This window comes from Leptospira sarikeiensis, assembly GCF_004769615.1.
Lineage (GTDB): Bacteria > Spirochaetota > Leptospiria > Leptospirales > Leptospiraceae > Leptospira_B > Leptospira_B sarikeiensis.
In genome coordinates this window covers 1-57,671 of the sequence record NZ_RQGF01000007.1, presented here as the reverse complement: position 1 = coordinate 57,671, position 57,671 = coordinate 1, and the positions used below count along the sequence as shown (strand labels likewise).

At 40.6% G+C, this 57,671-nt stretch carries 39 protein-coding genes (1 of these 39 running past the window's edge); 30 read left to right on the top strand and 9 right to left on the bottom strand.

The window, feature by feature from the left end; genetic code table 11:
* A protein-coding gene (gene greA, locus EHQ64_RS01390) for a transcription elongation factor GreA (RefSeq protein WP_135647725.1) crosses the window boundary here: on the top strand, positions 1–1,820 show its 3' portion. The gene continues 958 nt to the left of window position 1, outside the view; 1,820 of the gene's 2,778 nt are visible here — the last part of the coding sequence; the start codon falls outside the window, past its left edge; the stop codon is at positions 1,818–1,820.
* A 209-nt stretch (positions 1,821–2,029) separates the two neighbouring features.
* On the opposite strand, the gene EHQ64_RS01385 is transcribed toward greA, so the two are convergent.
* Positions 2,030–3,838, bottom strand: coding sequence for a M23 family metallopeptidase (locus EHQ64_RS01385; RefSeq protein ID WP_135647724.1), 1,809 nt, complete (start codon positions 3,836–3,838; stop codon positions 2,030–2,032).
* A 92-nt stretch (positions 3,839–3,930) separates the two neighbouring features.
* Between EHQ64_RS01385 and lptE the strand changes: the two genes are divergently transcribed.
* The 9 genes from lptE (at position 3,931) to EHQ64_RS01340 (ending at position 14,354) form a co-directional block, all read left to right on the top strand.
* On the top strand, positions 3,931–4,488 hold the full coding sequence (gene lptE / locus EHQ64_RS01380; protein WP_135647723.1) for an LPS assembly lipoprotein LptE: 558 nt from the start codon (positions 3,931–3,933) through the stop codon (positions 4,486–4,488).
* Positions 4,489–4,625: 137 nt separating this feature from the next.
* On the top strand, positions 4,626–5,114 hold the full coding sequence (locus EHQ64_RS01375) for a Fur family transcriptional regulator (RefSeq protein WP_135647722.1): 489 nt from the start codon (positions 4,626–4,628) through the stop codon (positions 5,112–5,114).
* Positions 5,111–6,235 carry a tRNA guanosine(34) transglycosylase Tgt gene (gene tgt / locus EHQ64_RS01370; RefSeq protein WP_167882332.1) on the top strand — a complete coding sequence of 375 codons (1,125 nt, stop codon included), beginning with the start codon at positions 5,111–5,113 and terminating at the stop codon, positions 6,233–6,235. Before EHQ64_RS01375 ends, tgt begins: the two co-directional genes overlap by 4 nt.
* Positions 6,236–6,304: 69 nt before the next feature.
* Positions 6,305–6,640 (top strand): STAS domain-containing protein, encoded by a 336-nt coding sequence (locus EHQ64_RS01365; protein ID WP_135647720.1) that lies wholly within the window; start codon positions 6,305–6,307, stop codon positions 6,638–6,640.
* Positions 6,641–6,681: 41 nt separating this feature from the next.
* On the top strand, positions 6,682–8,268 hold the full coding sequence (locus EHQ64_RS01360) for a lipoprotein LipL71 (RefSeq protein WP_135647719.1): 1,587 nt from the start codon (positions 6,682–6,684) through the stop codon (positions 8,266–8,268).
* A 133-nt stretch (positions 8,269–8,401) separates the two neighbouring features.
* On the top strand, positions 8,402–9,280 hold the full coding sequence (gene nadC, locus EHQ64_RS01355; protein ID WP_135647905.1) for a carboxylating nicotinate-nucleotide diphosphorylase: 879 nt from the start codon (positions 8,402–8,404) through the stop codon (positions 9,278–9,280).
* Positions 9,280–11,316 (top strand): RelA/SpoT family protein, encoded by a 2,037-nt coding sequence (locus EHQ64_RS01350; protein WP_135647718.1) that lies wholly within the window; start codon positions 9,280–9,282, stop codon positions 11,314–11,316. The genes nadC and EHQ64_RS01350 overlap by 1 nt, the downstream gene beginning before the upstream one ends.
* A 105-nt stretch (positions 11,317–11,421) precedes the next feature.
* Complete coding sequence (locus tag EHQ64_RS01345; RefSeq protein ID WP_167882331.1) at positions 11,422–13,272, top strand: extracellular solute-binding protein; 1,851 nt, start codon at positions 11,422–11,424, stop codon at positions 13,270–13,272.
* Between the two features lie 14 nt (positions 13,273–13,286).
* A complete protein-coding gene (locus tag EHQ64_RS01340) occupies positions 13,287–14,354 on the top strand; it encodes a hypothetical protein (RefSeq protein WP_135647717.1) in 1,068 nt (355 codons plus the stop codon).
* A gap of 155 nt (positions 14,355–14,509) precedes the next feature.
* On the opposite strand, the gene EHQ64_RS01335 is transcribed toward EHQ64_RS01340, so the two are convergent.
* The gene (locus EHQ64_RS01335; RefSeq protein ID WP_135647716.1) at positions 14,510–15,148 is read right to left on the bottom strand and encodes a TetR/AcrR family transcriptional regulator; all 639 of its coding nucleotides are present in this window, start codon (positions 15,146–15,148) and stop codon (positions 14,510–14,512) included.
* Between the two features lie 138 nt (positions 15,149–15,286).
* Between EHQ64_RS01335 and EHQ64_RS01330 the strand changes: the two genes are divergently transcribed.
* The 5 genes from EHQ64_RS01330 (at position 15,287) to EHQ64_RS01310 (ending at position 21,050) form a co-directional block, all read left to right on the top strand.
* On the top strand, positions 15,287–16,708 hold the full coding sequence (locus tag EHQ64_RS01330; RefSeq protein ID WP_135647715.1) for a flavin-containing monooxygenase: 1,422 nt from the start codon (positions 15,287–15,289) through the stop codon (positions 16,706–16,708).
* Between the two features lie 274 nt (positions 16,709–16,982).
* Complete coding sequence (gene purB, locus EHQ64_RS01325) at positions 16,983–18,284, top strand: adenylosuccinate lyase (protein WP_135647714.1); 1,302 nt, start codon at positions 16,983–16,985, stop codon at positions 18,282–18,284.
* Positions 18,284–19,048, top strand: coding sequence for a Rossmann-fold NAD(P)-binding domain-containing protein (locus EHQ64_RS01320; protein ID WP_135647713.1), 765 nt, complete (start codon positions 18,284–18,286; stop codon positions 19,046–19,048). The genes purB and EHQ64_RS01320 overlap by 1 nt, the downstream gene beginning before the upstream one ends.
* Entirely contained in the window at positions 19,045–20,148 is a 1,104-nt protein-coding gene (locus EHQ64_RS01315) for a helix-turn-helix domain-containing protein (RefSeq protein ID WP_135647712.1), read from the top strand. Before EHQ64_RS01320 ends, EHQ64_RS01315 begins: the two co-directional genes overlap by 4 nt.
* Positions 20,149–20,222: 74 nt before the next feature.
* Positions 20,223–21,050 (top strand): sterol desaturase family protein, encoded by an 828-nt coding sequence (locus EHQ64_RS01310; RefSeq protein WP_135647711.1) that lies wholly within the window; start codon positions 20,223–20,225, stop codon positions 21,048–21,050.
* On the opposite strand, the gene EHQ64_RS01305 is transcribed toward EHQ64_RS01310, so the two are convergent.
* The 3 genes from EHQ64_RS01305 to EHQ64_RS01295 are packed head-to-tail and all read right to left on the bottom strand — an operon-like array spanning position 21,051 to position 26,023.
* Positions 21,051–23,066, bottom strand: coding sequence for a PAS domain S-box protein (locus tag EHQ64_RS01305; protein ID WP_135647710.1), 2,016 nt, complete (start codon positions 23,064–23,066; stop codon positions 21,051–21,053).
* A 48-nt stretch (positions 23,067–23,114) separates the two neighbouring features.
* Positions 23,115–25,049 carry a hypothetical protein gene (locus tag EHQ64_RS01300; protein WP_135647709.1) on the bottom strand — a complete coding sequence of 645 codons (1,935 nt, stop codon included), beginning with the start codon at positions 25,047–25,049 and terminating at the stop codon, positions 23,115–23,117.
* Positions 25,046–26,023, bottom strand: a complete 978-nt coding sequence (locus EHQ64_RS01295) for a glycosyltransferase family 2 protein (protein ID WP_135647708.1) — start codon at positions 26,021–26,023, stop codon at positions 25,046–25,048. The genes EHQ64_RS01300 and EHQ64_RS01295 overlap by 4 nt, the downstream gene beginning before the upstream one ends.
* 198 nt (positions 26,024–26,221) lie before the next feature.
* Here EHQ64_RS01295 and EHQ64_RS01290 point away from each other — a divergent pair, with 198 nt between their 5' ends.
* Genes EHQ64_RS01290 through EHQ64_RS01275 form a run of 4 tightly spaced genes read left to right on the top strand, consistent with a single transcriptional unit; the run spans position 26,222 to position 37,824 of the window.
* Positions 26,222–26,563, top strand: a complete 342-nt coding sequence (locus tag EHQ64_RS01290; protein ID WP_008594836.1) for an STAS domain-containing protein — start codon at positions 26,222–26,224, stop codon at positions 26,561–26,563.
* Positions 26,564–26,577: 14 nt separating this feature from the next.
* Positions 26,578–29,601 (top strand): LIC_11026 family protein, encoded by a 3,024-nt coding sequence (locus EHQ64_RS01285; RefSeq protein WP_135647707.1) that lies wholly within the window; start codon positions 26,578–26,580, stop codon positions 29,599–29,601.
* Between the two features lie 5 nt (positions 29,602–29,606).
* Positions 29,607–30,230: a DUF1318 domain-containing protein gene (locus tag EHQ64_RS01280; RefSeq protein WP_135647706.1), complete on the top strand. Its 624-nt coding sequence runs from the start codon at positions 29,607–29,609 to the stop codon at positions 30,228–30,230.
* Between the two features lie 4 nt (positions 30,231–30,234).
* Entirely contained in the window at positions 30,235–37,824 is a 7,590-nt protein-coding gene (locus EHQ64_RS01275) for a PD40 domain-containing protein (RefSeq protein ID WP_135647705.1), read from the top strand.
* A 9-nt stretch (positions 37,825–37,833) separates the two neighbouring features.
* Here the strand turns inward: EHQ64_RS01275 and EHQ64_RS01270 are convergent, their stop codons facing one another.
* The 4 genes from EHQ64_RS01270 to EHQ64_RS01250 all read right to left on the bottom strand — a co-directional run bounded on the left by EHQ64_RS01270 (position 37,834) and on the right by EHQ64_RS01250 (position 44,990).
* Positions 37,834–40,995: an efflux RND transporter permease subunit gene (locus tag EHQ64_RS01270; RefSeq protein WP_135647704.1), complete on the bottom strand. Its 3,162-nt coding sequence runs from the start codon at positions 40,993–40,995 to the stop codon at positions 37,834–37,836.
* Position 40,996: 1 nt separating this feature from the next.
* A complete protein-coding gene (locus EHQ64_RS01265) occupies positions 40,997–42,016 on the bottom strand; it encodes an efflux RND transporter periplasmic adaptor subunit (RefSeq protein ID WP_135647703.1) in 1,020 nt (339 codons plus the stop codon).
* Positions 42,017–43,240 (bottom strand): TolC family protein, encoded by a 1,224-nt coding sequence (locus tag EHQ64_RS01260; protein WP_246048501.1) that lies wholly within the window; start codon positions 43,238–43,240, stop codon positions 42,017–42,019. It lies immediately after the preceding gene.
* A 670-nt stretch (positions 43,241–43,910) separates the two neighbouring features.
* Positions 43,911–44,990 carry an aminopeptidase gene (locus EHQ64_RS01250; RefSeq protein ID WP_135647700.1) on the bottom strand — a complete coding sequence of 360 codons (1,080 nt, stop codon included), beginning with the start codon at positions 44,988–44,990 and terminating at the stop codon, positions 43,911–43,913.
* Between EHQ64_RS01250 and EHQ64_RS01245 the strand changes: the two genes are divergently transcribed.
* From EHQ64_RS01245 to EHQ64_RS01195, 11 genes are all read left to right on the top strand, one after another.
* Positions 44,989–46,089 carry a S1C family serine protease gene (locus EHQ64_RS01245; protein ID WP_135647699.1) on the top strand — a complete coding sequence of 367 codons (1,101 nt, stop codon included), beginning with the start codon at positions 44,989–44,991 and terminating at the stop codon, positions 46,087–46,089. The genes EHQ64_RS01250 and EHQ64_RS01245 overlap by 2 nt on opposite strands.
* Before the next feature lie 25 nt (positions 46,090–46,114).
* Entirely contained in the window at positions 46,115–47,419 is a 1,305-nt protein-coding gene (locus tag EHQ64_RS01240; protein ID WP_135647698.1) for a pyridoxal phosphate-dependent aminotransferase, read from the top strand.
* 42 nt (positions 47,420–47,461) lie between these two features.
* Entirely contained in the window at positions 47,462–48,205 is a 744-nt protein-coding gene (gene murI / locus EHQ64_RS01235) for a glutamate racemase (protein ID WP_210410799.1), read from the top strand.
* A gap of 78 nt (positions 48,206–48,283) precedes the next feature.
* A complete protein-coding gene (lsa19, locus tag EHQ64_RS01230) occupies positions 48,284–48,895 on the top strand; it encodes an adhesin Lsa19 (protein ID WP_135647696.1) in 612 nt (203 codons plus the stop codon).
* Between the two features lie 54 nt (positions 48,896–48,949).
* Positions 48,950–49,987, top strand: coding sequence for a phosphoribosylformylglycinamidine cyclo-ligase (gene purM / locus EHQ64_RS01225; RefSeq protein WP_135647695.1), 1,038 nt, complete (start codon positions 48,950–48,952; stop codon positions 49,985–49,987).
* 21 nt (positions 49,988–50,008) lie between these two features.
* Positions 50,009–51,265, top strand: coding sequence for a chloride channel protein (locus tag EHQ64_RS01220; RefSeq protein ID WP_135647694.1), 1,257 nt, complete (start codon positions 50,009–50,011; stop codon positions 51,263–51,265).
* Between the two features lie 71 nt (positions 51,266–51,336).
* A complete protein-coding gene (locus EHQ64_RS01215) occupies positions 51,337–53,373 on the top strand; it encodes a sensor histidine kinase (protein ID WP_135647693.1) in 2,037 nt (678 codons plus the stop codon).
* Positions 53,374–53,410: 37 nt separating this feature from the next.
* On the top strand, positions 53,411–55,195 hold the full coding sequence (gene mutL / locus EHQ64_RS01210; protein WP_135647692.1) for a DNA mismatch repair endonuclease MutL: 1,785 nt from the start codon (positions 53,411–53,413) through the stop codon (positions 55,193–55,195).
* Positions 55,196–55,197: 2 nt separating this feature from the next.
* Positions 55,198–55,794: a YqaA family protein gene (locus tag EHQ64_RS01205; protein WP_135647691.1), complete on the top strand. Its 597-nt coding sequence runs from the start codon at positions 55,198–55,200 to the stop codon at positions 55,792–55,794.
* A 45-nt stretch (positions 55,795–55,839) separates the two neighbouring features.
* Positions 55,840–56,082 carry a hypothetical protein gene (locus EHQ64_RS01200; protein WP_135647690.1) on the top strand — a complete coding sequence of 81 codons (243 nt, stop codon included), beginning with the start codon at positions 55,840–55,842 and terminating at the stop codon, positions 56,080–56,082.
* Positions 56,066–57,328, top strand: a complete 1,263-nt coding sequence (locus EHQ64_RS01195) for a replication-associated recombination protein A (RefSeq protein WP_135647689.1) — start codon at positions 56,066–56,068, stop codon at positions 57,326–57,328. Before EHQ64_RS01200 ends, EHQ64_RS01195 begins: the two co-directional genes overlap by 17 nt.
* The last annotated feature ends 343 nt before the right edge of the window (positions 57,329–57,671 follow it).

The window sequence follows — 57,671 nt, the reverse complement described above, 5'->3', positions numbered from 1 at the left end:
CCGGCAACTACGTTCTACATAGAAACTGGGGAGTGGGTAAGATCGTTTCTATTTCTCCTAACGGGGATTCTATCTTTGTGGACTTCAAAGATAAGAAGAACCATAAACTTTCCATCCAAATGGCAATCACCAGCTTAAAACCTCTGAAAGGGGATCATATCTGGGTAAGATTCTATGAGGATAGGGCATCCGTAGTTTCTCTATTCGAGAGCGATGTTCCAGGGTTCTTTAAGGAATTATTAACTTCTTTCGAAAGCCATATGTTGGTTGCTGAAATGAAGGCAGAGATCGCGGGAAAATTTATTCCTGCTGCTGATTGGTCCAAATGGTGGAACAAAGCTAAGAATATTATCAAAAAAGAAGATAATCTTGGATTTAATCCTAAGAAAAAAGACGAGCTTTGGTACAGAGAGAAGCCGATCACTTACGCGGAAGAATTGACCGAAAAATTCAATGCGAACGCGGATCCTGCAAAACGTTTGGACATCGCGATCGAAGCTCTTCGCAACAAAGAAGAAGCTGAATCTGCGATCGATACTTTTGCTCATCATTATTTCGAAGAAGAGCAAACTCACGACGCATTCCGTAAGATCGTTGCATATTTATATTTGGACGAAGTCGCTTCCACTATGGAAGGTGAAGACGGATCTCCTTACGATTTCCAAAGAACCCAAAAATTAGATGATGTTTCCAAGATCGTTAAATCCCTCAAAAGAGAAGAGGTGTTGGAATATTCTTCTAAGATCAGTAACTTAGATATCAAAAAATCTTTCGTGGACTTGGTCAAAAAGTCCCATTCGGATTGGGTGAATATTCTTGTAGGATTACTTTTCGAAGTTCCTGTGAAGAACAACAAATACGTTGTTTCTGTTCTGGAAGGGGACGGCAAAACTGCAGAACTGAATCTATTCATCGAAACTGCATCCAGCCGTGCGAAAGAAAATCCTGAAGTATTCCTCTGGGTGGCAAAATCTATCCTTCTCAAAACTTGGGAAGAAGAATGGATGAACGTTTCCAGACAAGATCTTATCCTAAGAGTTCTTCGTTTATTAAAACCTCTGAACAAGATCGAGGAAAAAGGAACGAAGCTTAAAAATACCTGCCAAGAGATCCTTTTTGGAAATGACGCGGCGGTAATTAGCGAAGCGATCCAAAACGGAGACGCAGAATATATCCGCAAGGTATACGCTCTTTACAGAGAAGTTCCTTATATCGAAGAGACTGAAAAAGACAAACTTCTTGCATTGATCCAAGGCCTTAGACCGGATCTGATCTGGGAAGAAGAGGATGATGACGATGAGGAAGAAGACGTTCTCGCAAGAATTCCTGAGAACGCAGTTCTTGTAACTCGTCGTGCGTTGAATGCTAAGAAAGCTGAATTCGATCATTTAGTGAACGTAGAAATGCCTGAAAACTCCAGAGATATCGGGGAAGCCCAAGAAAGAGGGGACTTACGAGAAAACGCGGAATACAAGGCTGCTATGGAAAAGCAGGTCCAACTTCAGGCTCAAATCAAAAAACTGGAAGCAGAGTTGAAAGCTGCGATCGTATTAGATCTTTCCAACGTAAAAACGGACAGGATCAATATCGGAACCACAGTAAAACTGAAGAACGAATCCAGTGGAGAAGACCAAACTTATTCCATCTTGGGTGCCTGGGATGCTGATACGGAAAGAAATATTATTTCTTACCAGTCTCCTTTGGCGAAATCCTTACTTGGTAAAAAAGTTGGGGATAATGCTTCTCTTAACTTAGGTGGAGCTGAGACTAAATTTAAAGTTCTGCAAATCAGCAGATACTCACTCCAAAACCAAGACTAAGAAACAGGAAACAATTCGGTTTTCTAAAGATCCCTGCGGTGGAAACATCGTGGGGATTTTTTTTGGGTTTCGCACAGAGTTCACTGAGAACACAGAGCTTAGTTCAGTAAAGTCTTGGTTGGCCCCTCGATACACGCTTCGCGTACTCGGGAACCAACAAACTCTCTGTGAACTCCGTGGTCTCCGTGTGAAATTCTAATTCGAGTAATTTAAAATCTCACTAAATCAGTAAACCAATCGGAAGAATTTCCTGCGCGATCCTTGATCCTGATCTGGAGTAACATATGTTTTTTCCAAGCGGAGAATGTTTTAGGGAACTTTACGATCAGCATTTTTCTGTCCGCATCGAATTCGCTCGGATATATTTCTCCTTCCAGTAAAACTTCTGCTCCTCCTGCATAACCGGAGCCTACATCGGAAAGTGAATAAAGCCTTTCTTCGATCCCTTCTTCTTCCGAACCTTTTACTCTTCTGTGTCTTGTGATCAAGTAAGGAAAATTCACGGAAGGTTTTGCATCATCCGTTAATACTGCTAAGGCTCCCAGTTTAGTAAGCATTGCAGATTGGCCTTTTTGTTTTAAGGCGGACCATTTTTTGGAAGCCTTGTCGAAAATATAGAAACCTTCTTTTCTGCCTAAGCCGATCCCTCTCCAATTAAGTTCCGCTTCTCCTACCCAGGAAAGATCCGTGGACTCTAATTCGTAGACTGATCCTCTGGAAATTAATCCTTCCGGAAGTTTCATTTCTTCTTCTAATTTTTCCAATTTCTTAAATACTAAAGCGCCTTGTCCGTAAGTGGTTTTAGGAGGAGTTTTGATCTTTAAGATACCGTCAGCGGAAGTGAATTCGGTTTTTGTAATAGATGATTTTTTAGCATTAGAAGCCCCGACTTCTATTTCCAAAGGAATGATGGATGAATTTCCCGCGTGGTCGGAAGCTTTTACAGTTAGATGTATTGAACTTCCTACAGGATAATTTCTTAGGTCGATACTCGGTCCCTTGGGAGGGTATAAATTATAAACATAAACAGGAGGATTTAAAGAAGAACGATTTGAATCGAAAATGTCCTGATGAACTCTTGCTTCTTCGTAACTCATTCCCCTAAAGGATCTTTCGTAGAGAGGAGTTTCTTCCTTATATAGACCCGCAAAGAATAGATTGTTTTTGTTTCGAGAGGTCATTAGATCGTAAGCCCCTAAACGAAAACGGATCCCTCCCGCTAAATTTAATTTTTGGTTCCCGGGCAGAGCAAAAAAACCTTCTCCTTTTTTCTCCAAAGGAACTCTTACTTGAGTTCCATCTTCTGCATCTATATATAGTAGTAAAAGTTCCGGAGAATTTCGATCCTTCCCTCTAAGTGGCAAATAGGGGAGAGGATTTAAGGTTCCGTTCGGTAAATGTAATTCGAAATGAAGATGACTGACCCCGGTTCCGGATTCGCCTAATCTCGCTAAATTTTCTCCCTTCGGATAAGAGTAAGAGCCGACAGGAAGTTTGACTTGGAATTCTCCTCCGCTTAGTAGCGCTAAGGCTTCTCTTAATAGCTCCAGATCTTTTCTGAATCCTTTGAAATCCAGTAAATGTGCGAACTTTGCCTTTAGATTCGAACCGGAAGATTTTATAATGATATTGGAGCCGTATCCTTTCGTAGATTGGCCTATCGATTCTATGTAACCTTCAAAAGGAGAAATTGCAGAGATCCCATTCGCATGAAATGTCTTAAAATCGCAACCCATATGAAGATGATGCACTCTATATTCTGCATAAGATCCGGAGATGGGAGTCTCCAATTCCATTGGAAAACTTAAAGTCCCCAAATCGGCCAAAACTTCCGGAGTCAATTCTTCCCAAATATTTTTAGGAGGTACAGGATTCGTTTTTAAATTGGGAGAAATTGCGGAGACCTTAGTGCCTACTTCCCCTGCTTTTTGATCTTTCCCAGGGAAGAAGATCAAGGCGGAAATGAGTCCGAGCCTGCCAAAAATGTTCCGAAAGTTTTTTAGGAAATATTTTCCCATTTGCGAATTCAGCTTCGATTCCTCTAAATTGTAAAGCCTGAAAATCGGAGAAATTTTCTTGCCGCCTCGTATTTGGAAGAAAGCGTGATGTTATGAGGTTTCTTCTCCCGATCTTTTTTGTATTTTCCCTTGGTTGCAGTTATCTGACCAGAGAACCCGGAAACCCGCCGAAAATCGATGGGATCCCGATCCCGGATTCTAAACGAACCGTTTATGTGCAGAATTTTCGGAATAATTCCTATGGGATCGCGATGCATACAACTCTATCCGATCTTGTTAAACAAGAGATCAATTATAGAGGAAGGTTTATCCAAACCAGGGAAAAATCCCAGGCTGCGTATCGTATTTACGGAGAGATCAGTCATTACCAACAGGTAGGAGCTCTTTTGGACCAAGGTGGTCAACAGTTGAGTAAGGAAATGTTCGTTGTCTGTAAGGTGGAATTACAGAAGGCGGGGGGAGAAAAAATTCCTTTGGAAAGGACTGAGATCCCTGCAAGGATCATATACTCCGACCAAGTAGGTTTTATCGAAACAGAAGGCCAGGCCCAAGCAAGGCTTTTGAAAATACTCGCGGTCCGAATTGCTGAGGAAATGGAAAGAGCCTGGTATTATTCTATAGCGGGCAAGATAGAAGGAGAAGAGGATTAGGATTTCATTCCATAAAAATGAAATTCCACTTGATAATTCTCAGTACTGGATCTTAAATTGTGGAAAAGAAACGAAGGCTTCGAAAGGTTTGATCTCTTTTCGAAAGGCCATGTAAACAAGATCTTATATCCTGAAAAATGAACAAAGACAGAGAAGCAGAAATCCTAAAGACCGTAGACGATTCCATTCGAATGGAAATGAAAACCTTTTCAGACTACTTACAGAAAAAGGGTCTGAAGATCACCAGCCAGCGGATGTTAGTTGCAGAGCGCATTTTTTCACTTCATAATCACTTCACTGCGGAAAGTCTTTTAGAGGAATTCAAGGACCAAAGGGATAAAATTTCCAAGGCAACGATTTACAGAATTCTTTCCATCATGGTTGAAGCGAAATTACTCCAAGAGCATAATTTCGGCCAAGATTATAAATACTACGAACATATCATAGGCCATACTCACCATGATCATATCATCTGCATAGATTGCGGAAGGATCGTAGAGTTCGTAGATGAAAGGATCGAACAATTGCAGGAGCAGGCAGCCGCAAGTAACGGTTTCAAGATTACCGGCCATAGTCTGAACATTTACGGCTCTTGTTTAGATCCGAATTGTTCGAACAAAAAATGATCTTTCGATCCAAAGTAGAAGATCCAAATTCATTTGCTCGAACTGGAACCCTTAACCTAAACGGAATTGAAATTCCAACTCCAGTATTCATGCCCGTCGGAACTAGGGGTGCTGTAAAGTCTTTAGATTCCGACGATCTAGATGAGCTGGGCTACGAATTAATTTTAGGAAATACCTATCATCTCTATCTTCGCCCCGGAGTAGAAGTTTTAGAAAAATTCGGCGGACTCAAAAACTTCGTTTCGTATAAGAAGTCGTTACTCACCGACAGCGGTGGATTCCAAGTATTCAGTCTAAATTCTCTCGTGAAATTTAAGAAAGAAGGAGTAGAGTTCCGTTCTCATATAGATGGAAGTCCTCATTTTTTCACTCCTAAAAAAGTCGTAGATATACAAAGAACGATCGGCTCGGACATTATGATGGTGTTAGACGACTGTCCTCCCGGAGATGCAAGTTCGGCTCGGATCAAAGAAGCATTGGATCGAACTCATCGCTGGGCAGAAGAAGCAGTCGACTACTGGGAAAAAGATAAGCGAAGCCAACATCTTTTCGGAATATTCCAAGGTGGAACGAATTTAGAACTCAGATTGGAGAGTTTGGAGAAGATCCGTTCTCTTCCTTTTTCCGGAATTGCGATCGGCGGACTCTCAGTCGGAGAACCGAGACCTGATTTTATCCGAACTATGGAAGGAATTTCTTCCTACACCGACAGGACTAGGCCCCTATACCTCATGGGAGTAGGAACTGTTCCAGACATTTTGGAGGGAGTTCGTAATGGAGTAGACATGTTTGACTGTGTTCTTCCTACCCGCAACGCTAGAAATGGTCAGGTATTCACTTCAAGAGGCAAAGTAAATCTCAGAAATGAAAAATGGAAACTTTCTGACGAACCGATGGACCCTGAATGCAAGTGCAAAGTGTGCAAAAGATACAGTGTTGGGTATATTCGACACCTACATCATGTGAAAGAACTAAGTGCTTTTTCCTTGAGCACGTACCACAATCTACATTTTATGAAAAAGTTCATGAAACAACTCAGGCATTCCATCGAAGTTGGAAATTTCAGCGAGTTTTTCGTTAAATGGAAAAATTTGTACGAAAGAGCGGAAATTTCTCGTTGACTATATAGAGATTGACCCCCCTATTGTAGGATGGTTCAAACATATAGAGAAAGGAGTTGCTGATTTTTTATGGAAATCACCAGAAGGGAAAGCGGTAACATCGTAATTCTGGACATCAATGGGGAGATTGATTTATACAACGCCCCTGAGATTAAGGATGTGATCGCAAAGCTCATCGAAGAGCAGAAATACTACACGATTATCAATCTAGAAAAGGTCTCTTATATTGACTCATCCGGAATTGGTGCTTTGATTTCCAGCCTCTCTAACTTAAAAAAATACCAGGGCGGACTAAAGATTATCAACGTTGCTGGTTCCGTAAGAAAGGTATTCGAATTAACTAAATTAACGTCATTCTTCGAGATTTTTGATAACGAAGCTGATGCCGTCTCTGCCTTCAAATAAGAAAGGCAATTAAAACGATTCCTCTGGCTGGTGCAAAACAAATGAAAACTTTTCGAGCTATATCGTTCCCATCTTTGGTGCTAGGAGCATTAGGATTCCTAGTTGCCTGCGGGTCTGAGTTACCTGTAAAAGAATTAGCGGATGCAAAAACCGCCATCACTCGTGCCAAGGAAGCTGGCGCAGAAAGATATGCTTCCGGAGAATTTGAAGAAGCTCGTAAGAGTCTATTGACTGCTCACGAAAAAGCTTCTAACGAAGATCTGGGAGAAACAAAAAAAAGCGCCGAGTATGCAAAAAGTAAAGCATACGATGCATTAGAAAAATCTTATCCGCAACTAACCGAAGAATCCAAAAGATCTGCAACTACTGCGATAGACGAGGCTGACGAAGCGTATGCTTCTCAACTGGCTGCCGAACCGTATAACAATGCAGTAGAATTGAAGAAAGAAGGGGATACTCTTCGTGATAACGCGGACCGTACTCTGGAATCTTATCCGAAAGAATCCAATGATGATGCGAAACTCAAGACCCGTCTTGCAGCCTTCGATCAGTACGAACAAAGTAACAAGAAATACTTAGAATCCAAAAAATCCGCTTCTGACGCAAAAGTTTTAGCGCTGTCTCAGAAACAACAATTGATCGATTCTCTCGCAGATATCGAAAAAAATCTGGATGATGCGGATCGTTACGCAGGCGGACAAGATCCGGAAGTAGCTCAAACGAGAGAACGTTTGAACGCTGCTAAGGCGAAGATCGACGAAGGAAAGATCAAAGAAGGTTATTCCGAAGTAGACGATATTCGTAAAAAATCGGCCGAACTCGTAGCAAAAAACATTCAAGCTTACGCTCTTAAGAAAAAAGCGGAAGCAAAAGAATCTATCGGTAAAGCGAAAGATAAACTTTCTTCTATCGATGGGTCCAAACTGAAATCCAGCAAGGATCTACAAACTTCTTATCAAAGAGCAGATGAAAATCTGAAAGCAGCTGACGAATCTCTCGCTTCCGCAGAAGATTTATACTCTTCTGAAAAATACGAAGATTCAATCGGTAGATCCGAAGAGGCGATCCGTCTTTCCAGGATCGTTGTGGATCAGTCTGATGATATCGCAGAAAGACTTCGTTCAGGTTCTTCTGTCGCTGGACGTAAAGGGAATGCGGATGATTCAACTTCCTCCACACGTAAAGGAGAAGATACTACATCTTCTTCTTCCGATGAATTACCAGAAGGTTGGAAAAAATACGTAGTTCGTAAAAAAGTTCCTGCTGATTGTCTCTGGAGAATCGCAGCATACAAACAACATTACGGTACTTCCAAACTTTGGAGAAGGATCTACGAGGCAAATAAAGGAAGGATCAGAAATCCGAACTTGATCTATCCGAAACAAGTATTACTCATTCCACCTGCAAAAGGATCCACAAAATACGATCCAAAAAAGGCTCCTAAAAAGCAGACTGGAAGCGATAAAGTAGAAGCAAGCACTCCGGAAGAGAAGAAGGAAGAAAAACCTCCAGCTTCTACTTCCGAGTCCGAACCGGAAGAAGAAGAGCCTTCTAATCCGGCACCTTCTACCGAAAATGAGCAACCTTCCGATTCAGGTGAACAAGAATCAGACGAAGAAGCTCGTTAAAACGGTCTAACATTTTAGCAACTCAATGCAAGGCTCGGGAAATCCGGGCCTTTCTTTTTGATTCTTATAAAATCTAGAATTCCGCTTGATCCTCATTTCCGATCAGAAACATTCTTACTTAGCTGTGACACAAATAAAGAGGGCTTATACTAAGCCCATATCGGAAACAAATGAAGCGGATTATTTTCCGTTAGCCAAAATGGCATGGGAAGAGGATTGCCCTGACCAAGATATAACATCCGTTTCTTTATTTTCTTCCGAACAAAAAGCAATCGCTTATCTTAATGCTAGAGAAGAAGGAATTCTTTGTGGAAGCGGAGTTTCAGAAGTACTTTCTAAACTTTCAGGTGGAGATTTGAAGTTTACATTCTTCTTTAAAGACGGGGAAAAATTCGTCAAAGGAGATAAGATCGCGGAGATCCAAGGCAGTTTACTCTCCATGCTCAGAGTGGAAAGGATCCTTTTGAATTTTTTACAATATCTTTCGGGTATTTCTGCAACTACCAGAAAGATCGTGGATCAATACGGGTCCAAGGGTATAATGATCTTAGATACCAGAAAAACACTTCCTGGATACAGAAAACTCGCAAAGTATGCGGTCTATTGCGGAGGAGGATCCAATCATAGATTAGATCTTTCCGAAATGGCAATGATCAAAGACAATCATTTGGCTTTATTCGAATCCGCAAAAATCCCTGTAGGAAAGATCAGATCTAAATTCCCAGGAAGAATGGTGGAACTCGAAATAGATTCCTTAGAACAACTTGATGACGCTTTGGGATCGGAGCCTGATGTTTTACTTTTAGATAATTTTAATATACCGGACACTCGTACTGCTTTCCAAAAAGCGAAGGAAAAAAATCCTAAAATTCTGATCGAATGTTCCGGCGGGATCACTCCCGAAAAACTGGATGCATTGGCTGAATTTCCAGGAGTAGGTGTGAGTATGGGGTATCTAACCCATACGACCAGATTTTTGGATCTGGGTTTGGATATACGGACTGATAACTGATGGGATTTATTAAGGCTCCGGCCACCAAAGAAATGTTATTCGAGGGAGTCCGTGAAACGATGGGCCCCGAGGCCTTGGAGTTGATCGAAAAGGCTTACAAAATCTCGGAGGATTCCCACCAAGGACAGTTTCGTTTATCAGGGGAACCTTATATAGTCCATCCTCTGCAAGTCGGTTTTATTTTATATGAATTGGGTCTGGATGAGAAGGTGATCTCTGCAGGGATCCTTCATGATGTGATCGAAGATACTGTTTATAGTAGAGAAGATATGGTCCGGGATTTTGGAACTGAGATCACTCAGCTTGTAGAAGGTGTGACTAAAATTTCAGAGATCAAAAGCCAATCCAGAGAAACGGAAGCTGCGGAAAATATCAGAAAGATCATCATCGCTACCATCCAAGATATCCGAGTCATCCTGATCAAACTCGCTGACAAAACTCATAATATGCGGACCCTTTCTTTTCAACCTCCTGAAAAGCAGAGAAGGATCGCTAACGAAACTCTTTCCTTGTATGCTCCGATCGCCGGTAGGCTCGGGATCTATTCCGTAAAATCCGAGTTGGAAGATCTGGCCTTCCAAGTTATTTTTCCGGAAGAATACCAGGATATTAAAAAGAGGATCAGCGCCAAAAAGTCTGAAAGAGAAGATTATATAGAAAAGTTGCAGCTTATTCTGAAACAGAGACTCGCTGAGATACAGATCAACGCGAATGTGGAAGGAAGAGCAAAACATTTTTTCTCCATCTATCGTAAGATGAAAACGAAGGAAAAGACCTTCGACGAAATTTTTGATTTAAGAGCGATCCGGATTGTAACGGACGAGATCAAGGACTGTTACGGAGTATTAGGAATTGTGCATACACTTTGGTCTCCCGTTCCGGGAAGATTTAAGGATTATATCGCCACTCCTAAAACGAATATGTATCAGTCACTTCACACCACTGTGATCGGTCCAGACGGAAAACCTTTGGAAGTGCAGATCCGTACCGCAGAGATGAATGCGATCGCAGAATTCGGGATTGCTGCCCACTGGGTATACAAAGAAGGTAAGGCACACGCGAATGAAAGACATCTAACCGTGAAATGGTTGGAGGTCCTACAGACTTGGCAGGATTCCGCTTTGGATCCGAAAGAGTTCTTAGAGGAATTAAAATATGATCTTCATGAAGATGAAGTATTCGTTTTCACTCCTAAGGGAGAGATCATCCAATTGCCTAAGGGTGCAACCGTTCTAGACTTTGCATTTAGGATCCATACGGATGTTGGACTCCATTGTAAGGGTGCGAAAATTAACGGAAGAATGATCCCTCTTAGAACGGAGCTTAGGAGTGGGGACCAGGTAGAAGTAGTTGTAGATAAAAGATCCAAACCTTCTCCGATCTGGCTTCGTATCGTTAAGACACCTTCTGCAAGACAAAAACTACGAGCTTATTTTAGAAAGTTAAGAGAAGAAACAAGCAAGGATCTTCAGCAAGGTGCGGAAAGCGCTGCAGAACTTACTTTAAATGCAGAAGTGTTGGAAGAGTTAAAACGTAAACCTTCCGAAAAAGTTTCCAAACAAACTCAGCAGCATCAGGGGCAGATTAGCGGCGGAAAAATTTTGGTCGCTGGACTTCGTGATATTCCGGTCCGTCTTTCAGGTTGTTGTTCCCCGTTACCTGGTGACCAAATCATAGGATTCGTAACTAGGGGAAGAGGTGTCTCCGTTCATAAAAAGAATTGTAGTGTCGCTTTAAAACAAAGGGAAGAAGAGCAACTCAGGCAGATCACTGTGGACTGGGATTATGGGCAAACTGAACCGGTTCCTGTTAGAGTGGAAGTCAAGGCAAAGGATCGCCAAGGTATCTATCTAGAAATGGTCAAAAGTATTTCGGGGACCCAGACGAATATTCTGGAGGCTGGAGCTTCTACGGTTCAGAAAGATACTCTGATGGCCCGCTTTATGATAGAAGTGGAACATTTGGATCAGTTGAAGGAAATTTTAGGGAATCTGAAGCGTATACCGGACGTAGTCTTTGCTCATAGAGTGAAGTAAATATTCGATCCCTTCTACATTTAACTTTCGTTTTCGACCGAAATTTTACATTTAAGTTTGCCTGAAATCGGGTTTTCCCGGAAGCTTTCGAAGACGAACATTCCAATGAGGTGTCCTTTGAACGATATCTTCCGAAATTCCAAATACAGAACTATTTGCTATTTTATACTTTTATTATTCGTAAACTTTTCCCTTTCCTTCGGCTGTAAGGATAAAGAAGAAGTCCAAATTTCAGTAGCGACCGAAGATCTTCCTTGGACGGGAGATCCGAATAGTATTCCGGAAGCGTTGAGAAAACCGAATCCGGCAACTTCTCCGAATGCAAAACGTGGAGGAGCGTTCCGGATCTTCAGTCATCAATATCCTAAATCTCTAAACTGGTATCTGGAGAATTTTTCCACAACTGCAGAAATTTTTACTCAGATGTTCGAACCTCTACTAGAAAGACATCCGATCACTCAAGAACCTCTTCCTAAACTCGCTTCTTCCTGGAAGATCTCATCTGATAAAAAGGCATTCACTTTTTCCTTGGATAAGAACGCAAGATGGAGTGATGGAAAACCTGTAACTGCAAAAGACGTACTTTTTACATACGAAACGATCATGAATAAGAAGAATAATACTGCTCTTCATCGGATCGATCTGTCTCGTTTCGAAGTTCCTAAGATTGTAGGGGAATACGAAGTAGAATTCACTCAGAAGGATATTCACTGGAAAAATTTCGAGTTTATCGCTTATGAATTTATGATCCTTCCGGAACATCATTATAAAGGAAAAGATTTTAATAAGGAGAATTTCGAGTTCCCGGTGATTTCCGGACCTTACGAATTACAATCCGCCAAAAAAGGGATCTACGTAAAAATGAAACGTAGGAACGATTATTGGATGAGAGCGTATCCTTATTATAAGGGAACGGATAATTTTGATACTCTGATCTTTAAGGTGTTTAACGACGAAGCGGTCGCTTTTCAAGCATTCAAAAAAGGCGATATAGATCTTTATCCTGTTTATAAGGCTGCGACTTGGGTCCAAGAAACGACAGGAGAACCTTTTGATAAGAATTATATCGTTAAACAGAAAATTTATAATGATAAAAGATCCGGATTCCAAGGTTGGGCATTCAATATGAGAAGAAAACCTTACGAAGATGTGCGCATCCGTAAGGCGATCGCTCATTTAGTGAATCGTAAAGTTATGGTGGATAAACTCGCATTCGGGGAATACCAACTGACTGATGCGTATTACGGATCTGTTTGGGACGAAGGCCAATTGCCGAATCCTCCGATCGATTATGATCTGGAAGCCGCTAAAAAACTTTTTGCGGAGGCTGGTTGGAAACCGAATACAAAAGGATTTTTGGAGAAGGACGGGCAACAATTCGTGATGCATGTTCTGGAAAGAGATAGGGGAACTGAAAAATATTTTACCTTCTTTATGGAAAGAGCAAAGGACTTGGGGATCCAGGTGAAGATTGAAAATACTGATCTTGCAAATTGGTCCGAGAGAATGGACAAATATGATTTTGATGTTACTTGGGCGGCTTGGGGAGCTGGTGGTTCCTTTCCGGATCCGGAACATCAATGGTTTTCCAAGTATGCGAACGAGCCCGGGCAAAATAATTATAACGGCTTCAATAATCCGGAAGTGGATAAGTTGATCGAGCAACAAAAGACCGAATTCGATGTGAAAAAAAGAACGGAAATCGTTCGAAAAATAGATAAGATACTTACTAAAGAGGTTCCTTATGTTCTTCTTTGGGGAATCAAATCCACAAGACTTTTATACTGGAATCGTTTCGGAATGCCTGAACAACCTTTGTCAAGATATAGCGGAGAACAAGCTGCGAAATCTCTTTGGTGGATCGACGAACAAAAAGATAAGTCTTTAGAAGATGCAAGAAAGAGTAAGTCTTCTCTTCCTACTTATAAAAGAGATCTGTATTATAATTCTAAATAAGTATCAGGATCTGAATGGCTAAGAAGGGAAGATTCAGCGAATTTGGGGATGCTATCCGGAACTTTTGGAACTCTCCGGGCATCCCTAGTTTTATCGAGATCTTAGAAAAAGGTCTCGATAAAGAATTATTTTTCGACCCGGATAATGCGGATTCTCAAATCCCTAAAGAAGATCTGCCTATCGATTTTAGGCTTAGGCAATCCGGTTTTGCCAGAAAATTCTACGAAAAACTATTCCCGGTTTCTCATGTGTTTCGTATAACGCATAGATACGGTCGCGAATTCCTGGATAATTTTATGCCATTATCTGCAGAGAATTATATAGGAAGGGGCTCCTACAAATTCGTTTATACTCTTCCTTGGAATCAGGTGGTGAAGATCGGCAAATCCAAACTTCCTTCGGATCCGATCTTCGGTTCCTTGTATAAAGAAGTACAGAATAATTTGGAAAGATATCTGAAGTCGGAAGAGATCGGGCTCATGCATCATTTGCAAAGACTCGCTTGGACGGAATCTAAAAGAGATGAGATCCGTTTTAAGTTTGCACGTTTGGGTTTGGAAAGATTGCACTATTGGAAATTAAAAAGCCTCATTCCGGATCTTGTGATGCCTACCCGGTATTTTATGGGATTACGTTTTAGACGAAGTCCTTGGGGAGCTCCGGTTGTTACCCTGACTCCTTGTGATAATCAAAATCTTTTACCAGGAAAACATTTAAAAGAATTTATCCGATTAAACGAAAAGGTCCGCCAAAATCCGATCCAGGATGCTTTATTTCCAAAATGGAAATTAAATTTCGATACTCATAGATTCGGGATTATCAGCAAATCCAAACTGAAAAAGATCGCTTTGGATTTTCATAGAGTGATCGAAGTGACCCGTTATCTTGCAAATGAAGAAAAATTGATCTTCGATATTCACTCCGAAAATATCATCATCACCATTCCTGACTTCGAACTTAAAATTTTCGATTATCATGTTTTTGATGAACATCTTTACGAACCTAGTAAAGAGAATCCTTCTCCAGAAGTGGATCATATCAACCTGATCAAAGAATTCGTAAGTTCCTTTGAATTAGGTTAGAGGGGTTCGCACAGAGATCGCAGAGGCCACTGAGTGTTTCAGCTGCTGAGACACAAGGGCTCTCCGCCCCCAGGGCAGCTTTCACTGCAACTCTATATGATCTCTTTTTCACTCATCTCTGTGTTCTCAGTGAGCTCCGTGCGAAAAAAAAAGGTTTATTTGCTTTTTTTGCGAGAAGATTTGGATAGATCTACGAGTGATTTTAATCTTAACCTAAATATTTCCTGACATTCTTTAAGAACCGCTTTACCTTGTTCTTTTTCAATTTCTCCGGAGAAACGAACGATCGTACCCAGAGTATGACTTAGGAAAAGTGCGAAAGGTTTTATATCGTTTTCTTTTAGCCCAGGCAAACAACGAGAAGTGGTTTTTACGATCAACTCCGCATTTCTATAAGTATCTAAATTATCTTCTGTGACTAATTCAGGGATGGCTCTTGCGCCAGCCCAAAGATTTGATAGAGCAGTATCGCTTTGAAAAAATTCCGCGAATTGTATGATTGCTTCTTCGCCTGCTGTTTGTAATTCTTCCGCGCTGTTGACCTGATCCAAGATCTCTTTGGTTGCTGCATAAATTCTGTCGTAATAATCTCTCATGATCGTGAGTAGGAGAGAGTTTTTTCCGGGGAAATATTGGTATAAGGATCCGATTTGTATTCCGGCGGATTGGGCGATTTCCCTCATGCTGACCGCATCTATCCCTCTTTCTCCAATCAGTTCTTTTGCAGTTCTAATGATTAGGTCTAATCTTTCTCTGCTTCTTGATTGTACTGGACTGCGCTGGCCCTGCTTCATAGGGAATACAGTTATATTTTCTCTTCTACTCAGACTACTTTTTTCTTATTGGGCGGGTTTTTGTTTGACTTATTTCTAAAAAATGATCAATGATCATATATAAAAAGAGAACAATGCTCATTTTTTAGAAGAGGATTTATGAAGGAACAGGCTACAATTTCCAATTTGAACGAGGTTCAAGATTATTCGGGATATTATTGTATAGTGGGAGCAGGCCCTGCCGGGTTATCGATGGCAAGATCACTGAAGATGAAGGGAATTCCATTCCATGTAATCGAGAGGTATAAGGATGTGGGAGGGATTTGGGATATTGAAAATCCAGGGTCTCCTATGTATAAGAGCGCTCATTTTATTTCTTCCAAATATCTTTCCAATTATGCGGATTATCCGATGCCTGAAAAATATCCGGACTATCCATCCAACCGTCAGATACTAGAGTATCATAGATCCTTCGCAAAAGAATATGATCTGTATCGGCATATAAAATTCAATTCTTCGGTGGAGTCCATTCAACAGAAAGGATCCAAATGGCTTGTTAAATTGGAGAACGGAGGATCAGGACTTTACGAAGGAATAATATGTGCGAGTGGGATTACTTGGTCTCCGAATATTCCTAAGTTACAAGGTATCGAAACTTTTAAAGGAGAAGTGATCCATAGCGTAAAGTATAAGGACATTTCCACCTTTCGTGGAAAAAGAGTGCTCGTTGTAGGAGCCGGAAACTCAGGATGTGATATCGCTTGTGACGCTGGAGTAGCCGCTGACCAAGCATTCATCAGTGTAAGAAGAGGTTATTATTTTATTCCGAAACATATTTTGGGAATGCCTGCAGATGTGTTCGGAGACGGAGCTCATTGGATACCGAATTGGTTTTCTCAATGGGTTTTCGGGGTCATCTTAAAGTTTTTAGTGGGTGATTTAACTAAGATCGGTCTTCCTGCTCCTGACCATAAAATTTTCGAAACTCATCCGATCGTTAACGATCAATTAATTCACAATCTTCGCCATGGGGATGTGATCGCAAAAGGTGACATTTCTAAATTGAACGGAGAGTTCGTGGAATTTAAGGATGGTTCGAAAGAGAAGATAGATCTGGTCGTGCTCGCTACAGGATATCATTGGGCGATACCTTATATGGAAGAAAAATATTTCGAATGGAAGAATGGACGTCCGGAACTTTATCTTACTCTTTTTAATCGCAACTACGAAAATCTTTATGCTCTAGGTTATATGGAAACGGACGGAGGAGCGTATAAGATGTTTGATGAAATGGCTAATTTAATTTCTTCTTATATTGATTCGAAAAGAAAGGGGGATGTTTCTGCGAAAAAATTCGAATCTCTGATCCGGAATGACAGGCCTCTGCTAAACGGAGGGATCCATTATCTGAATACCGGAAGGCATTCAGTGTATGTGAATCAGGTCGCTTATAAAAAGTATAGATCCAAGATCCAACGTAAAATGGGTTGGCCGGAGCTTAAAACGGGTCAATTTGATATTTTAAAGAAGGTTGATAACTCTTCTGCTACATCCGCTAATCTTGCACAAGCAAATGGATAAGCACGGGATAAAAGAAGATTTTTTGTATCTAAGATTGTTTTAATTATTGGATACTATGGCATGAAGTTGTTATAGCAATTTGTTCGCACAGAGTTCACGAAGAACACGGAGATTAATAAGAGTAGGGTAAAAGTTCCAGCAAATCAGAGCATTTACGACTTAGTGTGACTAAATCCTCTGTGTTCTCTGTGCACTCAGTGCGAACCAAAATGGTTTACGTATCTTCCCCTACTAAAAATCCTATCTTTGGGGGTATTTCCCCAAGGAAACTGGAATGATTGATCGGTATTCGAATCCGGAGATTTCTAAAATTTGGGAATTGGAGAACAAATTCGATATTTGGAAAGAGATCGAAATATTGGCAACCGAAGCTCGGATGAAAAAAGGGGAAGTCCCTAAAGAAGATTTCGAAGAGATCCGTTCCAAAGCAAGGTTCAATGTGGATGAGATCCTGGAAATAGAATCCAAGGTTCATCACGACGTAATCGCATTTTTAACGAATATGAATTCTTATATCGGACCTGCAGGTCGCCATGTGCATTATGGACTGACTTCTTCCGATATTGGCGACACAGCTCTTTGTGTACAAATGGTCCAAGCGATGGATCTGATCCTAAAAAAGACGGATCAACTGATAGAAGCGATCAAAGAGAAGGCAATCCAATACAGAGACCTTCCTTGTATAGGAAGATCCCATGGGATCCACGCGGAACCGATGACCCTGGGCTTAAAATTCGCACTCTTCTATGAAGAAATGAAACGGAACAGAGTTCGTATGGCCCTGGCAAAAGAAGAAGTAGCAGTCGGAAAATTATCCGGAGCAGTGGGAACTTATTCCAATATAGAGCCGGATATAGAAGAGTATGTTTGCGAAAAACTTGGATTAAAGCCGGATCCGATCGCGACCCAAGTCGTTTCCAGAGACAGACATGCTACCTATATGTCCGCGTTAGGCGTAACTGCGGCGAGTTTGGATAGATTCGCGACTGAAGTCCGTCTTCTTCAAAAAACGGAAGGAAGGGAAGTGGAAGAACCTTTCTCTGCGGGACAAAAAGGATCTTCCGCAATGCCTCATAAAAGAAATCCTGTGATCTGCGAAAGAATTTCCGGAATTTCAAGAGTGATCCGTTCTAATGTTTCTACCGCTTTGCAAAACGTCGCGCTATGGCATGAAAGAGATATTTCTCACTCTTCTGCAGAAAGGATCGTGGTCCCGGATTCTACAATCGCTTTGGAATACATTTTGGATAAAATGTTATTCGTAGTAAAAAATCTGCATGTATATCCGGATGCGATCGAAAGAACTCTTGGAACTACAAGAGGTTTGATCTTCTCTCAAAAAGTCCTTCTTCATTTGATAGAGAAGGGCGGAATTTCCAGAGAAGACGCTTATGCGATCGTTCAAGGTCATGCGATGGCTGTCTGGGCGGATATTTCTCAAAATTTAAAAACAAGACTATCGGAAGATCCGAAAGTGCAGAAGGTACTAAAACCGGGAGACCTGGATTCTATCTTCCAAATTTCTCCATATCTGGATAAGGTCGGATTGATCTATAAACGACTCGGTTTAGAGTAATGCCTGGATCCGGAGTTTTCGGCCTGGGATACACAGGCCTCCGTATTCTAAATACATTAAAAAAAGAGAATGCAGTTCTAGGAATTTCCAAGACAACACAGGTAGAAGGCTCTGCCATTTTAGATCTTGGCGATAGAAATGCCTTAAAAGATTTCGGGAATAAACACGAAGCCCACAAATTCGATGCTTCTATTATTACATTCCCGATCCATAAACTGGAGAACCAAGAACAACTTATGGAGACGATCTTTAATATCTCTCATAACGTTTGGTTATTCGGCTCCACTAGTATTTATAAAAGAATAGGCTCCGATATCACTGAAAAAACTCCTTTGGATCCAGAGCATGATCGTTACGGATCAGAGCAAAAATTTTTGGAAAGAGGCGGTAAGATCTTACGCTTATCCGGAATTTATGGACCCGAAAGAAATCCTGCAAATTGGGCAAGAAAGGGCCTGGTAAAAAAGACAAAGCGCCAGTTAAACCTGATCCATGGGGACGATATTGCAGAAGCGGTTCGTCTGTTATTATCGTATACCGGAAACGATCTACCGAACGAGCTTATATTATCCGATGGCCAATGGCATACTTGGCACGAGATCTTTCGTTTCTTAGAGGATCACCAGAAAATCCAGACTCTCCCAGAGGAAAAGATGGATCGGGAAGATAGTTTTGTGGACAGCTCTCTTATTCGGAAATTTCTTCCTGGTTTACAAACAAAGGACTTTTGGGGAGAGTTGGAAAAACTGGAAGAACTCATTTGATCTCAGAGATCACTAACATATTACATTTATTCAGTCTTTCGAACATCATCTTCTTAGTCGGATTTCTTGGATGGAGATATTATTACGATCGTCGTATTCGTATTGCCGGTGGATTTTCTTTCGGAATTATTTGTTATATTATACTCTCTTTAGATCCGGATTTTAAAATTCCCTATCCTGTCCGCATCTTCTTATTTGCGGGACTCATCAGCCTTCCGTTTTTCTTCTGGATGACAAGTCTTGCGATCTTCGAAGATCATTTCGAGATCAAGTTTTGGTATTGGCTTCTTTTATTAGGGAAACTTCTGGCTTCTGCTTGGTCCGTTTATCCCGTATTATACCAGATCAATATGAGAGGACCGATCGCTTCGGAAGCGGTTTTAGCTCATATCATTATTCCTACATTACTCTCTCTTGGATTTGTGGTGGCCGCTATCATTCGTATCTATTCCGGAAGAAAGGACGACTTGATAGAAACAAGAAGGCGACTTAGAGAAGTTCATATCTTGATGACCGGTAGTGTGATCGCATTTAATATGTTCTCTCATTTGATACTGAGAGGGAAGTTATTATCCGAAATTTTAGATCTTGCAAATGTGATCTTCACTTGGGGATTGATACTTGCCTTCATGTATTTGGTCTTCGAATTGAAAGAAGGTTTAGTAGATCCTAGGCCTGAAGAGAACGAGGAAAAAGAAGAGAAGGCTGTAGTTGCAGATCCAAACTTAAAGAAAAAATTGGTCTTAGCATTCGAAGAAACGAAATTATATAGAAAAGAGGGGCTTACGATCGGGCAATTGGCGGAAGATCTGGAAGTCCAAGAATACAAACTCAGAAGACTGATCAATCAAGCCATGGGGTTTAAGAACTTTCCGGATTTTTTAAACAGATATAGGATCCAAGAAGCCTGCGAGATCTTATTAGATCCTATAAAAGACGAGATCCCAATCATACGTGTTGCTATGGATCTAGGATATCAATCCTTAGGTCCTTTTAATCGTGCCTTCAAAGAACTGACTGGAGTAACTCCTACAGAGTTTAGAAGAAATCGAGGAAAAGAGGCATTGGTAAAAACTAGCGCCGATTTCGAAATCAGCTAGAGATTTTCGGAAATAAAATAGTCGGTTTCGGATCGAATGGTGTAAACTGTTCGCATAGATACGGAGAGAATCGGATGAACGAAATCGTGGAGCAAATGGGTTATACAACCTATTATTTTCTAACCCTTGGGATGTTATGGTTCCGCTATATACTTATGGCAGGGATCGCTTATCTTTTTATTTGGATCATTTATAAAGAAAGGCTCAAGCATAAGATCATCCAGAAAAAACTTCCTGAAAAAGATAAGATCTCTCATGAATTGAAATACTCTGCAATCTCTTTGGCGATCTTTGCTGCATCCGGTATCTTAGTTCTTTTGATGAAGAAGGCCGGTTGGACACTCATCTATGATCATTTGGATGAATACGGAGTCCCGTATCTGATCTTTAGTATTATTGCTCTCATCTTCCTACATGATACTTATTTTTATTGGACTCACAGGATGATGCATCACCCTTTATTATTCAAAAGTATGCATTTGGTGCACCATAAGTCTACGAATCCTTCTCCTTGGGCTGCTTTCTCCTTTCATCCGTATGAGGCGGTTATAGAAGCGGGTATCGTACCATTGGTCATACTATTCTTGCCGATCCATACTACGGCTCTCATAGTATTCTTCTTTTATAGTAATTTTTTGAATGTTTTGGGGCATCTTTCTTACGAATTGTTTCCTAAAGGATTTATAGAAAACCGTATATTAAGACTTCATAATTCTACTACACACCATAATATGCATCATAAATACTTTAACTGCAATTATAGTCTGTATTTTAATATCTGGGATAGGATCATGGGAACCAACCATGAGAAGTATTTCGATACTTTTAGGGAAGTAACTCATCGTGAGCCTGAAATTTCCGAAAACCCTGAGTTAAATAACGCTAAGATCCAGAACGCTTGATCAAGAAGAATAAGGGAATCGTATTCTTGTCACGGTTCCCTTGTCTGAAGAAAGGTCCAACACGGAACCTTTTAGCTGTTTCGTAAGAAGTTCCACAAGCTCCAGACCCATCGAATCTTCCGATTTAATTTGATTCGCTTTTCCTTTGCCATTATCTTCCACATCTAGATGGATCAGATTTCCTTCCCTATAGAATGAGATCTTGATCGTTTTTTCTTCCGAATGTTTTTTGGAAGAAAATGCATGTTTTAATACATTGGTGACGAGCTCGTTCAGGATCAGCCCTATTGGGATTGCCGAATTTTGTTTGATCGGCAAAGTCTCGCAGTTCACAAAAATTTGGATCTCTTCCCTCTTATGCCCGAAGGATTTCAAAAGGCTATCTACTAATCTGCTCACGAATTCAGGAAAAAATTCATCGCTGATCCTATGTTTCCCATACAAGGATTCATGTACATAGGCCATGGAAAGTATCCTATTTTGGGATTCTGTAAGAACTTGAGTGGGATTGCTTGTATCTCCTTCCAATTGGATGGAAAGAAGGCTGGATAATACTTGTAGATAATTTTTCACCCTATGGTGGACTTCTTTTAATAGAACGTCTTTCTCATGAAGAGAATTCTCCATAATTTCTTCCGCAATTTTTACCTGAGTGAAATCCGAAATGAAACCTTCGAGTGCGATCAATTCTCCGTTCTCACCCCTGACTGCTGAACCTTGTTCGAATGCCCAGCGAACTTCTCCACTTCTATGATGGATCCTATAAACCAATCTATATGTAAGATTTTCACGGATCGCATCCGTAACTTCTAAAAATACTCTTTCTGCATCTTCTTCGTGGATAATATTCCCGAAAGCAATTGTACGGTTTTCCACAAAATCAGATGGGGAATATCCTGTGAGCTCGAAACAACCTTCACTGATAAATTCCATAGTCCAATTCGGATCATAAGCGCAACGATATGCGATCCCAGGAAGATTTCGAATCAAAGTAGAAAGCTGTCTTTCACTTTCTTTTAATGCACTCTCCGCTTTTTTGTAGGAAGTAATATCGGAACACATAGCGAGAGAACCTTCATAATTCCCTTGCTGGTCGAATAATGGGTTTGCGGACATTAGGAGCCACACGAATTGTCCATCAGATCTTCGAAAAGAGAAGTCATGTATCTCGGCGATCCCCATTTTTCTATCTTCTAATCTTTTTTTTGTACCGTCTCTCGCATCCGCTTTTGCAAAATCCAATACATGTTTTCCGAGCATATCCTTTTCGCTAATCCCAAGAAGTTCTGTCATTTTTTGGTTCACGAAAGTAGTTCTATCATTCTTATCTAAGAGCCAAACTCCCTCTAACGTCGTTTCTACTATTTTTTTGTAATTTCCTTCGGTACGAATTAACGCAGCCTTCGTTTCTTCAAAAAATAAGATCAGTATCACGATCGCTAAAGAGAAACGGAAAAAACCTGCGATCATAAATCCGAAATGTCCGAATTCAGGGTGAAATCGTAAAAAAGGATAATTTAATACATGTATTCCCCAGAGTATGAATAACCATCCTCCAAAGATCTTTCCGGTGACTGCGTTTAAATTTTTGTCCCTAAGGAAAATAATACCTGTATAGATCTGAGAGCCGCCTATTAAAATATAGATCGGCCAGGTTAGATACACTGCCGAACCTTTGAATATATCCAGATAGATCGCTAATATCCCGGCTAACGCAAATAAGAACCTGAACGGTTTAGAGAAACTTCTATTTAAAAAGTAGAAACAGCCTAATAATTGAAAGAACGCTCGAAGACAATCGATGGAAAAAACCGGAAAATATCTGTAGGTGGAATCAAATCCTCCCACTTGAAGAATATTGCCTATATATCCTAGAATGTGGAAACCCCAACAGACGGTCCAAGCGAGTAGAGCTTTTTGTTTTTCTTTTTTATATAAGTATAAGTATACGAAAAATAGAAAGAAAGCGGAAGGTGTAGCCGCAAGAATGGTAGGTAATAACCAAGGATGAATCACGTGACCTTGCGCCGTCTTCCGGAACGAAACATTCCGGTTTTTGGGAAATTACTTTTTCATAAGACGAAATTCTTTGAAACAATAATCTCCGCTCTTATGTTTAATTTCTCGTATCGGAACTAAGGTAATTCCTAAACTTTCAGCTCTAGCGTTATATTTGGCAGGTAAATCGCAGGAAGGGCCTACATACACAGCTTTGTCAAACTCGTCCCAGGATTTCCATTTATATTTACCGTCATTGCGGTATTTCCCTTTTTCAACGGTTTTCTGTCTGAATAACAGGTCGAATTCGGAAGCTAAGATCCTTCCTGGGATCTGAAAATTTTCTTCTTCATGAAACGCGTTGAATGCGATATATTTCCCGGTTGGATCGATCTCTTCCGCAAATTCTCTCGCAGGTTGGAAGGTTACAGTGTCGAAACCTTTTAAACAAAATTGGTTTTTAGTAGAGTAGGTTTCAGTGAATAGCCCGCCTTCTCTTATGAATAGGCTCGAGGTCCAAATGAAGAATAAGATAAATACAGCGTAAAAAACGGATCTCGATCTTTTTTCGAAAACCTCTTCGGAACGAACAAACCACAAACTAAGTATAGAAAGTAATGCGGGAAGAGGATAGAATACGTGTCTGAGTTGTTTATTCCCGGTGCTTGCATCTATAACGATATATTGTAGGAACACGATCACAGTAATCGCGAATAATGGATCCCTAAAAAATTTAGGCCAAGATAAACTTTGTAATTTCGCGAGCGCCGAATCTATCGCACCGTTTCCTTGAGAAGAGTCAGAGTTTATCTTCTCTTTTCTTCCAGCATACAACCAATATCCGATGATCAATAGGACAAATAGGAAGAATAAACGGAAAATCCAAGGTTCGCTGAATACATGGCTTGCCGGGAATTTATCACTTGGGGATTCGAATAGGCTGAGGATAAAACTACGAACGAATTTGTTTACGATCATCTGAGCGTTCACTAGGCTCATTACTCTGTCTAAGTTGGAAAAAAGCCAGATGAAACAAGGGAGAATCGCGTATAGATAGAGTATTCTTATAGAAGGTGGGGAGACTTCTGCTAATTCCTTTCTATTCTTATATAAGAAGTAATTGAAATCTAAAAATAAAAGAACAGTGAGAACATATAATACTTTTTTAAAGGATCTTTGGTCCAGATTCCAATCCGTTACAACTCTCAAAACAGGGAGAGATAATACGAGTAAGACTACAACGATCAGGAATAAGAGGCGGATCCCTTTATAATGTTTTTGGATCGAAAAACGTACAAATCCGATCCACTCCGGAAACCTGGAGATCAATTCATATAAGAAGATGGAAATGAACAGAAGTAATCCGTATGGATACTTAGTGAAGAATAGGGAAATTAAAACGACTGAGATTAAAACCCCGACCTTGGAACCTACAGGTAATTTTTGTCCGGCTTTTAAGTCCTTTACGGAATCATAAAGTTTATATAGTCCCCAATACACCCAAAGTAGAACGAACATCCCTTGGGTTTCCAGCATGGAAGAGAGGCTATACGCAGGAGTTTCCGAAGTGTGAAGGCTTAAGGCTAGAACGAAAATCGAAACAAGTGCTCCGAATAGATAAGAACCCGAGATCCTGGAAACGATATAGATGATACTTGGAAAACAAAGAGCGTAGAATATTAGGCCTAAGAAAGAGTCCTTCCAAGTGATTGGCCATTCTCCGGGAGTTGCTAAAAGTAATAAGGAAAATATAGGACGTAGAGGAGGCCAGGTTGCGGCTTCTAGAAAGGGAACAAAGGCTCTCCAAAGTTTGCCATCTCTAAAGTCCTGGTATTGATCATATACTGCCGTTAGGCGGATGTTTTCGTCCCAGGTAAGTAGGTCTTTGATCGGGCAGATCTCTAAAAAGTTCTGCCAGTTCTTCCAAACCATGAAACCGGTAGCAAATAATGCAACCGCTCCGAATAGGATCCCAAAAACTTTATCCCAGGTTTTGTTCATTTTTTAGAGTTACGTCTTACCGAGTAAATTTTTTCGATCACATATAAAGGGCGATTCTTGGATTGATCATGAACTCTACTCAAATATTCCCCGATCATTCCAAGTGCAATGAGTTGGATCCCGCCTAATACGAGCATAATGATCATTACTGAAGTCCAGCCTTGGATAGTACTATCAGTGAAAAGTTTTAGATAAAGAATGTAGATCGTATAGATCGCTCCGAAAAATGCGGAGGTAAACCCTAAGTAAGAAGAGAATTTTAATGGTGCAGAAGAGAAAGAAGTGATCCCGTCTAAAGCGAACTTCAACATTTTACTTACCGAAAATTTTGTCTCTCCGTCAAAACGTTCGTCACGATCATATTCTAAACCGGTTTGCTTAAATCCGATCCAAGCGATGAGTCCTCGGATATAACGATGTTGTTCTTTCATGGAAACAAGGACATTCGTCACTCTTCTGCTCATGATCCGAAAATCTCCGGTGTCGATCGGGATCTCGAACTTGGTTATGTTTTTTAGGATCCTATAAAACACATGTGCAGTGATCAGTTTGAAAAAAGATTCCCCCTCTCTTTTCTTTCTTCTGGCATAAACAACGTCGTAGCCTTCGGACATTTTTCCATAAAGATCCGCGACGAATTCAGGAGGGTCTTGCAAGTCACCATCCATGACTGCGACAGTCTCTCCTCTTGCGGTATCAATCCCTGCGGTGATCGCCAATTGGTGACCATAGTTTCTAGATAAGTTTAGAAGAAAAAATCCCGGTTGTGTTTCACAAATTTTCTTTAGGACTTCGAAAGTGTTGTCTCTTGATCCGTCGTTTACGAAGAGGATCTCGGAGTCTTCTTTTCCAAAGCCATGTTTTTCCTTCAAAATTTGAAGTAAGACATGTAGTCTTTTTACGAGTTCAGGGATGGTTTTTTCCTCGTTATAAACGGGAATGACTAGGGATAAAAGCGGGGGTTTGGAGGGCATCGTTGACGTTGGTACGATGTTTGTATTCGGCCAAAATGTCGACAATATTTCCGTATTCGATCCACCGACTAAGATCCCAATTTCTCTTTCATTTTTGAGATCTTTGTAGGAATTCCAACAGGCAATTCTACAAAAAAGGGCTTTACAAGGAGGCTGGAATGCAGATCTTATATAAGCACAAAAATCCAAGAAAGGGTTATGAAAATCAAAGTCACCACTAAAAACGACGTTCACATCATCAAGATCGAAGGCCCGATCAAAGCGGGTAATGAATTCGAGCTTGGTCAAAAAATCGAGGAGTATATCTCGAAAGGTGACGTTCCCAAGTTTATCATCGACCTGAAAAAAGTTCCTTTCATCAACTCCGCCGGATTGGGGATGTTTTTAAACATCTACAAACATATCGACGGTTTGAAAGGTCGTATGGTATTCACCAATTTGAATAATGATATCGAAAACCTAATGGAGATTACAAAGTTAGCCAGCATTTTCGAGATCTACAAAACGCTGGAAGAGGCTATCGAATCCTTCGAGTACTAGCCTGAATATTTCGGTTGGCTTCCGATTTCCTACAGTATTTAAAAAAGAAAAAGCTCCGCTTTGGGATCATTGCGGGGATTTTTCTCTTCTACCATCTCCTATTTAATTCCTTCACAGGCCAGATCTTAATCGATAAAATCCTTACTTCCTCTCTTACGGGAAAGGCGGAAGTAAATGTCAGAAGTTTCTCTTTATTTTACGGATTTCGTTTTTCCGATCTGAAACTTTATCCTACAACCGACTGGGGTCAAAAGCCGGTTGTGCAGATCAAGGAACTTGGGATTTCCTATAATCTACCTCTTCTTATCTTAGGAAGATTGAAAATCTCTAAAATTTTCATTCATGGATTGGAGTTGGACCTCCAACAAAGAGGAGTAAACTGGAATATCTCCTCAGTATTTCCTCCCGGAGAAGAAAAACCACCTGAAGAATTAAAAGAGCCGTTAAAGGAGATCCGCACTTACATTCCTGTCAGCGCTTATCTTGGATTCGAATTGAAAGATATTCGTTTAAAGGTTCGTTCGGAGAACGGAGCTAAATCATATTCTGCCGGTTTAGAAGGACTCGAGTTGGAATTCCTACTCGATACGAATCGGTTTACTAAAATACCTCTCGATCTTGCCGCTTTGGATCTTATCGACGAATTAAAAATCAGATTGAATCCAGAAAACCAAGTTAAGATCAGTTTCCAGGATTCTTCCGGAGGACTAGATCATCCGTTCAGATCTACCTTGATCTGGGAAAAATTGGAAGGTTCGAAAGAGGGATTTCATTCCAGATTGGATTTAGGTTCGGAGAAGATCCCAATTCGTGTTTCGAATCGAGTTGGGGCGCCATTCGGGTTTTCTTTCAAATATGATTTGGATGTTTCACCGGAGAAGAAGGAACTCCTACTTAGGAATTTGGAATGGAAGGTAGGAGAAGATACTTGGTTGGAAGGAAGCGGCAAAATTTCCGATTTTGCAGGAGATTCCGGACAAGTAAATCTTGCGATCCAAAAATCCAAAATACGCCTCACTCCTTTATCCGACTTTCTGCATAGCATCGGTTTTAATTCGATCTCTATGAGTGGAGAAGCAAGCCTTGCTCCTATTTTGGCAGAAGGTGGCTGGGAAAATTTAAGGATCCTCGGAGAAATTCGAGGAAATGCATTAGATTTTCGTGTAGGAAAAAAAAGACATTCTATCCCTGTTTTGAATTTAGATTGGGATCTAAGGGTCAATCCTCAATCTGAAAACGACCCGGGCCCAAGGGTACCTTTTCCTTGGATGAAAGCATTCATATGCAAAAATCTTAAAGTAATATACAATGATATTCAGTTAGAGGGTGGGCTACAGTATTCCCAGGCGGAAGGTCCAAACTTAAATTTAAAGTTAGATAATTTTGGATTGGGAGATTATTTAAACGGGTATTCCGGAAAATTTTCCGCAGAGCTAAACGCATTCGGAAAAGATTTCTCCGAACTAGGAGCGGATCTAAAATTAAAGGCGAAGGCATTCCGATTCCCAATGGCAAGGGGAAATTCCGGAAATATATATCTGGACGGTGGGCTTAAGGCTATATTCCATTTTCCTAAAAAAGCTTGGGGACTCGAAGAAATTTTGGTTTCCAATTTGAATTTGGAGGCTCGTTCTTCGGAAGGAAATCTCGCCGCAAAATTGAATACTGCAGGAAAGATCGGGCTTGGGGAAACTTTTGTTTTGGATCTAAAAAAAGCAGGGCTTGACCTGGAGTTGGAACATCTGGTCCCACTTCTCCCTTTGTCCTTAAGAGAAACATTGATCCCTGTTAGAAATCAGGTAGGAAAGAAGATCGGTTTGAATGGGGACTTCTTCTATTCTATTGGAAATAGCGGGCAGAATATCCAAGGAAGTTTAGGTGTAGATCTTCCTGGAATGGAAATGAGAGACGGAAAACTTTCTGTAGATATGAAAATGTTAGGAAGTCCTAGTTCTAAGATCCAAATTGATCGTTTAGAATTAACCGCATTCTCTAAAAAATTATCATTAACTACAAATGGAGAGCTGCTTAAGGCCAAAAAAGGGGATCCTCCTCCCTCCATGGGAGAATTTTCTCCGAACTTGAAAGGCGAGTTGAAACTTCTTTCTCCTACTGAAAGCGGATTGATCAAAGGCCTCTTTTTTAAAGGAGAAGCCGGGATGAAGTTTTCTTGGTTAGGCAATTCTATCCAAGGAAATTTAATATCTAGAAATTCTAATATACTTTTGCAGAGCGGGATTTGCCCAGGTTATGATTGTAAATTGTATAAGATAGACGGTTGGAATGCGGATGTTCCTTTTCATCACGATCTGTCGGTCAAAGAAACTAAAAATTTGATCGAGGGTAATAAGAGAAAATTCGTCATGAACTACGGAAGGACCCCCGCTCCGAATTTTACGATCAGGCAGATCATAGGAAATCATCCTTCTTTAAAAGGAACTCCATTCGAGTATAGTAGGCCAAAAGCGGATTCTCCTGGGCTTTCCGCAAATTTGGAATATTCAGAAAATTATTTACGGATGGATTATCTCAAAGTATATACTTTGGACGGAGAGATCTGGGGGAAGGATATGATCGTTAACGTAGGCTCCGGAGATCCTGAAAAAATGGAATATTCAGTTTCTCTAAGGGTGAAGGATATAGATCTGAAACAACTTTTACCTGCGAAAACCCAGCCTAAGATAGACGATGGAAAAGTGAAAGCGGATCTGAATCTATGGGGTAGAAATTTGGGAGATCCAATCCCTAACTTGAATCTATTCTTTAGTATCTATCAAATCGGAGATGATTTTGGAAAAAGTGCGATCAATATTTTTGCGCCTTCCAATATACTGACTGATTTTATCTACGGAAGTTATGCTGTGGATAAGATAGAGTTAGAATTATCAAAAGGTCTGGTATATGCAGTGATCCTATTTAAACGTTCTGTTTTAAGTAGTATTTTAAAGTTGGAAGATAATCAAGTTTCCCAACAGAGAATGCCTTTGGCAAACTTTTTGAAACGAGCCCAGAACGAGATCGAAACGTTCAATCAATAGAAATTATGAAGAATATGCCGAAAATATATATTATTCTTTTTGCAATCATTCCCGTGTTCGTGTATTGCCCGATCAAGGCTCCTCCGATCACATTTACGCAAACTCAAACCGCGGCCGAAAAACAGATGCTCGGGGAAGATCGAAATCTGGAAAAAGACGGATGGCTCATAGCTTCTATCAAAACATCTTCTTCCGGTTCGGAGATTTGGGAAAGAGATCTGATAAAGGAAGAATTTTCGAGCGCAAATGATAAACAATTTTATATTTCTTTGCGTATCCTTGCGTATCTAGCAAGAGAATTGAAAGAATATCGTTCTCTTGGTATAATTGCGGAAGGCCTTGATGGAAAGATCCGTTGGAATCCGAAAATTAAGGATGCCGGGGTCGAGAAGGTATTACAGGATCAAAAAAACAGATCTAGGATAGAAGATCTTATAAAACTGATCAATGAAAACCGCGAAATAGTAATTAAGGAAAAGTTAAAGAAAGCTCTTTCTAACCCAAGCCAAAGTTTTTCGGATAAAGAAAAAAGTTCCTTAAAGGAAAGTATTCAATCTACTTGGATCCGTTCTGTCGAACCAGGAGAATATTTCGAATCTTCTGCCGGAAATTGGAAGAAAAAGGAATAACCGTATGAAGCGGATATTTTTAATATTTCTTCTTCCCTTTTTATTTCTATATTGTTCTGTTTTTAGATCTTCGGAAAGGGTGAGGCCTATCGAATTCGATTACGGTCCCATCTCCAAGAATTACTTTGGTCCTGAGAATGATAAACCTTTTCCTTTGACCGTCCAAAGGGGAAACAACTTATACAATTCTACTACAAAGGATGGTAGATATCTTTTTTATACTACAGGTCAGAAAGGAAATTATGATATTTGGTTTAGAGATCTTAAGAGTTCTATCGTAGTTCCGGTTACCGAACATCCTTCCTCAGAATACAAACCTGCGATCAGCCCTGATGGTAAAAAATTAGCATTCGTTTCGGAACAGTATGATACGGCGGGAGATATAGTACTTCTAGAAATAGAACCCGAAGTTTGGGCTAAAAAGATCCTGGAAGGAAAACGATTCTTAAACGACGAGTTCGAGTTTATTACGAATCGCGAATATTCTGATCTTAAAAAGGCTGATAAATTCTCCGATTCGGATCCGGTTTGGGGGAGCGATAATCGCGTTTTACTATTTTCTTCGGATAGAATGACCCCGGGAACTCCGAACCTGATCTTATGGGATACAGAAGGAAAAGAACAGCCTGTATTGCTTACCAGATCAGGAGCAACTAATCCTTACTGGTCTCAAGATGGAAAGACGATCGTTTTCCTTTCTTATATGGATTCTAAAGAAGGAGAGATCTATTCTTTGGATCTGGCTTCACGAAAGATCAAAAGACTTACAAACGATCTTTATTTGGATTTTTCTCCAAGCCTTTCTCCTGACGGAAGATATTTATATTATACTTCGATCCGTTCCGATTCGGATGGGAACAGGAAGTTGGATGAAAGAGATAATAGTTTGATCGTCCGTCTGGATCTTTCGGATATGAAAGAAAGACGTTTGAGCTCTGGAAATTTTTCCTTATTCGATACCAAGTATTCTTCCTTTAACGGGGGAAGTATTTTATTCACTGCAGCATATTATGGAACTTTAAATATCTATTTTTTACCTTTAAGCGGTTCTATTCCTAAAGCATCTAATATTTCCGCGCAATTCGAACTCGCGAAAGAATATGGTAAAAAACAATCCTCGGACGATTATCAATTAGCATTAGATTCCTTAGAATTATATTTTAAGGAAGATCCTTTATATCCGGTTTTTAGGGCGAAGGTCTTAAATGAAAAATATTCTGTTTTTAGAAAGTCCGGAAACGTTTCGGAGATCAGAAAAGAAATGGGATCTTCCCGTATGGATCCTAAATGGGGATTCGCATATGTGTTCTTTCTGGAGTCGGAGAATAAAGGAATAGCAGCAATCAGGGATTATTACTCTGGTATGGCTCAATCTGCAGATGCTCAGGTAGCGGGAGCAATACTTGAAGAGATCGGGGACTTAGAGGAAAAAACCGGTAAGATTGAAGCTGCACTTTTGTCCAGGCAGGAGCTTGTTAGAAAATTCCCCGGCTATTATAATATTCATGAAATTTTAAGAAGTATCGGTTCTTTACAACTCAAAGAAGCAAAGAAGAAGGATTGGATCATTCCGGAAACATTATTACAAGTAGCGAATGGATCGGATTCCAAAACGATTGAACTTAGGAATTTGTACGATTTGTTTGAAAGCCAGATCTTTGCAGGGAAATCCGATTCGGAAAAGATTTCCTTGGCCGAAAAAATAGAATCGGCTAATTCTATTAAAGAACGTTCTCCCGTAATTTATAAATTTATTATATATTCCAAGGCAGCAGCGCTTTCCGGGCAAGGCGCATTCGCCCAGAGTAATTCCCTTCTTGAACCTTTGTTAGCGGATTTGGTTCCCAAAGATCCTTTATTCTTGAAAACACATTTACTTCGTTCTTCTAATTTTCGAGGACTAGGAAATGTAGGATTTTCACTGGAATCTCTTCGTACTTTTTTAGCAAATTATGATCATGATTCCGGAGTGAAGATAGATGATAAGGAGATGGAGAGGTTTTTTATATATTTCGAAAATTTAGCAAGAAATTACGAGAATAGATCGGACTTCTTACAAGCATCTCTGCACTATTTTTATAATACCGAGAACATGTTCTTGGCAAAGAGTAAAAGCCTCTTTCAGGATACTGTTTATAAAGACTACGCAATCTATTATCAAAAATTGATGGTAGATACTTCCTTCAAACTTGCAAGAGCTGTGAGTGAGAAAAATTCTGCCGGTATTTTAGGAAATTTGAATCCTCTTGAGTTCGATCCTTTGGATAAAAAAGATGGACTCTTCATTATTGATCAATATTTCGAAAAAGAAAAGATCCTTCCTCGAGCTCGAACTTTCTTGGATCTCGCTACATTATACGGTTATGCATATTATTTGATCAATAGATCCGTGATCCGAGAAACATATTATTATAATTCCGGGACTATGGATCGGATTAAAAAAGAGGCTGCTCTTCGGGATTATAAACAAGCGGAATATGAATTGAGATGGATCATTTTTGCGGAACCGACGTATCACGATGCGTATCAACTACTAGGTTGGTTATACCAGTATGTGGATATCATGAAATCGAGAAGGCCGAGTGATAAGGAGCCGAATGATGAAGAAAAGTATAAGGAAGAATATTCTAAATATTTTCCCGAGAAAAACTTCGAAGAGAATATAGAGCTTTATAGCCAGATTTTGGAGTTATTAGGGGAGAATTTTCCAAATAAAAAAGCTCTTTCGGATCTGAGATTGAATTTAGGGAATAATTATTTTCTTCTGAAAAACTATCCCAAGGCAGATGAACAATACTCCTTAGTGGAATCCTATTCGAATTATATAATATCTAAGGCTCAATTCGAGGACTATAGACAAAAGGCGGTTTTTTTATTCAATTCTGCTCGAGCCTCTATGTACATGTCCAGGTACTCGGATGCCGTTCGTAAATTAAAGAACGCATCCGATCTATATTCTAAAAGTGAATTTTTACAATTACATTCGGGCGGTGATTACGCGAAGAACCTTCAAAGTTATCGAGAGAAATTAACTCTACTTAGGACTTTGAGCGGTTTATCTCATATGGAATTGGGAGAATATTCCCAAGCTGTCACATATTTAACGGAAGCATTGGATCTAAACGAGCCGTCAAGACTTGTGGATCCTGTGAATATCAGGAACGCATTAGCAATTTCTTATCAAAAATTAGGTTATATTTCAAAATCGGAAGAAAATCTAAGGGAAGCAGAACAGGAGGCATTGTCCCGAAAAACGATCTGGCTTCCTAAAAAAGTAAGCCCTAAATTCTGGGAATCCGTTTGGGATTCGATCTGGGATTTCGTTTTTGAAACTGTACTTCCGGATTCGGTAAGAATTTCAGGATCAGGAAGATTTCCCGAAGCAATTCCTCCCGTTTTCCAACCTCTATTGTCTTCCGGGATCCGAGTGAATAATCTTGTGTTAGAGCAAAATTACCGTCTGGCTGCTGAAGAAACAAATAAACGTTTGGATTATGTAGGAAGAAAGGGATTAGGAAAAACCTTGGCGGGGCAGCTAGTCCAGTCCCAATCCTATTCCGATCTTGGATTTTTTACATATAAAAGAAATGAATTCGAAACTGCTAAATCGGCTTATATAAATGAGAACGAATTCGAAAAAGATTCCTCCAACTTATCTGGAAAGTCGCCTGCGAGTTATAAAAAATATCTATATTCATTATTTGCTTCTATCGAAACTGGCGATCCGAATTCCAAAGGAAAATATGCGGATGAGTTGAGCAATTCTTTGATAGAATTGGAAAACTTTAAAAGAAATTCAATGGGATCCTGTATGTCTTCCTGGTCCGAGGATGTTTTGGAAGGGAATCGTCTTTGCTCAGAAGATTTTTACAAACAATATTATGATTTCGATATATTGAAGGCGACGGTGCTTTATTATTCCGGAGAAGAGGAGCTTAAAAAAGGGAATTGGACGGAAGGTTTCGAAAAGTTAGGACTTTCGGCTTCTCTATTGGAAACTCCTTCCGGACTTCCAAAGGAGATCGTAGGTCTTTCCAAAGATCCATTTCCTAGAAGAGAAAGAGTTTTCCATTTTTTAAGTAGGGCCAGCGTGTTCTTCAGGCTAGGAGATACTGAAAGGGCCGCGGAAAGTCTGAAATCCGCGGAAGAAATGGCCAATGAATTTTATTTTGGAGCGGAACTTCTCCAAGCCTGGGTATTACAAGCTAGGCTAGACCTCATTTCTAAAAAAACGGACCAAGCGAAAGCAAAACTAACCAAAGCGGAAGAGTTATTAAAAAAACAATTTCATCTTGTTTCAGACAATAAAAGTTTTCTACTTCGAGACCTATATGAAACGAAGATCCGCGCCGAATTAGATTCGGGAAATACGAATCAAGCATTCTCGGATTGGGCAAGACTCCAAAGATTATTATATTTTCGTAATTTTCAAAGAGGGGATTGGGAATTCCGATCTGCTCGAAGCGAATACGTCAAATTCGAATCGGACTGGAAAAGTTTCAAAAATAGCTATTATAAATACCAGATCGCTCTCGAAACAAGAGGGGAGATTAAAAAAGAAGAACTTGCTCTTGTTAAGTCCGGTGCCGATGTATCCAGATCTTTGGATAATTTAAGATCCAAACTTCCGGATAAGAATGCTTTTTTGGATCCTTTCGGTCAGATCTCTGAAGAATCTTTAAGACAGAATGAGACGGAGATCAGGCTGATAGAATCTAAAGGTGGAGTATATTCAAAAATACGTAATTCTTCCTCTGTGAAATTCCTGAACTTTGAAAATGGATCCAAGGCATTGGAATGGATTTCGAATAATTATAAGGATTCCGGAAGTAATCTAATTATAGATCCTGGAAATACTTCTTTAGGAGAGAGTTTATATACTAAGATTTCAGGACTTCGATTTAGGTCATATTCCATTCCTTCTTCTTCCAGGAATTTACTTCCGAAAACGATCGCTTCGTTCTTAAAACTGAACAGCACAGGGTATAGAAAAGTAGATTCGAATGATTGGACAAGTATATTAGAAGATACTGATGTTTTGGTGAGCCCTTTTCCAGAGATAAAAGGTGATTCTTATTTCGGAGAACGTTTTAAGGATACTTTGGAAGTAAGACAAATTTTTTCACGGAACCATCGGTTGAGCGCCGCCATTTTAACTTATTCGGAAAAACCTACTTGGAATCAAATGCTCCGATTATATACGGGGCTTGCTGGTTCAGGCGTTCAAGCTGTATATTTTTGCAAAGATGGAACTTGTGTAAGTGAAACCTTAGAAGAGATTAAAACCGGAAAACAATCCGCATCCGCAATTCGATTCGGAAAACTCCCTGAAAAACCAAGAACTAAAAATTCAGAGGCAGAGAAACTTTTTGCAAAAGCAAGAAAGGATGAAAGAGCATCCGAATTTTCGAATGTATTCTCCGATTTGCATATGGCGAGATCTTATGCGGAGGAGAATTCAAATTTAGCCCTAAAAATAGAATCCGATTTGCTCAGAGCATATCAGAGGTCCAATCCCGATCTTTCATTAAATAAGATCTTCACGCTGCGTTACGAGGATCGGGATCAAAGATCGCAAAGAGATCTGGGATTGAATCTATGTATTTCAAGATTATTGGAAACCGAATATAAGGACTGTGAGGGGATACCGTTGCCGGAGCCGAAAAGCGAAATCTTAAATACAATCCTAAGTCTAAAAGAAGGTAAAAATCCTGGAGCCGGTCTGAATCAGATCTTATCTTCCGATATCTATGATCCGTTTTTGTATAGATTAAGACTTTCTAATTTAGCAATGGAGATTTACGAGCCGGATCTAGCATTGTCACAACTAAATTTGGCGAAACAAACTATTTCTTCCGATCCTGATCCCGAGAATTGGAAGAAAATGAATACTCGTATCAGAAAAGAAAGAGCATTACTCGAAGAAGAGGAAGATTGGATCGAGTCCGAAAATTTAGTCGAACTGGATCCTCAAGAGAGAAATTATCCTAGGCATCTTGCGTTCTTAGGAAATCGTAAGAGATTAGGTTCCAGGATCTCTCCACTTTCCTTATACTCGGAAATCCATAATTCCTCTTCGGATCTTTTCAAAAGTTTGGATGCAGAGTCCAGATCTTCCGTGTTGGATATCCTACGATATTCTCTTCCGGAAGAAATAACTAATGAAATGGAAGAGTTTTTATCTTCTTTCGCAGAATCCGAAAAAAATAGGAAGAATGTTCCGAGACAGATCCGGGTCATTCTGGAATTTGCAAGGGCTTATTTATCTAGGGGTGAATATGAGAAGGCCAAATCTTGGATCTCTAAAGCTGAAAGTCTTTCTAAGGATTCTCAGGAGATCAGATTCTTAAACTCCAAAATTTCCTACTTAGAAGGTAAGAAGCCGGAGAAAAATAATGATCAAGATTTTTCAGAATATCTCAAAGAATATGAAAATGCCTCCGGCAAAAAATCTTCCGAGTTTGTGGAGATAACGAATCGTTTTGTATCCCATCGGAAAAAGAGAAAATTTTCTCCGAGAGAAAGAAGAGAATTTAACGATTTTATAACATATTTACAAACATTGTCCTTCCAGCAAAATGATTCAGAGACATTCTTTGATCTTTCTCTGATCAAGGATAAAATCTCAGCAGTTCGGTTCCCGCTCCTTGGAAGGATACCGTATTATTCGGATCTTCCTACATTTAATCAGGTTTCATTTTCTTTAGAGGAAAAAATTCCGGAGAACCAAGAGTTTGTGGCCTTAGCTGATCTAGGCTTAAAAACATTTTATATCAAATTTACGAAGGGCAAATCCAAGGGAGATCTCGCATTCAAAGATAATCGAAGGGTCCGTGCTTCCATCTATAAATATAATGAGGAAGCTGAAAAAGGAGGGGCCGAGGTTTTATTGAGAGAAGGTTTAGAAACTGAGATACGTCAGAACATACGTTTAACGAAAAATAAAACTACGTATTTGTATCTTTCTTCTTATTATTTTTTGGCTCCTATCCTTCCTAAGTCTGAGGAAGAGATCTATTACGTATCAGATCCTGAGACATTATTGAAAAACCCGATCCATAAAGAGAGAAATGAATTTTGGGATGGGTTCGGGATCATAACCAAGGATGATTCTTCTTCTCCGGATTGGTATTCTCAGTTATTAAAATTAGAAAATCTAGAATTATCTCCGAAAGGAAATCCTTTCGTGACACCGTTCCATATTATTCGAGTCCCTCTCATAACGGATTCCGAGAATGGAGTTCTCTATGGGAACAGATCCGTTTCTGAAGTTGAACCTCCTTCCTTGCAAGGTGTATGGATGCTCTCTTCTTCTTTTTTGGAAGGTTTTGGGAACTCTTCTTTGAACTTAAAGGATTCCTTATATTATTTGGGTAAGTCATGGAAGGGGCCTGGGATCGTGAACTTGGGATTCCAAGCGGATACTCATAACTCCAGATTTTTACGGGAGATCTCCTCTAGAAAAGAAGACTCTAAAACTTCCTTAAGGAATCGTTTTCTAAAAACGATGGAGATCATGAAAGAACTGTATCCGGTGGATAAATATTGGAACGGATACAGATTATTCACGACCTCTTTTGTTCTAAAAGAATAACTCTCAATTTTATTTGTGAGACCTTGCAAGAGGAGATTTCGATTTTTCCACCAAATAGAATATGCAAGGCAGATAAACCAGGGTAAATATTTCCAATGTAAGACCTCCTACAATTACCGTCGCCAATGGCCGTTGTACGTCTGAACCTATTCCTGTGGCGGTCGCTGCAGGGATTAAACCGAGTAATGCAAGAAGTACTGTCATGATCCTAGGCCTGAACTGTAATTTTGCGGCTTCTAATACCGAATTTTTCAAATCAGGATGATGTCCGTCACTGAGTAAATGTAACATCCTGGAAACGAATAATACGCAGGTCATTGTAGAAATTCCGAAAAGAGAAACAAATCCAACTCCTGCCGAGACTGAAAAATTCATCCCTCTTAATTGGAGTGCAAGTATTCCTCCTGTAACCGAGATAGGAAGTCCTGCGAGACCCAATAGTGCATAACGCGGAATCCTGAAAATCGCAAATAGAAAACAGAATATGAGCCCTAGGGTTGCAGGGATCACTATTCTTAATCTTTCTCCGGCTCTAGTTAAATTTTCGAATTGGCCTCCCCAGCCTATATTGATCCCTTCGGGCAGTGTAACTTTTTCGGAAATTTTCTGTTTCGCTTCTTGGACGAAACTTCCCTGGTCCCTTCCTCTAATATTGGTGCGCACAGAGATCTGCCTTTTTCCATCCTGTCTTTGGATGATCGTGGGGCCGTCTTTTAATTCTATTGTTGCGAGTTCTGAAAGCGGTATCCTTCCTCCACTAGGAGAACTGACTAAAAGATTTTTGACCGATTCTAAAGAAGATCGGAAGTCCGTGGTATATCTTACTACTATATCGAATCTTCTCGGGCCATCATAAAGTTCCCCCACTTCTTTGCCACCGATCGCAGCTTCCACTGTATCTAGGATATCCGAAGCGTTGATCCCGTATCTTGCGGAGTTTTTTCGGTTCACTTCTATGGAGAGTTGTGCTTGATCTCTTTCCTGTTCTATCCCGGATTCTGTAGCTCCGTGAATTTCTCGAATGATCTCCAAGATCTCGTCCGCGGTTTTTCTAAGTTCCTTAAGATCTTCTCCATTTAAAAAGATCGCAAGATCAGAAACACTCCCAGTAACCGATTCGGTAACATTATCTAAGATCGGTTGAGAAAAAAGAAGTTGTACTCCGGGAAGAATATCTTGCAGATCTTTTTTGATCCTTCTTAAAAGTTCCGCCTTGGGAATTTTTTCCTTCCAAAGCTCGTAGTCTTTTAGGCCTACAAGAATTTCTAAACGATTCGGTCCATAGGGATCCGTTCCTTCGTCATTTCTTCCTAATTGGGTCAATACAACTGAGATCTGTTCGTGCTTTAATAAAGATTCCTTAATGGATGGGATGTATTTTTCAGCACCTCTTATATGCATACCCACAGGGAAAAAACATCTTACATTGATCGCTCCTTCGTCCAACTCCGGTAGGAACTCCGTCCCCAATCTGACAAAACCTATAGTAAAGGTGAATAATACGATCCCGAGGGAATATCCTACGGTTTTTCCGGGGGACTTTAAAGCGAAGTTTATAACTGTATCATAAAGTTTTAATAGTCTTTCTAAGACCGGGTTTTTCCATTCTAAGGGAATGTCGGAATAGGATCCCATTTTAGATCTATAAAGCAAGGCCATTAGCACTGGAATTACGGTAAGTGTTAGTAGTAGGCTTCCTAATATAGCATATGAAAGAGTGAATGCCATAGGAGAGAATAATTTTCCTTCTATCCTTTGGAAAGTGAAGATAGGAAGATATGCGAATATGATGATCGTGATCGAAAAGAAGATCTCTTTTCCGACTTCGGTGGCGGATGTTTTTGTAAGATCTAAAATTTCCGCAAACCCGGCCCCGGCCCGATGAGTTTTTCTATGATCCGAATATTTTCTAAAAATATTCTCCACCATGACCACGGCCCCGTCGACTATGATCCCGAAATCGATCGCTCCCAAAGAGAGCAGGTTGGCTGGGATCCCTGTCAGTTTCATCATCGTAAATCCGAATAACAAAGAGATAGGGATCGTGCAGGCTACCACGAGAGCGGATCTTAAACTTCCGAGGAAAAAAATGAGAACGAGGGTAACTATACTAACACCCTCGAATAAAGTGTGATATACGGTGCGGATCGTATAATCTACTAACTCGGTCCGATCGTAAGTCGCTACTATCTTAACTTCTTTAGGAAGGAGATGTTTATTGATAAAGTCGATCCTATCTCGGACCCTTTCGATAACTTCGGAAGGGTTTTCTCCTCTTCTCATCGCGATCAGACCTTGGATGCCTGAATTTCTGGCCTTGATCTCTCCGGTAATCGGATTTCGAAGACTATAGCTGAAGATCCCGTCCGGATATCTGGGATATTCTTCCACTGAGGCAAGATTACTGATATAAATCGGAGTTCCACCAACCGCAGTGACCACTATATTCTCTATATCTTCTTTAGTTTGGATAGCACCTAACCCGCGTACTACGAAACCTTGTTCTCCTCTCGTGAGTATATTTCCGCCTGTGTTCCGATTATTATTTTTAACAGCTTCCATCAGATCGGAAAGAGAAAGATGATATCTATACAATCTATTAGGAGAGGTGATGATATGGATCTGCTTTTCAAGACCGCCGAAATTTACTATATCCGCGACACCCGGAACCTGTCTTAGGGAAGGGATGATCACCCAATCCTGTAATGTTCGGAGCTCCATAGGTGTCCATTCCGGATCCGCTTCTATGGTATAACGAAAAATTTCTCCCACAGGTCCGGTCAAGGGTGCAAGACTTACTTCCGCTTCTTCCGGCAATTCCACATTATTCAATCTTTCTAAAACGAGTTGTCTCGCAGTAAAATCAGAGATCCCATCTTCGAATACGAATTGTAAAACGCTTAACCCGAAAATTGTTTTAGATCTTCTGGTAAGAACATACGGTACAGAATTTAATCCTCTTTCCAAAGGAAGAGTAATCCTTCTTTCCACTTCTAATGCGGCTTTTCCGGGTAGAAGTGCTATAACACTCACTTGAGTGTCTCCCACATCCGGATATGCTTCTTTTTTTAGATCGGACCAGGACCAAAGCCCGAAGCCTAAAATGGAAATAGCAAGTGTTATACTAGGGATCCTATTTTCCAAACAAAAGGAGATGAGTTTATCTACCATTTTAGAATCCGAAACTTAAACCTTTTAAAAGAAAGGCCCCGTTTATGATGACGTTATCTCCTGTTTGGAGACCTCCGTTAATGATCGTTCTGTCTTCTCCCGAAGTGCCTAGTACGACCTGCCTTCTTTTGAATACTCCTGGTTCTTCCTGGATGAAAACGTAACTTTTTTCGTCTACAGTGACTATGGAATTATTCGGTAATACTATGACGGAAGTCCTTGGATCGCCGAAATCCACTCTGGCATACATTCCGGGAAGGATTTTGTCTTTGGGATTTCTGATGGTGACCCGAACTTTAACAGTTCTTAATATAGGATCCACTACTTCTCCCACAGCTTCCGCCTCTCCCAAAAATATTTTTCCGGGAAAAGAGGAGAATTGGATCCGCACTTCTTCACCTTTTTGAACTTCGCTTAATTGTGATTCAGGCACATCGCATATAAGCCAAAGAGAAGAACCCGTAACAGAATCCAATTCTTTTGGATTAAAACCGATGGTCCTAAGTTTTGATTCCGCTTCCGCACTTTCCGATTTGGCGATCGCAAAATTCGATTCTGCTTCGGCGACTTCTCTTCCTGTAGCCGCTTGATTTGCATACATATCTCTGACTCGACTCAGATCCTTTAATGCTTTAGAAGTTACTGCTCTCCCTCTTTTGTATTCCGCATAGATTTGGGTGGTTTCTCCGGAATCGAAAAGAATGATCTTTTCTCCCGAGTTTACTGAAGTATTGATACTTGCGATCACCCTTGCAGGAGCAAGAACCGAAAAAGAAGCGTTGCCGATCCCTACTTTTACTGTTTCGAATTTTGCGAGTGCAGGAGAATCAGATGGGAATTCTATATGTTGCCCGTTTTCGGTAACTTTGGGACTTCTGTCCTTTTCTTCCTTCCAGACTTGTTTCTGCTTATGGGAAGAATACCATGAGTTCAGCCAAAATCCGAATATTATAAAAATGAGAATAAGGAGCCATCTCTTAGGTCTTCCTTTCAGGTAACGTTCGTACATAGAAGAAATCATCTATTTGTCCGCTCCTAAGATCGTTTTTCCGATGCTACTATTCAATATCTCTAAAGATTCCATCAGGTCTGAGTTTAAACGTATAGCTTTCACTATACTATCGCTGTATGATTCATAAAAATCAGCAAATTGTAAAATTGTAATGTACTTTTTTCTATAATTTTCTATCATTAGATTGGCTAAATTTTTATAATCCTGTGTGAAATAATTCCTATACTCACCGAATACTCTCTCTTTTTCCTTAAGCTTTGCTATTGCTGCTTTTACTTCCGTTTTTACACTCAATCGTTTTTCTTCGTACGCGGCTTTTTTGGAAGCCAAGGCCATTTCCGAGGTTTTTATATTCCCCTGGTTCCTATCGAATACTGGAAGGGTAGTGGATACAGTGACTCCATAATAATTCTGTATATAATTTCCCGCTCTATCCCAGCTTCCGCCTAGAGCGATATCCGGAATGGCCATTGCTTTTTGTAAGGAAAGATTGGTCTGTTCTGCTTTGACTGCAAATTCCATACTTCTCAGGTCAGGTCTCCATTCCATTGCATTATTGATGAGCTCATTTTGGTCCAACCCGGGAGTAAGGGGAGTATATTCACTATTTGGAATATAAGCTGGGGAGATTTCCGAATCTATGAAACTTGGCTCGTTAAGTAATACTCGAAGGGAAGCTTCTTTGTCTAAGATATCCTTTACTAATTCCGAACGATCGGTTTCTAAGCGAAAAAGGATTGCCTTTAAGCGTAAAACCTCGGAAAGAAGTAACTCTCTGCTTTTGTAGACTTTTTCTGCACCTACTATAGTGGTTCTTACCTGTGGAATACTTTCATCGTAAAATTCTAAAGCCTTCTTGGAAAAATATAATCCGTAAAAGGTAGATCTAAGCTCCAATCTTAAGGACCTAAGAGTGTCGTAAAATAACTGTTCTGCAATTTCCTGATTCCATTTAGAGAGGCGGATCCTCTTATCCCGTTTGCCGGCTAGAAGGAATAACTGTTGGACTTGGATCGCGGTTTGCCCATGTCTTGTGGTATCTAAATAAACTCCGGTATTTTGATTATAGACGTTTTGGTCCAAAAACACAGAAGGATTGTCCCAAAGCCCTGCCTGTAATACGGCCCCTTTTCTGGATTCCACGTCCAGCCTGGAGGCGAGAAGAGATAGATTATTCTTTAAGAACAATTCCTCCGCCTCCTTTAAACTTATGGATTTAACGTTAGGAACCACTGTCTCAGCCTCCGGATCTGGGGGATCTGCCTCCAGAGATAGACAGAATACGGTTAAATATAATAGAATGAGAACGCGCTTTTTTATGAATATATATGAGTACATACTGGAATACTCCCTATGTAATTTTAGGATCCGATCCGAATATTTTAATAAATGTTAATATTTAAATCGGCAAGGGAGGAGGCAGATCTGTGAGCAAATTCGACAAAACGAATTGAGATCCGCAGGAAAGTTGCTTTTTTGAGGTTTGAGTAAAGAACTTGAATATTAGAAAATCGGAAGTCTCATTAGATGGATCGTATTCCGAGGAATCAGACATCCAACTCGAGTAGATTCCTTCCTCATCCATATCCGCTTTATGAGTCCATTTTTGTAGGGTCTTATGTATTCTTTGTTTGATCTGATATCCGGTTTCCGGACTACTAGGGAGGGAGTAATAGGAGAAGGAGAACTGGAATAAAAAAATAGGAAGAATAAGATAAGGATACCTTTTGATTTTTCCTAGACCAGACATTCGAATGAAAGTATCCTATTCGTATTTGATTTGAAAAGTATAAAACGATCCGAATTTTTCCAATTTTAAAAAAGAGATACTTTTAGAAAGCAGATACAATCGTTTTTCGATCTGAAAGATCTATCCCTTAAGGTTTTGTATTATAGAAGAGACTTAATTTTTTTCATCCAATAATACTTTCCTCTCTTCCGGAGTTTTTTCGATGAGTTTTTTCATCTCTTCATGGAATTTGGAAAAGTTCCCGCCGGATTCTTGAAATTTCTTTTTGAAATAAGTAGTTCCGGAATTATATCTAAGCATTCCTATAAAATCCTCGTTATTCCAATCTTTTTCCGAAAGTTTTTTACCATTGATCTTGGTCCATTTGGAATCGATTAAATTCTTTTTGAAGTCGGATAAGATCTCGGTTTTTCTGGATAATAACTCTTCGTCTGTTCCTCTTTTTTCGTAAGAGGCTTTTAGAAGATTTGCTGTCTTTAGTATTAAATTTTTATAATCAGAAATTTCTTTATCGGATCTTTTCCTTTCTTCTAATAATTTTGGGCCACCGATCTTTAATAAGTATGCTTCCGAGCCTTCATCCTCTACGAAGCTCGCATAACTCTCATTAAACAAAGTATCTCCCGGAAAATACACTGTTGCATGGGCCATTTCGTGGATCACTATGGAAGAAAGATCTCCCGGATCTTCATATAATTGAGAAGAGAATAATGGATCTTCGAACCAACCCAATGTGGAATATCCTGCCGTGACCCGTATTCTAGTGTCGAAACCTTGATCCTTTAGATTTTTTTCCTCTTCTTTTGCTTTTTCTAAAGAGAAATAACCTTTGTATGGGACTCTTCCTGCAATAGGGAACCACCAGGTGTAAGATTCGAACTTAAGAGGATGACAGGCGCTTACATGCCAGCCGATTGCTGGGCGATCCAATTGAACGAAACTTTTAAATCCTCCTTTTGGAGAAAGTGAAAGTTCTTGGACCCCGAATTCTCTGATCTTCTCCACTTGGATCAGTTTTTGTTTGGTAGCTTCCGAGATTTCCGGATCTTGAAGAACTTCGCCGATCGGTCTTCTTTGTAGGAGGATTTTTGCCTGCTCCTTTCCCAAATGATAAAGGTAAGGAATACAACCTTGCCCCGAAAAAAAGATAAAAAACAAAATAGGGATCCCGGAAAAGAATCCGAGTCGACGATTCTTTCTGTACGAAGGAGAATGGGTTGAGTCTGGTTGCATGAAAATTCGTCTTCCTAAAATCGTTTGGGTAAATATCGGACTTTTGGTTTTATTCCTATTCGTCCTAATTCTTCCTGGAGAAGGAGGTTTGTCCTCCTTTTTCCGGGGCGGAAAACCTCTTGGATATTCCGATCAAAGAGCCGGTATCCAATTACAGAATGCATTTCGAAATGTATATAATTCTGTAAAAGATTCTGTGGTTTCCATTCGAACCAAAAAAACCGAGGCGATTACAAGCCCGTACCAATACTTCGATTATCGAACCGAAAAACTTTCCTCTTTCGGAAGTGGATTTTTGATCCATGAGAAGGGTTATGTGGTCACAAATTTTCATGTGATCTCGGACGCAGAAAGTATAGAAGTGATCGCTTCCGATGGAAGTGTATACCCTGCAAAATTTGTAGGAAGTCATGAAAGAGCGGACATTGCACTTTTAAAGATCAAGGAAGGGAGCGGGCTCAAACCTGTTTCTTTCGGAGACTCTGACAAGATAGAAGTGGGAGATTGGGCGATCGCGATCGGTTCTCCTTTCGGTCTGGAAAGATCTTTCTCAGTCGGAGTGGTTTCCGCAAAATATAGGGAAGATCTGGACGAGACTGGCCAAACCCATATCCAGACTGATAGTATGATCAACCCAGGTTCCAGCGGCGGACCTCTATTAAATATTTATGGAGAAGTGATCGGGATCAATCGTCTGATTCGAAGCGATTCAGGTAGGAACACAGGTATCGGTTTTGCGATCCCCATGAATTATGCCAAAAAGATCATCCAGCTCATTGAGGAAAATAAGGGAAGAATTATCCGTCCTGCCACCCTCGGAGTCATGGCAACAGTTCCTTTACCGGACCATCGTAAAGCATTAGGAATTCCTACAGACTGGAAAGGAGTCTTGGTTTACGATATGGATGCAGGTTCTTCCGCAGAAAGTTCCGGACTGAAACGATATGATTTCATTATGGAAGCAAACGGGGTCCAAGTTAAAAATATTAATGATCTGAGGGAACAGGTCGGAATAGTAGGACTAGGCGGTAGGTTAAAACTCAGAATTTACAGAGAGAAAAACCTGGAAGAACTTACCGTTCGACTGATACAGAAATAGTTTTCTGCAAGCATAAGGCTAGAGCATGAGAAGAAATATCGTTCATAGCGGAGCGGACGCTCTTATTTATGAGATCCGCCAGATCGTAGGGGTTGCTAAAAAATTAGAAGCACTCGGGGTTCCGATCACGTACGAGAATATCGGAGATCCGATCCAAAAAGGCGAAAAAGTCGCGCCTTGGTTAAAGAAGATCGTTTCCGATCTAGTATTGGAAGATAAATCCTGGGCCTATACAGCCACTCAAGGATTCGAAAAAACAAGGACCTTCCTCGCAGGAAAAGTGAACGAAAGAGGCGGGGCCCAGATCACAGCAGATGATATTTTATTTTTCAACGGGCTCGGAGATGCTGTCGCTAAAATTTTCGGATTTTTAAGAAGAGAAGCAAGGGTCATAGGACCAAGCCCTGCATATTCCACTCTATCTTCTGCGGAAGCTGCTCACTCTGGTTATGAGCATATGACTTATAATCTAAATCCGGAGCAGGGATGGATGCCTGATTTGGAAGACATAGAGAATAAGGTCAAATACAACGATTCCATCGCAGGGATTCTACTTATCAATCCGGACAATCCTACTGGCGCAGTATATGATAAAAATGTAATGCGTGAGATCGTTAAGATCGCAGAGAAATACGATGTAATGCTTATCTGCGACGAGACCTATGCTCATGTTAATTATTCAGAGACTGGTACAATCCATCTTTCCGAAGTGATCGGAAATAAGGTGCCTGGAATGGCACTTCGTTCCGTTTCCAAGGAATTTCCTTGGCCGGGTGGAAGATGCGGTTGGCTCGAGATATTCAATAAGGATAAGGATCCTGTTTTTGCACGTTATGCAAAATCTCTTCTGGACGCTAAAATGTTGGAAGTATGTTCTACTACTCTTCCTCAGATGGCGATCCCTGAAGTGTATTCCCATCCTCAGTTTTTGCCTCATTTAAAAGAAAGAAATGAGAAGTTCAAGAAAAAGGCAAAACTTGGAACGGAAGCCTTTAAGGGTCTAAAGGGAGTCACTGTAGTAGAACCTAAGGGAGCATTTTATTTAACTGTAGCCTTTGATAAGGGAGTTTTAAACGATAAGATGACTCTTCCTATCTCTAATTCCAAGGCGGAAGAATTTATTAAACCTCTACTCGGGAATTGTGCTCCGGATAGAAGGTTCGTTTATTATCTTCTGGCTTCTACAGGGATCTGTGTGGTTCCACTTTCTTCTTTCTGTACTGATCGGGACGGCTTTAGGGTCACACTTTTGGAAGAAGACGAAGAGAAATTCCTTTGGATCTACAACACTTTAAGAAAGAGTATAGAAGATTATACTAAGTCCGCCTAGGATATGAATGGCAATCAGAATAGAGTTCCTAAAATCGGAGTAATGGATTCCGGAATGGGGGGGCTCTCCGTTCTAAAAGAGTTGCTGGAGCTTCCATATTCTGCAGATTTTTTATATTACGGAGATCTTGCTCATGCTCCCTATGGAGAGAAGAAGACCTTCGAGGTGTTGGAACTCACACGGAATGTTTGTAATTTCCTTCTAAAAGAAGAAGTGGATGCAATCCTTCTTGCTTGTAATACTGCAACCTCAGCTTCTGCATCTAAATTAAGAGAAGAACTCTCCGTTCCGGTCTTTGGAATGGAGCCTGCGATCAAGCCTGCACTTCTTGCTCATCCTGGAGAAAAGATCGCGTTACTTGCAACCTCTGTTACTCATAGAGAAGAAAAATTGCAGGAACTAAAATCTGAATTAGACGCCTCGGAAAGGGTAGTTCATCTGAATTGTGACGGACTCGCGAGCCTTGTGGATGCCGGAAAATCGCAAGAAGCAAAACTTCTTCTGAAAAACATATTAGAAATCCCGAAACAACAGGGGATTAAGGCCTTAGTTTTGGGATGCACGCATTACGTATTCTTGAAAAACGAAATTAAGGAACTATATCCGGAGGCCATTCTGCACGACGGGAACCAGGGGACCGTCCGCCATTTAGTCAGATCCTTACATTTGGAAGAGAAGCCGGGGCATCCTACACATACATTGTATTTTTCATCCGAAACAAATGGAGAAAAAACGGCAAGCTTCGCCCATAAATTGCTTACCTTCGGGTTTGCGGAACCTACCTAAAATAGGTAAGAATTTTTTTCCAAAAAACTATTTTTTAGTTCCCGGACTAGACGCTTTCGATTACGTTTATGAATCCGTATGAACTCTATATCCTTACAAAAGTTAGTTCTAATTGTATTAATCCCGAATCTTTTATTCTTCTGCAAACCTAAAGAGGAAGAAACTACGGATGCAATCGTATCGTTTATCGTAGGTAAGGCTACTGCAGAGAAAGCAGGGGCCGTTTTAAAGGCAAATGATCGAGTAATCGAATCTGAAATTGTAAAAACGGATCAAGATGCTACCTTGGATTTAACTACTACTTTAGGGACAGTTCGTCTCTTGGGTGGTTCCGAAGCTTCTATCGCGGCATTAAGAGCGGATCAGAATTATATTAAGATCAATTCCGGTAATATTCTCGTTAAGGTTGCCAAACTTAAGAAGAATGAGTCCATCTCCATTGACACTCCTACGGTAGTAGCCGCAGTTCGTGGGACCCAATTTTGGGGGCAGGTTAATCCTGCGAATGAAACCGGAACCTTTGCAGTAAGAGAGGGAAGTGTTCAGATCACCAGAAAAGACGATGAAGCAAGAGTGCTTGTTAAAGCGGGAGAAGCTGTGGATCTGGGACCTGGAATTAAGGCCTTAAAGGTCCGTCCTGCAGCCCAGGGAGAACTCGCTGCAATGGAACAAATCGATAAAATGAAATAGCTTTTTTTCTGTGCATTAGACCCGATCGGAGAATTCTGTTCTTAAATCGGGCCTATGCAAGAAAACATCAGTTATAAATCCGCCGGAGTCGATACGGAAGCCGGACAAGAATTCGTTCAAAAGATCAAACAAAACGTGGAGTCCACTCATGGCCCTAGAGTTCTAGGTGGCTTGGGAGGATTCTCTGGTGCCTTCGACGTTTCCTTCCTTAAAAATTACAAAAACCCGGTTTTACTCAGCGGCACCGATGGTGTCGGAACTAAGATAGAACTTGCACGTTTATTTAATATTCACGATACGATCGGGATCGATTTGGTAGCGATGTGTGTGAATGATATTTTAGTCTCGGGAGGAGAGCCTCTTTTCTTCCTGGATTATATTGCCTGCGGTAAATTGATCCCGGAAAGAATGGAAAGGATCGTAGCAGGGATCGTAAAAGGTTGCAAACTTTCCGGAGCCGCTTTACTCGGAGGAGAAACCGCAGAACATCCTGGCACAATGCATCCAGACGAATACGATTTAGGCGGTTTCGTAGTCGGAGCGGTAGAAAAAGAAGATCATATAGATGGATCCAAGATCAAAGCTGGGGATATCGTTTTAGGTTTGGAATCTTCCGGCCCTCATAGTAACGGATTTTCTTTGATCCGAAAATTATATTTGGAAGAAGGAAGAAAACTTCCCGCAAATCCTGAGTTAGTCGAGTTCTTGAAAGAATTCGCTTTTCGTCCGACTCGTATCTATGTTCAGAGTATACTAAATCTGATCAAGAAAGTGGAAGTAAAAGGAATGGTTCATATCACGGGAGGAGGTTTCTACGAAAACATCCCAAGAGTGTTATCAGATTCCTTAGCGATAGAGATCAAAAGAGACAAACTTCCTGAGAATCCATTTTTTGCCAGAGTCCAAAAGGATTTTCCATCCATTGGCGAAAAGGAATTGTATTCCACTTTCAATATGGGAATCGGATACATAGTCGTAATTTCTCCGGAGTCGGAAGAAGATGCGATCCGAGCATTGGAAGAAAAAGGAGAGTTAGTTCATAAGATCGGAACGGTGACTTCTCGAAATAAAGAGGCAGTTCTTTTCGTCTGATCGTTCGAATAGGTATAAAATATGGATCGGATCCAATCCTTTTTAAAAAATCCAATTTTTATAATATCTAAAAAGAATCCATTCATGCTTTCCCGCTGGAGTATCTTATACGTACTCCTCGGAATATTTGCAGGTCTATTTTCAGCATTATTCTGGAAAGTTTTGGAGTTTTTGACCAAATTCCTTTCCGAGTTTCAAGGACATTCGATTATTCTGATCATGACCTTGGCGGGTCTCCTTATTGGATTACTGATCTATTTCTTGGGAGAACCGGGAGAAATCTCATTAGTAATCGATAATATACGTTTTAGAGGAGGGAAGTTAGATCCGAAAAATAACCCTTCTATGGCGCTTTCTTCTTTACTTAGTATTTCTTCGGGAGGAAGCGCTGGCCCCGAAGCTCCTCTTGTTCAAGTAACCGGTTCTTTCGGAAGTTGGTTCGCCGAAAAATTAGGTTTAGAAGGAGAAGAGCTTAGATCCATGACCATTGCCGGGATGGCAGCAGGGTTTACTTCTTTATTCGGTTCTCCTTTGGGTGGGGCATTATTCGCGTTGGAGATCCTACAACATAGACATGTGGTGGAATATTACGAGGCACTTTTGCCTGCATTTCTTTCCAGTTGTAGTGCATATTTCGTATTCCTTTTTATGACAGATATGGGGATCGGGCCAACTTGGCAATTCCCTCAGTATATTCCGGGAGGGATCGAGGATTTTCAATACGCGATCGGTTTCGGAATGGCGGGAGCGGCCGTCGGCTGGATCTTTTATGGAATATTCAAAATAACTAAATTTTCTTTCTCTAAAATAAAATTCCCTATTTTTGTAAAAACGACTTTTGGTGGGATCCTTCTGGGTTGTATCGCATATTACGAACCTTTAACTAGATATTTCGGACATGATCAATTGAATGAGATCGTGGTGACAAAAGGAGATTGGATCTTCTTCGGGACTCTAGCCTTATTGAAGATACTCGCGATCAATATCACTGTTTCGAGCGGCTGGAGGGGAGGTATTATCATACCTTTATTTTTCGTAGGGGCGGTGGCAGGTAGATTCTTTATGGATTTCTTTCCTTCCGAGAACGAGTCCTTTTTGCTTATATGTTTAATGGCCTCGGTGAATGCCTCAGTAACCAAGACCCCGATCAGCACTACCATTCTATTAACAGGGCTCACTGGAGTTTCCAATTTTACTCCCGTTTTATTTGCTTCTTTAAGCGGTTATTTCCTTTCTCCTAAGGCACCGTTTATCAGTTCTCAGGCGGATTCAGTTTAAACTAACCCACATTAGAATGTGGATTTTCTCCTCGACGTTTTCCGGTAAAACGATAAAAGATAGTCACTTCCATGGGAATTTTCTCGAAACAAGTACTACTCGTATCGATCTTCGCGATCTTTTTTTTCCCATCCTGCACCCCTTCTCCTCATAAAGCTCCATTAGAAAATGGTGTTATAAATTGGGAAAAGTCCAGATCCCAGGGAGAATGTTTTCGGATGACCGGGGACTGGAAATTCGCATGGTTGGGAGAAGTTCCTGATAGGAGTTTACCTAAAGAGCCGGAGAAGTTCAATACAGCCTTAGTACCTGGAAGTTGGAAATCTGCAGAATGGCCATTTCATTCCGAGGGAGATTATCCTAAATACGGAAAAGCTCTCTATAGAGTGGACCTGTTCTCGGATGTTCCCGTAGAAAGCCTACATATGATCATGTTCGATCAAGGAACGAATTATAGGATCTTATTTAACGGAAAACTAATCAACGAGGTCGGAAAGGTAGGAGATCCTACTTTGGATGGGCTCGAGCTTAGAACAAGTTATTCTATTTTTCCCGCTTGGCAAGGGCTTGCTCATCTGGACGTAGAGATCTCTAATTATCAATACAGAAAAGGAGGTTTATGGAAACCTCCAGTTTTAGGAACTGCGGATTGTGTAAGTAGATATTATCTAGACAGAAGGGATTTGGAAGGGATCCTATGCGGAGGCCTATTCTTCTTAGGTTTATTCCATATTTTCGTATCTGCATTCTATAAAAAAGATTCTTCCGCTTTTATACTCGGGATATTCTCCATCACAGTAGGTTTAAGATTATATTCCACTGGGGTGAGATTATTCCCGGAACATTTTTTAGTAGGACCTGAAGTTTATCTCAGGATCGAATTCATCACTTGGTTTTTGGGAATGCCTTTGGCCCAACATTTTCTCTTAGCAGTATTCCCGGTCAATTTCGGAAAAACTTTCTTAAAACTAGGTTATATTTTTGCGGGAGTATTTACCCTAATCACATTATTTACGGGACCTGCAGTATATTCTTATCTGATCAACCCTTCCTATTTATTATTTATTTTTAATGGATCTTGTTCGCTTGTCGTTTTGATCCGCGCTGTGAAAAACCAAATGGTCGGAGCCTATATTTATCTGACAGGGTTTATTTTCTTACTCTTCTTCTTAGGTAGCGAGATATTATTCCACGCGGAAATTTTAGATTCTTGGGAATTAAGCGGGATCGGAGTAGGAGTTTTCGTTTTAGGAAATTCACTTTCTTTATCTAGCAAGATGTTGAGTGGATTTAGGGAAAGAGAGAAAATCCAAGAGATCCTAAATACGAACTTGGAAGAACTAGTCAAAAAAAGGACCAGAGAATTAGAATTTGCCAGAGATGAAGCAGAGGCCGCGAACAAGGCAAAGAGTGAATTTTTGATCAACGTGGATCACGAAGTTCGAACTCCGATGAACGGCATCATGGGGATTACTCAGATGTTATTGGATGCGGATCTAAAACCGGAACATAAGGAAATGTTGGAACTCCTCAAAAGAAGTGGGGACGCGATGATGGTGATCCTAGGTTCCATGCTGGACGCCTCTAGTTTAGAAAAAGGAACATTATTTCTTTTGAATAAACGATTCAGCCTCAAGGCTTCGATCTATGAGGCCGCAATGAGAGTGGAAGATAAGATCCGTGCAAAAAATCTGGAGTTCGGAGTAACCTTATCCGACAATCTTCCGGAAGTAGTGGAAGGGGACGAAGAGAGATTTAAGACAATGCTTCTTGTTCTCTTGGAAAATGCGGAGAAGTTCACTGCTCGAGGATTTGTGAGACTTACTGCCGAAAAGGTCCAAGAAACGCGTCTGGAATATAGGCTTCAATTTAGGGTCAAAGATTCAGGTATCGGAATTCCGGAAGATAAACTGAGTTCTATCTTCAATCCTTTCCAACAAGTGGATTCGGGAGTGACCAAACCTTTTCAAGGAGCGGGCCTTGGACTTGCACTTTGTAAGGCATTGGCCCAGAAAATGGACGGGGATATCTCGGTCCAAAGTACACCTGGTAAAGGTTCCGAGTTTATCTTGGAAATCTCACTATCCAAGCCCGAAATCCAATCTTGACATAAGATTTCCCCCTACCAATCTGGGTCCAAGAACTATGGGAAGGATCCAAGAACTCAGTCCGGAACTCATCAACCAGATCGCCGCGGGCGAAGTGATCGAATCTGCACATTCCGTCTTAAAAGAAATGATGGAAAACTCTGTCGATGCTGGGGCGGACACCATCGAGGTGGAATCCAGAGACGGAGGTTTAACTTCTCTTTTACTTTCGGACAATGGATCCGGGATTAGCGAAGAAGATATCCCACTAGCGATCAAAAGACATGCGACAAGTAAGATCCGAACACTCAAGGATCTGGAGTTAGTATCCTCTTATGGATTTAGGGGAGAGGCGCTCGCATCCATCGCATCCGTATCTAAACTTACGATTGAGACAGGAACCGGAGAGCCAACCGCTTGGAAGATCAAAGCGGAAAAAGGAGAGATCCTTTCTAAGGAAGCGATCCCGGGTTTTCAAGGCACAAAGATACTTGTAGAAGATCTTTTTTATAATACCCCAGTACGCAGAAAGTTCCTAAAATCAGTCCGATCCGAAGACAAAAAGATCCGAGACAAGGTGAGTATCCAAGCTCTCGCAAGAGAAGATATACGTTTTCGTTTTGTACAAGATCATAAAGAGATCTATAGACTTTCTCCAAAAAGTAAAAGAGAAAGGATCATAGACATATTTGGAGAAAATTTCAGGGATCACTTGTTGGAGGTCCAACTAGAAAGAAAGGGTTGGAAGGCAAAAGGTTATATCAGTGATCCTGATTTTTATAAGTCAAATCGCACCGGGCAATTTATATTCGTGAATGGAAGACCAGTAGAGATCAAATATTCTTCTCATCTATTGAAAAAATGTTATGATGAACTTATTCCTCCGAATGCGCATCCGTACTGCTTTCTGTTTTTCGAAGTAGATCCTGAGTCTATAGATGTAAACGTTCATCCTGCAAAAAAAGAGATCCGATTCTTGGATGAAGAAGGGTTTAATACATTCTTTTTGCAACTCATCCAAAAAGAGCTCAGATCCAGCACTCCAGTCAGTTTTCTGGAATTAAAAAACAGGCTCCTTCGTCCTGAACCTAAAAGAATGGAATCGACTCTGTATTCTTTTTCTTCCGCGCCTACTTCCGGAACGGAACAACAACTTTTGGGAGGAGCGCTTTATGAAGAAGTAAAACATTCTCCTTCCTTTCCTGTAGAATCCGTAGGTCCAGGATCCAGGTTAGAAGATCTTACCGATATTCCGATCAAACATTCCGAGTTCATTCCGAAAAAACATTTTGGATTATTATTCGAAACATTCATCCTCGCAGAAGGAGAAGACGGATTCTATATCATAGATCAGCATACAGCTCATGAAAGGATCCGTTACGAAGAAGTCCTAAGAAAACTAAAAAAGAAAAATTACGGCATTCAACCACTTCTCACTCCTATTCGTATCCCCGTCTCTAAACAAGAAGCGGAAGATATAAAGGATCGTATTCCTGAATACCAAGAAGTCGGCCTACAATTAGAATCATTGGGCGAAGACACAATGGTCCTAAGAGAAGTTCCGGGTTATTTTCTCCCAGGACATGAAAAAGAAATCGTTTTAGATTTTTTGAATAGAACCGGAGGCAAAGAGGTTCCCGAGCCCGAACTTTACGATCTAATGGCCAAATGTGTTGCTTGTAGATCCGCGGTAAAAAAGGGGGACCAATTGTCCGACCATCTAATCGCAGAGATGTTGAACCGTCTGAGTTATTGTGAAAATCCTTCTCGTTGTCCTCACGGAAGGCCAACTCTCGTCAAATTAACGAGAGAAGATCTAGAAAGAATGTTTCATCGCAGGTAAAATTGAAGGCAGAATCCCAAAAACTACAAGACTCGACGGAGAATTTACTCTCCTCCTTGCTCAAACAAACTCTGATCGCAAGCGTACTTTTACTTATATTCGTGCTCGTACTTGCTCGGTTCTTCAACGAGAGAGTGACACAAATCGCAGGGATCTTCTTAGATTATACAGGAGTGTATGGAGTAGGTCTCTCTATACTCGTTGCGGATTCAGTTCATGTTTTTTTTCCACCTGATACATTTTTGATCTTGGCGGTTGCTGCAAAGATGGAAGATTTTTGGGTAATCTTCTTTGCATCTCTTGGGTCTTTAGTCGCGGGAGCCTGTTCTTATGCCCAAGGAAAATATCTACTTCCAAAACTGAATACATTCACTAAGTTCATGCGCAATCATGAAGAAAAATTGGAAGTGTATGTAAAAAGGTTCGGTTTTTGGGCGGTGGTGCTTGCTGCTCTTACACCTTTACCTTATTCATGGACATCGGTTGCTGCAGGCGCAATGAAGATGAGATTCGGATTATTTTTTGCCGCAGCATTATTTAGGATCCCCCGCTTCATCATTTATTACTATCTAATAAAGGGTGGATGGATCGGGATCTGAACATTCGGATTGACTCCTTTCAAAATTATAGGTACATAAACTAAGATGCAGGACGATTCTCCCAGGCTGATCCCTAAAACCAGAAAAGAACTGATCCTAGAAAATTTGGATTGGTTCGGGCTTCCTATGCGGATCTCGGAACTCGTAGAAAATGTTTTGGACGGAAAGATCAGAGAACAATCCTTAGTATGTTGTCATAGCGCCTGCGACGTGTGCAACTCGACGATCCGCTCCTGCATTCGCAAAGTCCAAAGAGAATTGGAAGAAGAACTTGGGCAGTCTATTTGAAAAGGCCCCCCTTCCTCATAAAATAAGACCTTCTTCCTTCGATCAGGTGATCGGGCAGGAAAAGGCAAAACTTCAATTACAAAAATGGAAAGAACCGATTAGTGTTCTTCTTTACGGACCTCCAGGCACAGGCAAGTCCACAATCGCTCGTATCTTAGGAAAAACTTGGAAACTTCCATTTGTAGAATATAACGCAGTCACCACCGGTGTTGCAGATATTAAAAAACTATTGGAAAGATCCGAAAAAGAGGGAAGTATCCTCTTATTTCTGGACGAGATCCATAGATTCAGTTCTTCCCAACAAGATAGTTTATTAAAAGGTGTGGAGACAGGGAGTATCGTTTTGATCGGCGCTACTACCGAAAATCCATCCTTTAGGATCACAAGACCATTATTATCCAGATGCCAAGTTCTAAGACTTGAATCCTTAGGAGAGAATGAACTTTTAGAAATACTTTCGAGAGGGATCGATTCCTTGGATCCCAAACCGAATATTACAAAAGATGCAAGTTCTCTTCTTATTCGATATTCAGGAGGAGATGCCCGAAAACTACTCTCCAATCTAGAAGGTCTTGTTCTCTCCAAAGAAGTGGGAGCAACTATAGAGGCTTCCGACGTGGAAACTTTTTTAGAGAGTAGGGTGATCGAATACGATCAAAGCGGGGAAAGTCATTATGATGTGATCTCGGCATTCATCAAATCCGTCAGAGGAAGTGATCCGGACGCGGCACTATTTTATTTGGCTTTGATGTTGGAGGGAGGAGAAGATCCCATCTTTATCGCAAGAAGACTGATCATACTCGCTTCCGAAGATATAGGAAATGCGTCCGTTCATGGGCTACCTTTGGCCGTTGCGGGGTTGCATGCATTGGAGTCGATCGGAATGCCGGAAGGTAGGATCATTCTTGGGCAAGTTACTAGCTTTCTTGCTTCCTGTCCTAAATCCAACGCGTCTTATCTTGGGATCGGGGCTGCGATGTCTTTTGTAAAAGAAAGAGGAACAAGTTTAAAAATTCCTAATAGACTTAGAAATGCTCCTACTGCCACTCATAAAAAGGAGGGAGCGAGCCAAGGATATAAATATCCTCATGATTTCGGCGGATTTGTTCCTTTCTCCTATTTTCCGGACGATCTTTCCGATAACCCTCCTCAATTCTATAAACCAACCAAGAACGGAATGGAAGGAAAGATCAGAGAACATTTGTCTTCCATCTGGAAAAAGTTCACCGGTAAAAATTACGATTAAGAATTTTTGGCCGCCTCCTCGCGTTGCTCGGACCGGGCTACTACGGGTTCGCGTTCCGCTCATCCGGGCAAGCCCGGACTAAAGCCCTTCGTATCCCTGGCGGTTCACTAACTTCTTCCAAAACCTCTGCGTCTCCGCGCCTCTTAAGTGAAAATCGTAATTATTTCTCACGCGAAGCCGCGAAGGGAAAAAGATTCTTCTTTATTATATTCTCAATTTTCGTTTTGATTAAATAAATTTTTTCCTTTTAGATAATGATCTTCTTATTCTTCGCGCCTTTGCGTGCCGTGTTTCTAAGTATAGAATAATGGTTGCGAAAAACCAAAGATATGTGATTTAAATT

Bases quoted from the DNA above. Each gene is read 5' to 3' on its own strand.
- EHQ64_RS01265 (WP_135647703.1), bottom strand. From the start codon at position 42,016: ATGATTTCTTCTATGTACGAACGTTACCTGAAAGGAAGACCTAAGAGA.
- EHQ64_RS01360 (WP_135647719.1), top strand. From the start codon at position 6,682: ATGAAAACTTTTCGAGCTATATCGTTCCCATCTTTGGTGCTAGGAGCA.
- purM (WP_135647695.1), top strand. From the start codon at position 48,950: ATGCAAGAAAACATCAGTTATAAATCCGCCGGAGTCGATACGGAAGCC.
- EHQ64_RS01350 (WP_135647718.1), top strand. From the start codon at position 9,280: ATGGGATTTATTAAGGCTCCGGCCACCAAAGAAATGTTATTCGAGGGA.
- EHQ64_RS01310 (WP_135647711.1), top strand. From the start codon at position 20,223: ATGAACGAAATCGTGGAGCAAATGGGTTATACAACCTATTATTTTCTA.
- EHQ64_RS01220 (WP_135647694.1), top strand. From the start codon at position 50,009: ATGGATCGGATCCAATCCTTTTTAAAAAATCCAATTTTTATAATATCT.
- EHQ64_RS01375 (WP_135647722.1), top strand. From the start codon at position 4,626: ATGAACAAAGACAGAGAAGCAGAAATCCTAAAGACCGTAGACGATTCC.
- EHQ64_RS01270 (WP_135647704.1), bottom strand. From the start codon at position 40,995: ATGGTAGATAAACTCATCTCCTTTTGTTTGGAAAATAGGATCCCTAGT.
- EHQ64_RS01245 (WP_135647699.1), top strand. From the start codon at position 44,989: ATGAAAATTCGTCTTCCTAAAATCGTTTGGGTAAATATCGGACTTTTG.
- EHQ64_RS01335 (WP_135647716.1), bottom strand. From the start codon at position 15,148: ATGAAGCAGGGCCAGCGCAGTCCAGTACAATCAAGAAGCAGAGAAAGA.
- tgt (WP_167882332.1), top strand. From the start codon at position 5,111: ATGATCTTTCGATCCAAAGTAGAAGATCCAAATTCATTTGCTCGAACT.
- EHQ64_RS01290 (WP_008594836.1), top strand. From the start codon at position 26,222: ATGAAAATCAAAGTCACCACTAAAAACGACGTTCACATCATCAAGATC.
- murI (WP_210410799.1), top strand. From the start codon at position 47,462: ATGGATTCCGGAATGGGGGGGCTCTCCGTTCTAAAAGAGTTGCTGGAG.
- lptE (WP_135647723.1), top strand. From the start codon at position 3,931: ATGAGGTTTCTTCTCCCGATCTTTTTTGTATTTTCCCTTGGTTGCAGT.
- EHQ64_RS01385 (WP_135647724.1), bottom strand. From the start codon at position 3,838: ATGGGAAAATATTTCCTAAAAAACTTTCGGAACATTTTTGGCAGGCTC.
- lsa19 (WP_135647696.1), top strand. From the start codon at position 48,284: ATGAACTCTATATCCTTACAAAAGTTAGTTCTAATTGTATTAATCCCG.
- mutL (WP_135647692.1), top strand. From the start codon at position 53,411: ATGGGAAGGATCCAAGAACTCAGTCCGGAACTCATCAACCAGATCGCC.
- EHQ64_RS01200 (WP_135647690.1), top strand. From the start codon at position 55,840: ATGCAGGACGATTCTCCCAGGCTGATCCCTAAAACCAGAAAAGAACTG.
- EHQ64_RS01250 (WP_135647700.1), bottom strand. From the start codon at position 44,990: ATGCAACCAGACTCAACCCATTCTCCTTCGTACAGAAAGAATCGTCGA.
- EHQ64_RS01345 (WP_167882331.1), top strand. From the start codon at position 11,422: ATGAGGTGTCCTTTGAACGATATCTTCCGAAATTCCAAATACAGAACT.
- EHQ64_RS01320 (WP_135647713.1), top strand. From the start codon at position 18,284: ATGCCTGGATCCGGAGTTTTCGGCCTGGGATACACAGGCCTCCGTATT.
- EHQ64_RS01330 (WP_135647715.1), top strand. From the start codon at position 15,287: ATGAAGGAACAGGCTACAATTTCCAATTTGAACGAGGTTCAAGATTAT.
- EHQ64_RS01300 (WP_135647709.1), bottom strand. From the start codon at position 25,049: ATGAACAAAACCTGGGATAAAGTTTTTGGGATCCTATTCGGAGCGGTT.
- EHQ64_RS01340 (WP_135647717.1), top strand. From the start codon at position 13,287: ATGGCTAAGAAGGGAAGATTCAGCGAATTTGGGGATGCTATCCGGAAC.
- EHQ64_RS01275 (WP_135647705.1), top strand. From the start codon at position 30,235: ATGAAGCGGATATTTTTAATATTTCTTCTTCCCTTTTTATTTCTATAT.
- EHQ64_RS01240 (WP_135647698.1), top strand. From the start codon at position 46,115: ATGAGAAGAAATATCGTTCATAGCGGAGCGGACGCTCTTATTTATGAG.
- purB (WP_135647714.1), top strand. From the start codon at position 16,983: ATGATTGATCGGTATTCGAATCCGGAGATTTCTAAAATTTGGGAATTG.
- EHQ64_RS01280 (WP_135647706.1), top strand. From the start codon at position 29,607: ATGAAGAATATGCCGAAAATATATATTATTCTTTTTGCAATCATTCCC.
- EHQ64_RS01295 (WP_135647708.1), bottom strand. From the start codon at position 26,023: ATGCCCTCCAAACCCCCGCTTTTATCCCTAGTCATTCCCGTTTATAAC.
- EHQ64_RS01365 (WP_135647720.1), top strand. From the start codon at position 6,305: ATGGAAATCACCAGAAGGGAAAGCGGTAACATCGTAATTCTGGACATC.
- EHQ64_RS01215 (WP_135647693.1), top strand. From the start codon at position 51,337: ATGGGAATTTTCTCGAAACAAGTACTACTCGTATCGATCTTCGCGATC.